Annotated in this window: 49 protein-coding genes and 1 riboswitch (1 of these 50 running past the window's edge); of the genes, 26 read left to right on the forward strand and 23 right to left on the reverse strand. The window is 71.6% G+C overall.

Annotated features, from left to right (window positions below; translation table 11 throughout):
* The coding region (locus ACE3Q3_RS01880) for a PLP-dependent aminotransferase family protein (RefSeq protein ID WP_374440930.1) at window positions 1-1,427 on the reverse strand (1,427 nt) is incomplete at its 3' end.
* Between the two features lie 136 nt (window positions 1,428-1,563).
* On the opposite strand from ACE3Q3_RS01880, the gene ACE3Q3_RS01885 reads away from it, so the two are divergent.
* The 6 genes from ACE3Q3_RS01885 (at window position 1,564) to ACE3Q3_RS01910 (ending at window position 7,353) form a co-directional block, all read left to right on the forward strand.
* Complete coding sequence (locus ACE3Q3_RS01885; RefSeq protein ID WP_374440932.1) at window positions 1,564-2,667, forward strand: mandelate racemase/muconate lactonizing enzyme family protein; 1,104 nt, start codon at window positions 1,564-1,566, stop codon at window positions 2,665-2,667.
* 110 nt (window positions 2,668-2,777) lie between these two features.
* Window positions 2,778-3,827, forward strand: a complete 1,050-nt coding sequence (locus ACE3Q3_RS01890; RefSeq protein WP_374440935.1) for an ABC transporter substrate-binding protein — start codon at window positions 2,778-2,780, stop codon at window positions 3,825-3,827.
* 87 nt (window positions 3,828-3,914) lie between these two features.
* Window positions 3,915-4,982 carry an ABC transporter ATP-binding protein gene (locus tag ACE3Q3_RS01895; RefSeq protein WP_374440937.1) on the forward strand — a complete coding sequence of 356 codons (1,068 nt, stop codon included), beginning with the start codon at window positions 3,915-3,917 and terminating at the stop codon, window positions 4,980-4,982.
* Window positions 4,979-5,860: an ABC transporter permease gene (locus ACE3Q3_RS01900; protein ID WP_374440939.1), complete on the forward strand. Its 882-nt coding sequence runs from the start codon at window positions 4,979-4,981 to the stop codon at window positions 5,858-5,860. Before ACE3Q3_RS01895 ends, ACE3Q3_RS01900 begins: the two co-directional genes overlap by 4 nt.
* 2 nt (window positions 5,861-5,862) lie before the next feature.
* Complete coding sequence (locus ACE3Q3_RS01905; protein WP_374440942.1) at window positions 5,863-6,696, forward strand: ABC transporter permease; 834 nt, start codon at window positions 5,863-5,865, stop codon at window positions 6,694-6,696.
* 180 nt (window positions 6,697-6,876) lie between these two features.
* Window positions 6,877-7,353, forward strand: coding sequence for a hypothetical protein (locus ACE3Q3_RS01910; RefSeq protein WP_374440945.1), 477 nt, complete (start codon window positions 6,877-6,879; stop codon window positions 7,351-7,353).
* Window positions 7,354-7,359: 6 nt separating this feature from the next.
* Here ACE3Q3_RS01910 and ACE3Q3_RS01915 read toward each other — a convergent pair whose 3' ends face one another.
* From ACE3Q3_RS01915 to ACE3Q3_RS01960, 10 genes are read right to left on the reverse strand one after another with little or no spacing between them, the layout of a single operon-like run.
* Window positions 7,360-8,604, reverse strand: coding sequence for an AGE family epimerase/isomerase (locus ACE3Q3_RS01915; RefSeq protein WP_374440948.1), 1,245 nt, complete (start codon window positions 8,602-8,604; stop codon window positions 7,360-7,362).
* A gap of 11 nt (window positions 8,605-8,615) precedes the next feature.
* Window positions 8,616-9,263, reverse strand: a complete 648-nt coding sequence (locus ACE3Q3_RS01920) for a hypothetical protein (protein WP_374440951.1) — start codon at window positions 9,261-9,263, stop codon at window positions 8,616-8,618.
* Window positions 9,264-9,293: 30 nt separating this feature from the next.
* Window positions 9,294-10,124 carry an ABC transporter permease gene (locus tag ACE3Q3_RS01925; RefSeq protein WP_374440954.1) on the reverse strand — a complete coding sequence of 277 codons (831 nt, stop codon included), beginning with the start codon at window positions 10,122-10,124 and terminating at the stop codon, window positions 9,294-9,296.
* A complete protein-coding gene (locus tag ACE3Q3_RS01930; RefSeq protein ID WP_374440957.1) occupies window positions 10,121-11,065 on the reverse strand; it encodes an ABC transporter permease in 945 nt (314 codons plus the stop codon). The genes ACE3Q3_RS01925 and ACE3Q3_RS01930 overlap by 4 nt, the downstream gene beginning before the upstream one ends.
* Window positions 11,066-11,123: 58 nt before the next feature.
* Window positions 11,124-12,713, reverse strand: coding sequence for an ABC transporter substrate-binding protein (locus ACE3Q3_RS01935; protein WP_374440961.1), 1,590 nt, complete (start codon window positions 12,711-12,713; stop codon window positions 11,124-11,126).
* A 12-nt stretch (window positions 12,714-12,725) separates the two neighbouring features.
* A complete protein-coding gene (locus ACE3Q3_RS01940; RefSeq protein ID WP_374440964.1) occupies window positions 12,726-13,187 on the reverse strand; it encodes a RidA family protein in 462 nt (153 codons plus the stop codon).
* The gene (locus ACE3Q3_RS01945; protein ID WP_374440966.1) at window positions 13,184-14,128 is read right to left on the reverse strand and encodes an NAD-dependent epimerase/dehydratase family protein; all 945 of its coding nucleotides are present in this window, start codon (window positions 14,126-14,128) and stop codon (window positions 13,184-13,186) included. The genes ACE3Q3_RS01940 and ACE3Q3_RS01945 overlap by 4 nt, the downstream gene beginning before the upstream one ends.
* The gene (locus tag ACE3Q3_RS01950; RefSeq protein ID WP_374440969.1) at window positions 14,112-15,080 is read right to left on the reverse strand and encodes an ABC transporter ATP-binding protein; all 969 of its coding nucleotides are present in this window, start codon (window positions 15,078-15,080) and stop codon (window positions 14,112-14,114) included. Before ACE3Q3_RS01950 ends, ACE3Q3_RS01945 begins: the two co-directional genes overlap by 17 nt.
* Window positions 15,077-16,087 (reverse strand): ABC transporter ATP-binding protein, encoded by a 1,011-nt coding sequence (locus tag ACE3Q3_RS01955; protein WP_374440971.1) that lies wholly within the window; start codon window positions 16,085-16,087, stop codon window positions 15,077-15,079. The genes ACE3Q3_RS01950 and ACE3Q3_RS01955 overlap by 4 nt, the downstream gene beginning before the upstream one ends.
* Window positions 16,088-16,105: 18 nt before the next feature.
* Window positions 16,106-17,248, reverse strand: a complete 1,143-nt coding sequence (locus ACE3Q3_RS01960; RefSeq protein ID WP_374440974.1) for a mandelate racemase/muconate lactonizing enzyme family protein — start codon at window positions 17,246-17,248, stop codon at window positions 16,106-16,108.
* 136 nt (window positions 17,249-17,384) lie between these two features.
* Between ACE3Q3_RS01960 and ACE3Q3_RS01965 the strand changes: the two genes are divergently transcribed.
* On the forward strand, window positions 17,385-17,915 hold the full coding sequence (locus tag ACE3Q3_RS01965) for a hypothetical protein (protein ID WP_374440977.1): 531 nt from the start codon (window positions 17,385-17,387) through the stop codon (window positions 17,913-17,915).
* A 26-nt stretch (window positions 17,916-17,941) separates the two neighbouring features.
* On the opposite strand, the gene ybaK is transcribed toward ACE3Q3_RS01965, so the two are convergent.
* The gene (gene ybaK / locus ACE3Q3_RS01970) at window positions 17,942-18,415 is read right to left on the reverse strand and encodes a Cys-tRNA(Pro) deacylase (protein WP_374440979.1); all 474 of its coding nucleotides are present in this window, start codon (window positions 18,413-18,415) and stop codon (window positions 17,942-17,944) included.
* A gap of 141 nt (window positions 18,416-18,556) precedes the next feature.
* On the opposite strand from ybaK, the gene ACE3Q3_RS01975 reads away from it, so the two are divergent.
* Window positions 18,557-19,312: a cupin domain-containing protein gene (locus ACE3Q3_RS01975; RefSeq protein ID WP_374440982.1), complete on the forward strand. Its 756-nt coding sequence runs from the start codon at window positions 18,557-18,559 to the stop codon at window positions 19,310-19,312.
* A gap of 22 nt (window positions 19,313-19,334) precedes the next feature.
* Here the strand turns inward: ACE3Q3_RS01975 and ACE3Q3_RS01980 are convergent, their stop codons facing one another.
* Together ACE3Q3_RS01980 and ACE3Q3_RS01985 are read right to left on the reverse strand one after the other, a co-directional pair.
* Window positions 19,335-21,455 carry a Bcr/CflA family efflux MFS transporter gene (locus tag ACE3Q3_RS01980; protein ID WP_374440984.1) on the reverse strand — a complete coding sequence of 707 codons (2,121 nt, stop codon included), beginning with the start codon at window positions 21,453-21,455 and terminating at the stop codon, window positions 19,335-19,337.
* Between the two features lie 68 nt (window positions 21,456-21,523).
* Entirely contained in the window at window positions 21,524-22,453 is a 930-nt protein-coding gene (locus tag ACE3Q3_RS01985) for a hypothetical protein (protein ID WP_374440987.1), read from the reverse strand.
* A 463-nt stretch (window positions 22,454-22,916) separates the two neighbouring features.
* On the opposite strand from ACE3Q3_RS01985, the gene ACE3Q3_RS01990 reads away from it, so the two are divergent.
* From ACE3Q3_RS01990 to ACE3Q3_RS02010, 5 genes are read left to right on the forward strand one after another with little or no spacing between them, the layout of a single operon-like run.
* Entirely contained in the window at window positions 22,917-23,882 is a 966-nt protein-coding gene (locus ACE3Q3_RS01990; RefSeq protein ID WP_374440990.1) for a calcium-binding protein, read from the forward strand.
* A gap of 22 nt (window positions 23,883-23,904) precedes the next feature.
* On the forward strand, window positions 23,905-26,367 hold the full coding sequence (locus ACE3Q3_RS01995; protein ID WP_374440993.1) for a glycosyltransferase: 2,463 nt from the start codon (window positions 23,905-23,907) through the stop codon (window positions 26,365-26,367).
* A complete protein-coding gene (locus ACE3Q3_RS02000; RefSeq protein WP_374440996.1) occupies window positions 26,367-28,097 on the forward strand; it encodes a type I secretion system permease/ATPase in 1,731 nt (576 codons plus the stop codon). The genes ACE3Q3_RS01995 and ACE3Q3_RS02000 overlap by 1 nt, the downstream gene beginning before the upstream one ends.
* Window positions 28,094-29,440, forward strand: a complete 1,347-nt coding sequence (locus ACE3Q3_RS02005; protein WP_374440999.1) for an HlyD family type I secretion periplasmic adaptor subunit — start codon at window positions 28,094-28,096, stop codon at window positions 29,438-29,440. The genes ACE3Q3_RS02000 and ACE3Q3_RS02005 overlap by 4 nt, the downstream gene beginning before the upstream one ends.
* A 5-nt stretch (window positions 29,441-29,445) precedes the next feature.
* On the forward strand, window positions 29,446-30,279 hold the full coding sequence (locus ACE3Q3_RS02010) for a hypothetical protein (RefSeq protein WP_374441002.1): 834 nt from the start codon (window positions 29,446-29,448) through the stop codon (window positions 30,277-30,279).
* Here ACE3Q3_RS02010 and ACE3Q3_RS02015 read toward each other — a convergent pair.
* The gene (locus ACE3Q3_RS02015) at window positions 30,260-31,597 is read right to left on the reverse strand and encodes a glycosyltransferase family 4 protein (RefSeq protein ID WP_374441005.1); all 1,338 of its coding nucleotides are present in this window, start codon (window positions 31,595-31,597) and stop codon (window positions 30,260-30,262) included. The genes ACE3Q3_RS02010 and ACE3Q3_RS02015 overlap by 20 nt on opposite strands.
* Before the next feature lie 399 nt (window positions 31,598-31,996).
* Between ACE3Q3_RS02015 and ACE3Q3_RS02020 the strand changes: the two genes are divergently transcribed.
* Genes ACE3Q3_RS02020 through ACE3Q3_RS02045 form a run of 6 tightly spaced genes read left to right on the forward strand, consistent with a single transcriptional unit; the run spans window position 31,997 to window position 38,784 of the window.
* Complete coding sequence (locus ACE3Q3_RS02020) at window positions 31,997-32,518, forward strand: hypothetical protein (RefSeq protein ID WP_374441007.1); 522 nt, start codon at window positions 31,997-31,999, stop codon at window positions 32,516-32,518.
* A gap of 4 nt (window positions 32,519-32,522) precedes the next feature.
* On the forward strand, window positions 32,523-35,039 hold the full coding sequence (locus tag ACE3Q3_RS02025) for a glycosyltransferase (protein ID WP_374441010.1): 2,517 nt from the start codon (window positions 32,523-32,525) through the stop codon (window positions 35,037-35,039).
* A complete protein-coding gene (locus tag ACE3Q3_RS02030) occupies window positions 35,036-36,025 on the forward strand; it encodes a beta-1,6-N-acetylglucosaminyltransferase (RefSeq protein WP_374441012.1) in 990 nt (329 codons plus the stop codon). Before ACE3Q3_RS02025 ends, ACE3Q3_RS02030 begins: the two co-directional genes overlap by 4 nt.
* Window positions 36,026-36,053: 28 nt before the next feature.
* Complete coding sequence (locus ACE3Q3_RS02035) at window positions 36,054-37,157, forward strand: hypothetical protein (protein WP_374441015.1); 1,104 nt, start codon at window positions 36,054-36,056, stop codon at window positions 37,155-37,157.
* On the forward strand, window positions 37,154-37,768 hold the full coding sequence (locus ACE3Q3_RS02040; RefSeq protein ID WP_374441017.1) for a class I SAM-dependent methyltransferase: 615 nt from the start codon (window positions 37,154-37,156) through the stop codon (window positions 37,766-37,768). The genes ACE3Q3_RS02035 and ACE3Q3_RS02040 overlap by 4 nt, the downstream gene beginning before the upstream one ends.
* A 26-nt stretch (window positions 37,769-37,794) precedes the next feature.
* Window positions 37,795-38,784, forward strand: a complete 990-nt coding sequence (locus ACE3Q3_RS02045; RefSeq protein WP_374441020.1) for a hypothetical protein — start codon at window positions 37,795-37,797, stop codon at window positions 38,782-38,784.
* 10 nt (window positions 38,785-38,794) lie between these two features.
* Here ACE3Q3_RS02045 and ACE3Q3_RS02050 read toward each other — a convergent pair whose 3' ends face one another.
* The 5 genes from ACE3Q3_RS02050 to ACE3Q3_RS02070 form a co-directional block, all read right to left on the reverse strand.
* Window positions 38,795-40,561 (reverse strand): methyltransferase domain-containing protein, encoded by a 1,767-nt coding sequence (locus tag ACE3Q3_RS02050; protein WP_374441022.1) that lies wholly within the window; start codon window positions 40,559-40,561, stop codon window positions 38,795-38,797.
* A 6-nt stretch (window positions 40,562-40,567) separates the two neighbouring features.
* The gene (gene cysN, locus ACE3Q3_RS02055; protein ID WP_374441113.1) at window positions 40,568-42,454 is read right to left on the reverse strand and encodes a sulfate adenylyltransferase subunit CysN; all 1,887 of its coding nucleotides are present in this window, start codon (window positions 42,452-42,454) and stop codon (window positions 40,568-40,570) included.
* A 14-nt stretch (window positions 42,455-42,468) separates the two neighbouring features.
* Window positions 42,469-43,377 carry a sulfate adenylyltransferase subunit CysD gene (gene cysD / locus ACE3Q3_RS02060; RefSeq protein WP_374441024.1) on the reverse strand — a complete coding sequence of 303 codons (909 nt, stop codon included), beginning with the start codon at window positions 43,375-43,377 and terminating at the stop codon, window positions 42,469-42,471.
* A 217-nt stretch (window positions 43,378-43,594) separates the two neighbouring features.
* Window positions 43,595-46,207, reverse strand: coding sequence for an ATP-binding protein (locus ACE3Q3_RS02065; RefSeq protein WP_374441027.1), 2,613 nt, complete (start codon window positions 46,205-46,207; stop codon window positions 43,595-43,597).
* Between the two features lie 26 nt (window positions 46,208-46,233).
* A complete protein-coding gene (locus tag ACE3Q3_RS02070; protein WP_374441030.1) occupies window positions 46,234-47,265 on the reverse strand; it encodes a response regulator in 1,032 nt (343 codons plus the stop codon).
* Between the two features lie 248 nt (window positions 47,266-47,513).
* Between ACE3Q3_RS02070 and ACE3Q3_RS02075 the strand changes: the two genes are divergently transcribed.
* Window positions 47,514-47,972, forward strand: a complete 459-nt coding sequence (locus ACE3Q3_RS02075) for a carboxymuconolactone decarboxylase family protein (RefSeq protein WP_374441031.1) — start codon at window positions 47,514-47,516, stop codon at window positions 47,970-47,972.
* Window positions 47,959-48,864 (forward strand): sigma-70 family RNA polymerase sigma factor, encoded by a 906-nt coding sequence (locus ACE3Q3_RS02080; RefSeq protein WP_374441034.1) that lies wholly within the window; start codon window positions 47,959-47,961, stop codon window positions 48,862-48,864. Before ACE3Q3_RS02075 ends, ACE3Q3_RS02080 begins: the two co-directional genes overlap by 14 nt.
* Window positions 48,865-48,983: 119 nt before the next feature.
* On the opposite strand, the gene ACE3Q3_RS02085 is transcribed toward ACE3Q3_RS02080, so the two are convergent.
* Together ACE3Q3_RS02085 and ACE3Q3_RS02090 are read right to left on the reverse strand one after the other, a co-directional pair.
* Complete coding sequence (locus tag ACE3Q3_RS02085) at window positions 48,984-49,562, reverse strand: TMEM165/GDT1 family protein (protein WP_374441037.1); 579 nt, start codon at window positions 49,560-49,562, stop codon at window positions 48,984-48,986.
* 66 nt (window positions 49,563-49,628) lie between these two features.
* A riboswitch (yybP-ykoY riboswitch) is annotated at window positions 49,629-49,764 on the reverse strand.
* Window positions 49,765-49,820: 56 nt separating this feature from the next.
* Window positions 49,821-50,645, reverse strand: a complete 825-nt coding sequence (locus ACE3Q3_RS02090; RefSeq protein ID WP_374441039.1) for a DUF938 domain-containing protein — start codon at window positions 50,643-50,645, stop codon at window positions 49,821-49,823.
* Between ACE3Q3_RS02090 and ACE3Q3_RS02095 the strand changes: the two genes are divergently transcribed.
* The 4 genes from ACE3Q3_RS02095 to ACE3Q3_RS02110 are packed head-to-tail and all read left to right on the forward strand — an operon-like array spanning window position 50,629 to window position 54,623.
* Window positions 50,629-50,853, forward strand: a complete 225-nt coding sequence (locus tag ACE3Q3_RS02095) for a hypothetical protein (protein WP_374441042.1) — start codon at window positions 50,629-50,631, stop codon at window positions 50,851-50,853. The genes ACE3Q3_RS02090 and ACE3Q3_RS02095 overlap by 17 nt on opposite strands.
* Before the next feature lie 57 nt (window positions 50,854-50,910).
* Entirely contained in the window at window positions 50,911-51,900 is a 990-nt protein-coding gene (locus tag ACE3Q3_RS02100) for an HEXXH motif-containing putative peptide modification protein (protein ID WP_374441045.1), read from the forward strand.
* Between the two features lie 36 nt (window positions 51,901-51,936).
* Window positions 51,937-53,784 carry a hypothetical protein gene (locus tag ACE3Q3_RS02105; RefSeq protein ID WP_374441048.1) on the forward strand — a complete coding sequence of 616 codons (1,848 nt, stop codon included), beginning with the start codon at window positions 51,937-51,939 and terminating at the stop codon, window positions 53,782-53,784.
* A complete protein-coding gene (locus ACE3Q3_RS02110; protein WP_374441051.1) occupies window positions 53,781-54,623 on the forward strand; it encodes a hypothetical protein in 843 nt (280 codons plus the stop codon). The genes ACE3Q3_RS02105 and ACE3Q3_RS02110 overlap by 4 nt, the downstream gene beginning before the upstream one ends.
* Window positions 54,624-54,643: 20 nt before the next feature.
* On the opposite strand, the gene ACE3Q3_RS02115 is transcribed toward ACE3Q3_RS02110, so the two are convergent.
* Complete coding sequence (locus tag ACE3Q3_RS02115; protein WP_374441054.1) at window positions 54,644-55,552, reverse strand: NAD(P)-dependent oxidoreductase; 909 nt, start codon at window positions 55,550-55,552, stop codon at window positions 54,644-54,646.
* Window positions 55,553-55,752: 200 nt separating this feature from the next.
* Between ACE3Q3_RS02115 and ACE3Q3_RS02120 the strand changes: the two genes are divergently transcribed.
* Window positions 55,753-55,964: the 5' portion of an extracellular solute-binding protein gene (locus tag ACE3Q3_RS02120; RefSeq protein WP_374441057.1), read on the forward strand. 1,153 nt of this gene lie beyond the right edge of the window; the window shows 212 of its 1,365 coding nt (coding positions 1-212); the start codon lies at window positions 55,753-55,755; its stop codon lies beyond the right edge, outside the window.

Here is a 55,964-nt window from a genome sequence, read left to right on the forward strand (position 1 = left end):
GCGACGCCGCCGAAGCCGAGCACGAGGCCGCTCTCGGCCGTCGGCTCGATCGAGAAGCGGGCGAGCGGCGAGACGGTGATGCGGTGGCGGTCGGCGGCGGCCGCGACCTCGGTTTCCGACAGGCCGGGGGCGAGCCGGCCGACCGTGTGCAGGCCGCTGTCCGTCGGCATCACCTCCAGCGCGCCGGCGAGGTGCCGGCCGGCGGCGTCGATGAGCGCCGCGTGCCGCTCCTCGTAGATGCGGCGCATCCGCCGGATGTGGGTGGCGAAATGTCCTTCCTCGATGAACTCGGCGACGGCGGCCTGGACGCTGGTCGGCACCCCCTGGACGAAGGCGGCGGCGACGGTGCGGAAGACCTCCGCCAGTTCCCCCGGCACCAGCATGAAGCCGAGCCGGAGCGCCGGGAACAGCGACTTGCTGAAGGTTCCGACATAGATGACGAGGCCGGTGCGGTCGACGCTCTTCAGGGTTGGCAGCGGCCGCCGGCCGAAGAAGAACTCGCCGTCATAGTCGTCCTCGACGATCCAGGCCCCGGCCTGCTCGGCCGCCTGGAGCAGCGCGAACCGCCGCTCCAGGCTGAGGACGTGGCCGAGCGGCTGCTGGTGCGAGGGCGTGACGAAGGCGAGCCGGAAATGCCGGGCCCGGGCGAGGCCCTCCTCGACCCGGAGGCCCTCGCCGTCGACCGGCACCGGCACCAGTTCGGCGCCGCAGGCGAGCAGGCTGTTGCGGGCGCCGATCGCACCCGGGTTCTCGAACCAGACGCGGTCGCCGGGGTCGATGAGGACGCTGCCGATCAGGTGGAAGGCCTGCTGGGCGCCGCCGACGACCAGGATCTCCTCCGCTTCGCAGGCGATGCCGCGGTTCGAGCGCAGGTGGCCGGCGATCGCCCGGCGCAGCGCGAGGTGGCCCGAGGGCTCGCCATAGCCCATGACCTCGTCGCGCGGGCCGCGCCAGTGCTTGGCCATGAGGCGGGCCCACTGCGCCATCGGGAAGGCGTCGTAGGCGGGCAGCGCGGTGACGAAGGCGCGCGGCCGATGCGGGAGGCGCGGTCGCGGGCCGAAGCGGTCGACCGCCCAGCGCATGGCCCGCGACAGCCGCGGCTCGCGGGGCGCCGTCCCTGCCGGGTCCGCCGCCGGCGGCGCCAGCGGCCGCTCGGCATTGAGCGCCCGGCTGACGAAGCTGCCGGCGCCGACCCGCGATTCGATCAGCCCCTCGGCGATCAGCCGGTCGAAGGCCTGGATGACGGTGGTGCGCGACAGCGAGAGTTCGCGGGCCAGCGTCCGCGTGGCCGGCAGGCGCTCGCCGCCGGCGATGGCGCCGGACAGCATCAGTTCGCGCAGGGCGGCATAGAGCTGCGTCGTCACCGGCCGCGCCGAAGCGGGGTCGATCTCGATCGAGAACAGCAGCGCGCCGCCGGCCCGTTTCACCAAAGGGCGTTCCTCCCCCGAGCGGGCTCGCAGGTGCCCGATTGGTATGACGCTAGGACGAGAGTGGACCTTTTGTCGCGTCCAATGCGGTCCGAGGATCGCCGCCGTTCGTCACTCCAGGCGGGGCGCGGCCGAGATGAAGATCCGCAGCATCGAGAGCTTCTGCAACGAGTTCGTCGGCTTCGTCCGCGTCACCGCCGACGACGGCAGCCAGGGCTGGGGACAGGTGTCGCCCTACAATGCCGACATCACCATGCAGGTGCTCCACCGCCAGGTGGCGCCCTGGTCGCTGGGCGAGGATGCGCTCGACATCGATCGGCTGATGCGCCGCATCCCCGAGAAGGAGCACAAGTTCCCCGGCTCCTACCTGCGGCGTGCCATGACCGGGCTCGACACCGCGCTCTGGGATCTTCGCGGCAAGCTGGAGGGGCGCAGCGTCTGCGAACTGATCGGCGGCACGCCGCGCAGGCTGCGCGCCTATGCATCGTCGATGAAGCGCGACATCACGCCCGAGGCCGAGGCCGAGCGGCTGAAGCGGCTGCGCGACGCCCACGGCTTCGACGCCTTCAAGTTCCGCATCGGCGCCGAGTGCGGGCATGACGTCGACGAGTGGCCGGGACGCACCGAGGCGATCGTGCCGACCGTGCGCAAGGCGCTGGGAGACGAGGTCGACCTGCTGGTCGATGCCAACAGCGGCTTCAGCCCGGCACGCGCCATCGCGGTCGGCCGGATGCTGGAGGACCACGGCGTCCGCCATTTCGAGGAGCCCTGCCCCTACTGGGAACTGGAGCAGACGAAGGAGGTCCGCGAGGCGCTGTCGCTCGACGTCACCGGCGGCGAGCAGGACTGCATGATCCCGACCTGGCGCCACATGATCGAGATGCGGGCGGTCGACATCATCCAGCCCGACGTCTGCTACCTGGGCGGCCTGACCCGGACGATGCGGGTGGCGGCGATGGGCGCCGAGGCGGGGCTGCCCTGCACGCCGCACAGCGCCAACCTGTCGATGGTGACGCTGTTCACCATGCATCTCCTGGGCGCCATCCCGAACGCCGGCGACTATCTCGAGTTCTCGATCGAGGAGGCGGACTACTATCCCTGGCAGTACGGGCTCTTCCGCAACGACCCCTACAAGGTCGAGGGCGGGCGGGTGACGATCCCGAGCGAGCCCGGCTGGGGCGTCGAGATCGATCCCGAATGGCTCGCCCGCGCGCGCTACCAGGCGAGCGAGTGCGGGTAATGGTATGGCGGCCATTCCAGAATGGCCCTTTCGCCGCGACCAAAGCGCTACCGATGATCCAACCATGGCCCAGTCCAAGGGCCGAGGCATACAGAACGGGGAGCAGGCCCATGCGCATCCAGTCCCTACCGGCGATCGCCGCCGCGGCCATCGTGACCCTCGGAGTGGCGGCCCCGACCGCAGCCCAGGAACTGACCGTCGTGTCCTTCGGCGGCTCCTACCAGGCGGGGCAGAGCAAGGCCCTGTTCCAGCCGGCCGCCGCGGCGATGGGCATCAAGGTGAAGGAGGAGACCTACAGCGGCATCGCCGATCTTCGCCTCAAGATCCGTGCCGGCGCCAACACCTGGGACATCGTCACCAGCGGGTCGGGCAGCGCCGCCCGCGCCGGTGCCGAGGGCATCCTCGAGAAGCTCGACTACAAGGTGATCGACGTCTCGTCCTTCACGCCCGGCTTCTACCAGGACTATTGCGTCGGCGGCGACGTCTTCTCGACGGTGCTCGCCTGGAACACCAAGACCTTCGGCGACAAGGGGCCGCAGAGCTGGGCCGACTTCTGGGACGTCAAGAAGTTCCCGGGCAAGCGCTCCTACCGCAACGCCGTCGCGGGGGCGCTGGAGCCGGCCCTGATGGCCGACGGGGTGCCGCCGAACAAGGTCTACGAGACGCTGTCGGCGCCGGGCGGCATCGAGCGCGCGATCAAGAAGATCAAGGAGCTGAAGCCGCACATCGCCGTCTGGTGGTCGTCGGGCGCGCAGCACGCGCAGCTGATGAAGGACGGCGAGGTCGACATGATCACCGGCTGGAACGGCCGCTTCGACGTCGTGGCGAAGGACGGCGGCAAGGTCGCCTATACCTTCAACCAGGGCCTGCTCGACTATGACTGCTACGCCATCGCCAAGGGGGCGCCGAACAAGGACCTGGCGATGAAGTTCCTGGCCGAGATCTCCAAGCCGAAGTATCAGGCGGAGTTCACCAAGTACATCACCTACGGCCCGACCAACAAGAAGGCCTACGAGCTCGGCACGATCGATGCCGATTACGCCAAGCGGCTGCCCTCGCATCCCGACAACGCCGCCCGGCAGCTCATCATCGACCTCGACTGGTACATCAAGAACGAGGCGAAGGCGGCGGCCGCCTACCAGAACATGCTGACCGAGTAGTCTCCGGGGGGCGGGGACCGGGCCGCCGCCCCGGGGGGAGCGGCGGCCCATTCTTTTTGGACGAACCTCGGGCGAGACGGAACCGGCATGGCGCGCGGCGCGGCACTTCCCATCACCATCCGCCAGGTCACCAAGACCTACGGGCGGGTCCATGCCCTCGACCATGTCGACCTCGATATCCGGAGCGGCGAGTTCCTGACGCTGCTCGGGCCGTCCGGGTCGGGGAAGACGACGCTGCTGATGGTGCTCGCCGGCTTCACCCGGCCCGACCATGGCAGCCTGCGCTTCGGCGAGGAGGAGGTGATCCGCCGCCCGCCGCACAAGCGCGACGTCGGCATGGTCTTCCAGAACTACGCGCTCTTCCCGCACATGGACGTGGCCGCCAACGTCGCCTTTCCCCTGCGCCTGCGCGGCGTCGCCCGGGCGGAGGCGGAGCGGCGGGTCGAGGCGGCGCTCGACCTGGTGCAGCTCGCCGGCTATGGCGGCCGCCGCGTCGACCAGCTCTCGGGCGGGCAGCGCCAGCGCGTCGCGCTCGCCCGCGCCATCGTCTTCGAGCCCCGCATCCTGTTGATGGACGAGCCGCTCTCGGCGCTCGACAAGCAACTCCGCGAGCGCATGCAGATCGAGCTCCGGCGGCTGCACGAGCGGCTCGGCATGACGACGGTCTACGTCACGCACGACCAGCGCGAGGCGCTGACCATGTCCGACCGCATCGCCGTCATCCACGGCGGCGGCATCATGCAGCTCGACACGCCGCGGCACATCTACGAGCAGCCCGCCAACCGCTTCGTTGCCGAGTTCATCGGCGAATCGAGCTTCCTGCCGGTGGCGCGGAGCGCTGCCGGCTTTGCCCATGCCGGCCGCCCGCTGCGGACGGAATCGACGCCGCCGGCGGCCGAGCGCCACCTCCTCATGGTCCGGCCGGAGCGCCTGCGGCTGGTGACCGGGGAGGGACCGGGCGACGACAACCGCTTCGCCGCCACCGTCGAGGACGTGGTCTACCAGGGCGACAGCGTGCTGGTGCAGGCGGTGCTGGCCGACGGTACCCGGATCGCCGTCCGCACCGCCCCCGGTGCCGCCGCGATACCGGCCAAGGGCAGCGCGGTCACGCTCGGCCTGTCGCCGGCCGACACGGTCGTCATCGCCGACCGATGACCGACCGCCCCAACGCCGCCGGCCTGAGGCGCGACGCCGCGCGCGAGCGGCTGGCGCTCTTCGGCCTCGGCTCGCCGGCCCTGCTGCTGGTGCTGGTCGCCATGGTGCTGCCGGTCGGCTGGCTCTTCTGGCTGTCCTTCCTCGGCGACGACGGCGGTCTCAGCCTCGAGCATTATCGCCGCATGGTCGAGGAACCGTCCTACCGGCGGACCTTCGTCACCACCTTCCAGGTCAGCCTGCTGACCACCGGCCTCTGCGTCCTGCTCGGCTATCCGCTCGCCTACGCACTGGCGCAACTGCCGCCGCGGCTCGCCAACCTCTGCATGATCGGGGTGCTGCTGCCGTTCTGGACGTCGCTGCTGGTCCGCACCTACGCATGGCTGGTGCTGCTGCAGCGCCAGGGCCTGGTCAACCAGTGGGGCATCGAACTCGGCCTGTGGACGGAGCCGCTGGCCCTCGTCCACAACCTCAACGGCACGCTGATCGGCATGGTCCACATCATGCTGCCGTTCCTGATCCTGCCGGTCTACGGCGCGATGCGGGCGATCGACCGCGACTACGTGAAGGCGGCGGCGAATCTCGGCGCCGGGCCGGCCGCGGCCTTCTGGAAGGTGTTCTTCCCGCTGTCGCTGCCCGGCCTCTTCGGCGGTGCGCTCATCGTCTTCATCCTCTGCCTCGGCTTCTACGTCACCCCGGCGGTGCTCGGCGGCGGCCGGGTCATCATGGTCTCCAACCGCATCGCCACCGACATCGAGCTCTTCTTCAACTGGGGGGCGGCGAGCGCGCTGGGCGTCGTGCTGCTGGCGCTGACGCTGGTGCTGCTGTGGGGCGCCTCGCGCCTCGTCCGGCTCGACCGGGTGCTGGGGGCGGGCCACTGACCATGGGCTGGCTCTCCCGTCCCGCGACCGAGACGCAGATCACCCATGGCCGGCGGCTCTGGCTCTACGCCGTGGCCGTGCTGGTGATGGCCTTCCTCGTCCTGCCGACGCTGATCGTGATCCCGATGTCCTTCTCGGGCTCGCAGTACCTGGAGTTCCCGCCGCGGGAATGGTCGCTGCGCTGGTACCGCAGCTACCTCGCCTCGCCGGAATGGATGCAGGCGACGTGGACGTCGCTGAAGGCGGGGTTCCTGACGATGCTGGTGGCGACGCCGCTCGGCACGCTCGCCGCCTACGGGCTCTTCGCCGCCCGCGTCGGCCTCGGCCGGCTCGTCTTCGCGCTCCTGGTGACGCCGATCATCGTGCCGGTCATCCTGGTCGGCATCGGCGTCTTCTACGCCTATGTAAAGCTGAAGCTGGTCAACACCATGGCCGGCATCGTGCTCGCCCATTCGATGCTGGCGATCCCGATCGTGCTGATGATCGTGACGGCGGCCCTGAAGAGCCACGACATGAGCCAGGAGATGGTGGCGCGCAGCCTCGGTGCCTCGCGGCCGCGCGCCTTCCTCCTCGTGACGCTGCCGCAGATCCGATTCTCGGTCGCGACCTCGGCGGTGCTCGCCTTCCTGACCTCGTTCGACGAGGTGATCGTGGCGCTCTTCGTCTCCGGCGGCCCGAACTCGACGCTGACGCGCAGCATGTTCAACGCGCTGCGCGACCAGATCGACCCGACGATCGCCGCCATCTCGACGATCATGATCGTCGTCTCGTCGCTGCTGCTCGCCGTCGCCCAGACCGTCGGACAACCGCGACGTCGGCGCGACGCAGCACAGTAGTTCGTCTCCCGAGGAGGTATTGTTACATCATCGCGAAAAATATCGTTAGGAGAAATCTTTATCCGGTTCGTACATATTCTTTGTCGTATTTCACGTCCATTTGAGTGGTCGGTGAGGCCGGTGCGGCGATAGGGAGGCGGGGCGGGCATCCGGCCCGCCTGCCACAGGAGGACCCGCCCGATGACCGCCATTGCCGCCCGTTCCGCCGTGCCGACCTTGACCGGCGGGTTGATCGCCACCGCGCTGCTTGCGGGGGTCGCCGCCGACCTGACCTGGGAGGTGTGGGCGCGCCTCGTCACCCCGCTTTGGGTCGGCGGGCCGCTGGAGCCGGCGGCGCTGGTGCAGAGCGTGTTCGGGATGGAGAGCCGACTGCTGGCCGAACTGATTCACCTCGTGGTCGGCGTCGTCTTCTATCCGCTGGGATATCTCCTCGTCGCCCGGCCGCTGGCGGCGGCGATCATGCCGGGCCTGCCCTGGGTGCTGGTGGCGATCGGCTACGGCATCGGCCTCTGGGTCTTCGCGCTCTACGTCATGGCCCACCTGGTCGCCGGCCTGCCGGCCTTCCTCGACTTCATCCCGCTCGCCTGGGCCTCGCTCGTCGGCCATCTCCTCTTCGGCCTCGTGGTCGGCGCGGTGGTGCGCCGCCGCGGCGCCTGAGGACCGCTACGCCGGTCGGGCGGCGTCGACGCCGGCCGCCACCAGGTCCCGGCAGTGGAGTAGGGCGCGGACCTGATGGTAGGGGCATTTCCAGCCGCTCGCCTTGTCGCCGCGCAGGCGGCCGTCGGGCTGCACGACCGCGTGCCATTCGCCGCCGATGCGGTCGACCTGTCGGCGCTCGATCCAGTCCAGTGTCGCGCGGAAGGCATGGGCGAAGGCGGGGTCTGCGCTCGCGGCGAAGCGGTCGAGGAACGCGACGAGCCCTTCGGCCTGCACCCACCAGATCTTGTGGTGACGCGTGGCCGCGCCGCCGAGCGGACCCGCTTCGAAGAGGCCGCCCTGGCGCGCATCGAGGCCGAAGCGGATGGCGGCCGCGACCATGTCGTCGCAGAGCCCGCGCAGCACGGCCGCCGGCACGCCGGCGGCCTGCGCCGCCCGCGGCAGCAGCCATGCGAGTTCGGCCGCATGGCCGTAGCTGGCCGGCGCGGCGACGCCGCCGAGCGGCCGCCAGTCGGCTGCGTGGCGGTCGGTGGGGAAGGCGGGGTCGCGGTTCTGGACGGCGACGGCGCAGACGAGCACCAGTTCCGCCAGCCACTCGCGGGCGGCCGGCGCGCCGCTCCATGCGGCGTAGGACCGGGCCGCCTCCATCAGGTGCATGTGGGTATTGAGGAGCTTGACGCCGTCGGGGACACCCAGGGGCGACCGTCCCCCGGGCGGCGGCACACGCCAGTCCGGGGCGAACCATTCGAGGTGCCCGCCATGTTGCCGGTCGCGGCTGCGCTCCTGGATCGTCTGCCACAGGCCATGCGCCGCGGCCGCGATCCCGGCATCGGCGAAGAGCCGCGCCGTCTCGACCAGGGCGAGGAGCGCGAACGCCTGCCCGTAGAGATGCTTGTCGCCAATTGCGACCGAGCGGCCGTCGGCGGCGAGCAACCAGACGAACCCGCCATGGGCGGGGTCGGCGAAGCGGTCGAGGAGGAAACCGACGCCGCGCCGGGCGACCGGGCCCCAGAAGCCGGGGTCGATGCCGCGGCCCGCCAGCGTCGCCGCCGCCCAGACGACGCGGGCCTGGGCGACGAGGGCGATCGGCCGGTCGGCGACCGGCTGTCCCCGGACGTCGTGGGCCGGCCGGAAGCCGCCGTCCGGAGCGCTGCAGATCGGCCGCCACCACGGCAGCACGGTCGCGTGCAGCAGCCGGTCGAGTCGCGCGCCGACATCCGTGTCCGTGGTGCGGCCGGCCGGCGCGTCCATGGCCGGGCGGCTCAGCCCGGGATCGTGACGACGGTGTCGAAGAAGATGCGGTACTGGACGCCGCGCGGCTTGGTCGCCTCCTCGGCGGTCCAGGGCAGGAAGCTGCTGCGGCCGAGATAGTCGGTCGGCAGCAGGATGGTTCGGACGAAGGCGCTGGCCGGCGCGGCGTTGCGGCCGACGACCGGATCGCGGCCGGTCTCGAACCAGGCCTCGCCCGGCTCGATGCGATGCACCCTGTCGGCGATCTCGGCGACGAGGCGGCCGTGCAGCAGGCGGCGGATGCCGGGCCCGCCATGGCCGTGCTTCGGCGTCACGATGCCGGGCGGGAAGTCGACGCGGTCGGCGCGCATCAGGATCGGGTAGCGCGGATCGATCATCAGGGCCTGGGCCGCCACCACGCGAGGCCGCTCGGCGTCGCTGACGAGCGGTCCCCAGTCGTAGGCCGTCGCTTCCCAGGACCACGCTTCGCCCCGGCCGGAGAGCTCGAGTTCGCCCTCGAAGAGGGTGCAGCTGTCCGCCGCCAGGGACACGGTGCCGCCGGCCGCGGTCGCGGCCTGGAGCGTGCCATGGCGGACATAGACGGCGCGTGGCGCGGCCGGCAGCGTCAGCTTGCGGTCGCCGTCGAGGACGTCCTCGAAATGGGCGAGGCGCACGGGCATGGTCGGGATCCTTTCGTCGGGTCTCGCGGGCTAGCGTCGGTCGAAGCGCTGCTGGAGCGTCCGCCCCAGCACCATGACGGCGAAGGCGGAGGCGAGCAGGAAGAGGCCCGGCCACAGCGACATCCACCACGCGGTCAGGATGAAGTTCTTGCCCTGCTCCAGGATGGCACCCCAGTCGGGCGTCGGCGGGGCGACCCCGAGGCCGAGGAAGCCCAGCGCCGCCTCGATCTGGAGGGCGAGCGGGAAGAGGATGACGTATTGCAGCAGCACCAGCGGCAGGACGTTCGGCAGCACCTGGCGCAGCATGATCGAGGCCTCGCCGAAGCCGAGCGAGCGGGCGGCCTCGACATAGGTGCGCTGGCGCTCGGCGAGCGCGCCCGAGCGCGCGATGCGGAAGAACATCGGCACGTAGACGACGGCCAGCGCCAGCACCAGGTTGCGGGCGCCGGGGCCGAGCACGCCGGTGATGACGACGCCGGCGATGACCGGCGGGAAGGTCAGGATCATGTCGACGAAGCGGCCGAACACGAGGTCGGCCGCGCGCCCGTAATAGCCGGCGACGAGCCCGAGGAGGCCGCCCACGGCCGCCGAGGCGAGGAGGGCGCCGGCGACGAGGCCGAGGGTGATGCGGGCGCCGTGGATCGTGCGCGCGAAGAGGTCGCGGCCGACGTCGTCGGTGCCGAACCAGTGCTCGGCCGAGGGCGGCTGGAGCGCGCGGGCGACGTCGATGGCGTAGGGCGATTGCGGGGCGATCAGGCCGGGCACCGCGATCAGCACCGCGAAGACGGCGAGGAGGACGGCGCAGAGGGCCTGCAGCGGCGTCGCGAAGAGTTCGCGCGCCAGGGCGGCGAGGCGGCTCACGGCTTCAGCCTCGGGTCGATCAGGCCATAGAGCAGGTCGATCGCGAAATTGACGACGAGCGCGATCAGCACGACGAAGAGCAGCGCCCCCTGGACCACCGGATAGTCGCGCCCCTGGATGCCGGCGAGAATGAGCCGCCCCAGGCCCGGCAGCGAGAACAGCGATTCGATGACGACCGCGCCGCCCAGGATCTGGATCAGGATCAGCCCGACGAAGGTGACGAGCGGGATCAGGATGTTGCGCAGCGCGTGCTTGAAATAGATCTGCCGCGGCGCCAGACCCTTGGCGATGGCGGCGCGGACATACTCCTTGCGCAGTTCGGCGACCATGGTGTCGCGCACGAAATGGCTGTAGGCGGCGGCCTGCAGCAGCGACAGGCTGAGCACCGGCAGGATGACGATGTTGATGTTCTCGACGAGGTCGACGCCGGGCGGCATGTAGGCGAAGGGCGGCGACCATTCGAGCCAGGCCGAGGCGCCGACCAGCAGCATCAGGCCGATCCAGAAGACGGGCGCCGAGAGGCCGAGCAGGTTGAACGCCTGGATGGCGGCATCGGTCCGGGTGCCCTCGCGGATGCCGGCCAGCACGCCGAGCGGGACCCCGACCAGGGTGGCGATGACGAGGGTGGCGACGGCGATCTCGGCCGTCACCAGGAACGCCTCCCAGACCAGCATCGTCACCGGCCGGCCCTGGTACCAGCTTCGCCCGAGGTCGCCCGACAGCGTCGCCGACAGCCAGTCGCCGAACTGCGACCACAGCGGCCGGTCGAGCCCGAAGAAGCCGCGCAGCGCCTCCTCGGCGGTGCGGTCGTTGCCGGACTGGCCCAGCATCTGGCTGACGATGTCGCCCGGCACCGCGCGCATCAGGAGGAAGACCGCGAGGCTCGACAGCAGCGCGGCCACGGCCGCGCCGGCGAGCCGGGTCAGGAGGAAGCGGAACATCGCAGGGAGGGAGGAGCCGGGACGGAAGCCGGTTCCCCGGCTTCCGTCCGCGTCGCACTCAGTTCGCCAGCCACGCCTTGACGAGGCCGAAATACCAGCCGGTCGCGTGCTGGTGGTAGTTCTTCAGCCGGTCGCGCTGGCCGGTGATGAGGTCGGCCGAGAACATCATGATCGACACCGATTCCTCGGCCAGGAGCTTCTGGAACTCGGCATAGATCGCCTTGCGCTTGACGGGGTCCGTCTCCTCCTGGCCGCGGTCGAGCAGCTCGGAGGCCTTGGCGTTGTTCCAGTTGCGGAAGTCGGCGCCCTGCGGGGCGGCGCGGAAGTGGCGGTAGTAGAGGAGGCTCGGGTCCGGCGTCGTGCCCCAGTCGTTGAAGGTGAAGCCCATCTCGCGCGCCCGGAAATTGCGGATCCAGACGCCGAGCTCGATCTTCTTGATGTTGACGCGGATGCCGATGCGCTTCAGCTGCTCGGCGACGGTCACCGACGCCGCGTCCATCCAGTCGTAGCCGATGATGGTGGTGAGATCGATGTCGAAGCCGTCGGCGAAGCCCGCCTCGGCCATCAGCTTCTTCGCCCGGTCGAGGTCGACCTTCTGGTTGGCGAGCTGGTCGAGCGGCACGCCCCAGCCCTCCTGCATGCCGATGACGATGGTGCCGATGACGGTGCCGTAGCCGGCGATCGAGGCCTTCATGACGGCCTCCTTGTCGACGGCGAGCGCGATCGCCTGGCGGACGCGGACGTCCTTCAGCGGCCCGTACTTGACGTCGAGGTCGATCGTCTTCTGGTTCAGCGACGGCCAGCGCTTGACCTCGACGCCGGGCACGGCCTTGAGCTGCTCGGTGTCCTGCGGCCGGGAGAAGAGGGCGAGGTCGATGCGCCGGTTCTGCAGCGCGACCACCATGGCGGCGCTGTTCGGCATCGTCGCAAAGGTGATGTCGTCGATGTAGGGCAGGCCCTTCTGCCAGTAGTTCTTGTTCTTCTCCAGCACCAGGATCGAGTTCGGCCGGAAGGTCTTGAGCTTGTAGGGGCCGGTGCCGACCGACACCTCGTTGAACTTGGTCCCGGCGTCCTTGGCGTCGAAATAGCCCTTGGGAATGACCGCCCCGTACTTGTTGGTGAGCGTCATCGGCAGCGCGGCATTGCCGCGCGACAGCTTGAAGACGACCGTGTTCGCGTCGGGCGTCTCGATCTCGGTCACCGACGACAGGTCGCCGGCGCCGGGCGAACCGTTCTTCGAATCGCGCATCCAGTCGTAGCTGTACTTCACGTCGGCCGAACTCATCGTCTGGCCGGTGTGGAACTTGACCCCCTGGCGGAGCTTGAACGTGTAGGTCCGGGCGTCGGGGGAGACGGTGAAGCCGCTCGCCAGCAGCGGCCGCGCGACGCCGGTCTGGTCCTCGAAGAAGAGGCCCTGGTACATGAGACCGGTGACCCGGATGCGGGCGTCCGCGCCCTGCAGGAAGGGGTCGAGCGACGGCGGCTCGATCAGCGAGCCGACGGTGATCTTGCCGCCGGCCTTGGCCGCCGGATCGGTCTTGCCGTAGACGAGGGAATCGTCCGCCAGGGCCGGCAGGACGGTGACGAGCGGGGCGGTGACGAGCAGGGCGGCTAGTCCGGCGATCAGCCGCAGGCGCGATCCAGGCATGGCGTGCTCTCCTCAGGCGGAAATGGCGGCGACGAACTCGATCTCGACCGGCACGCCGCGCGGCAGTTCGGCGACGCCGACCGCCGAACGGGCGTGGCGCCCGGCCTCCCCGAAGATCTCGGCCAGCAGCGTCGAGGCGCCGTCGACCACGGCCGGCTGCTGCTGGAAGCCCTCGGCCGAGGCGACGAAGCCCGTCACCTTGACGATCCGCTCGACCCGGTCGAGCGATCCGAGGGCGGCCTCCAGCACGGCGAGGCCGTTGAGCAGGCAGCAGCGCGCGACCTCGCGGCCGCGCCCGACGTCGATGTCGCGGCCGAGCTTGCCCGTCGCCATCAGGGCGTCGCCGACCCACGGCAACTGGCCGGAGACCCAGGCGAGGCCGCCATGGACGGCGACCGGCACATAGGCGAACGCGGGAGCCTTGGGCGGCGGCAGGACGATGCCGAGATCGGCGAGGCGCTGGCGGTGGCTCATGGCGGGGAGGTCCGTTCCTTCAGCATGTCGGCGAGCGTCGATGTCGGATCATGGGCCAGATCGAGGCCGATGTCGGCAGCGATCCGACGTTGGTCCTGCAACGGATAGAGGATCGCCGGCGCGACCTCGGTCAGGCGCACCCGGTAGCCGGGGACGAGGCGCTCCAGCGCCTGGCCGATCGCCCGCCAGCCGGTGGTGAAGCCGGCGAGGTTGTAGACGTCCGCCAGTTCGCCCGCATGGTCGAGGGCGCGCACCACGATCCGGGCGAGGTCGTCGACATGCATCGCGTCGAAGTCGCCGGCCGGCACCTCGGCGGCGAACTCCGCGTCGGGCTGGGCGGCGACTACCATGCGCTTCAGCACCGCGGCGGCGCCGTCGTACCAGAGGCCGGGGCCAAACATCAGCGGGATGCGGAGCGCCACCGTCTCCAGCCCGCGGACGCGGCGGAAATAGCCGGCGACGTCCTCGGCCAAGGTCTTGGTCAGGCCGTAGACATGGACCGGGCGGCGCGGCGCGTCCTCGGCGATGCGCGCGGCGGGATCCTCGGCGGCCCCGAACACCACCGTCGAACTGGTCCAGACGACGCGCGCCACGCCGGCGTCGGCGCAGGCATCGAGCAGGCGGCGGAACCCCAGCACGTTGACCGCGAAGGCGCCCTCGGGATCGCCCTCGCCGGAACGGGTGAGGCCGGCCGCGCCGGCGGAGAAGGCGGCGAAGCTGGCGACCCGGCGGGCGCCGGTGCGCGCCAGGGCGTCCCGCACCGCCGCGCCGTCGGTGATGCTGCCGCGGATTTCGTCGGCGCCGTCCGGCAGCGGCACCGGGGTGTCGGGTCCGAACACGGTGACCGGCCGCCCGGCCGCGACCAGCCGGCGGACGGCGGCGGCGCCGACGAAGCCGCGGCCGCCGACGACGAGGACGGGACCGTCAGAAGGAGAGGTCATCGCGGATGCAGGCCATCTGGTGGTCGGGTCCGAGCGGGCGCGGCTCCGGCACGGTGCGGGCGCATTCGGCGAGCGCGAAGGGACAGCGGGTGCGGAATACGCAGCCGCTCGGCGGGTCGGCCGGGCTCGGGATCTCGTCGCGCAGCACGACGGCGGGCGTGCCCGCGCGGTCGAGCCGTGGGGCCGCCGCGAGCAGGCCGGCGGTGTAGGGGTGGCGCGGGGCGGTGAAGATCGTGCGGGTCGGCCCGACCTCCATCACCCGGCCGAGATAGAGCACCATCACCCGGTCGGCCATCACCTCGACGACCGACAGGTCGTGCGAGATGAAGAGCATGGCGAGCCCGAGCTCGGCCTGCAGCCCGCGCAGCAGCGCCAGGATTCCCGCCTGCACCGAGACGTCGAGGGCGGATACCGGCTCGTCGGCGACGAGGAAGCGCGGCTCGACGGCGAGCGCGCGGGCGATCGCGATGCGCTGGCGCTGCCCGCCCGAGAACTCGCGCGGCATCCGCCCGAGATCCGATCCCGAGAGGCCGACCTTGGCGAGGAGTGCCGCCGCGCGGTCGCGGCGGTCGGCGCGGCCGCCGATGCGGTGCAGCCGCAGCACCTCGCCGATCGCCTCGCCGACGCTGCGCCGCGGGTTGAGGCTGGCATAGGGGTCCTGGAAGACCATCTGCATCGACCGCCGCAGCGGCCGCAGTGCCCGCAGCGAGGCGCCGGTGATGTCCTCGCCGTCGAAGCGGACCCGGCCAGCGGTCGGCTCGAGGAGGCGCAGGGCGAGCCGGCCGACGGTCGACTTGCCGGACCCGGACTCGCCGACCAGCCCCAGCACCTCGCCCGGCGCCACGCCGAACGAGACGCCGTCGACCGCGCGCACGGCGCCGCGGACGGCGAGACCGCGACGCGGCAGCGGGAAGTGCTTGGCGAGGCCCTGGACCTCGATCAGCGCCGTCACGCCATCGCCTCCCAGCGGCGGCAGCGGCTGCCGCGTCCGTCGCCCAGGGACGAGAGTTCGACCGCGGCCGCTGTGCAGGCCGGTTCGGCGAGCGGACAGCGCGGTGCGAAGCGGCAGCCGTCGGCGATCTCGGTCGGCCGTGGCGGCTGGCCGGCGATCGGGCGCAGCAGCCGCTCGTCCGGACCGTCGTCGCGATAGTGCCGCTCCGGCCGGCACTCCAGCAGCGCCCTCGTGTAGGGGTGGCGCGGTGCCGCGAGCACGGCCCGGGTGGCGCCCGTCTCCACGACCTGTCCCGCGTACATGACGACGACGCGGTCGGCGATCTCGCCGACCAGTGCCAGGTCGTGGGTGATGAAGAGCAGGCCCATCCCGCGCGCCGTCTTGAGGTCGGCGAGCAGCCGCATGATCTGCGCCTGGATGGTGACGTCGAGCGCCGTCGTCGGCTCGTCGGCGATGAGCAGGCGGGGCTGGCAGGCGAGCGCGATCGCGATCATCACGCGCTGGCGCATCCCGCCGGACAGCTGGTGGGGGTAGGCCGCGACCCGGCGCTCGGGATCGGCGATGCCGACGTCGCGCAGGAGTTCGATCGCCGCCCGGCCGGCATTCGCCGCCTCGTCCGGGCGGTGGCGGCGGATCGCCTCGGCGATCTGCTCGCCGATCGGGAAGACCGGGTCGAGGCTCGCCGACGGGTCCTGGAAGATGACCGCGATCTCGCGGCCACGGACGTCGCGCAGCGCCGGCTCGGGCAGGGTGACGAGATCGCGGATGCCGCCGTCCCGCCCGTGCAGCAGCACCGCGCCCTCGATCGCCGCCCGGTCGGTGCGCCCGAAGAGGCGCAGGATCGACATCGCGGTCACGGACTTGCCCGAGCCCGATTCGCCGACGATGGCGACGGTTTCGCCGCGGGCGATCGCGAATCCCACGCCGTCGACCGCCTGCAGCAGTCCCCGCCGGGTACGGAACCCGGTGCGCAGGTTCCGCACCTCGAGGAGCGGGGCAGGGGGCATCGGTCGGCCGCCCGCGGCTCAGGCGACCGTGTAGCGCTTCACCGCCTCGGGATCTAGCGTCACCCCGAGGCCGGGGCCCTTCGGTACCTCGAGCCAGCCGTCGACGCAGCGGATCGGCTCGACGAAGAGGTCGTTCTGGAGCGCGTTCCGGCCCATGTCGTACTCGACCATGGTCGGGAAGGGCACGTTGTCGGAATGCGGATAGTTCGGCAGCGAGGCGACGAAATGAATGGCGGCGGCGAGCCCGATCCCGGTGCCCCAGACATGGGGCGAGATGCGCAGGTGCTCCGCCCCGCACAGGATGCCGACCGTGCGGGCGACGTCGAGGCCGCCGCAGAGCGCGAGGTCGGGCTGGATGACGTCGGCGAGGCGCCCGTCGATCAGGCGCTTCAGGTCGAAGACGGTGTAGAGCGCCTCGCCGGTGGCGATCGGCACGGTCGCGCGCGACTTCAGTTCGGCATAGCCCTTCCAGTCCTGCGGCGCCAGCGGCTCCTCGTACCAGTGGATGCCGTAGGGGGCGATGCGGCGGATGCTCTCCATCACCCCGTCGAAGGTGTAGTTGCCGTTGGAATCGACGGTCAGCAGCGCGTCGTGGCCGATGATGCGGCGGGCGAGCGCGACGCGCTTCTCGTCCTCGGTCGGGTTGCGGCCGATCTTGATCTTGAAGGCGGGGAAGCCCCGGCCGGCATGCGGCTCGAGCTGGGCCGCCAAGGTCGCCTCGTGGTTGCCGGTGGCGGTGAAATAGCCGCCCGACGCATAGGCGGCGACCCGCTCGCGCTGGCGCCCGCCGATGAGGTCCGCGACCGAGAGGCCGAGCAGCTTGCCCATGGCGTCGTGGGCGGCGATGTCGATGCCGCTCAGCAGCGAGACGAGCTGGTTCTGGATGCCGAAATGGTAGTGCTTGGCGAAGATCGTCTGGGCGACGCCGCGCTGGGCGAAGACGCTGGTCCCGACGAAATAGGGCTTCACCAGGGCGAGGTACTCGGCGGTGATCCGGGTCGGTCCCCAGGCCTCGCCGATGCCCGCCACGCCCTCGTCCGTCTCCAGGACGACGAGTCCGGCGCCGCGCCGCGCCGTCAGGCCGCGCGCCATGCCGTAGGCCTGGTCGTCGGGTACGGCGAACTCCAGCGCGACGATGCGGATGTCGCGGATACGCGCCATGGCGGGCCTCGGGGGAAGGGGGTGGGCGGACGGGAGAAAAGGATTGCAGAGCCACCGGCGGCCGGCAACATCCCTTTGCGGAAAACCGGCCCCGTGGATCGAATCGTCCATCGCCGGGCCGGCGCCGAGGACTAGGATGGCGGTTCCTGGCAAGTGGGGGCTCGCCGACATGATCGACCTTTCGACCCTGACCACGGTGCATACCGCGATCAGCCTGATCGCCATCGTCGCCGGCTTCGTGCTGCTGCCCGGCCTGCTGCGCGGACAGGTGGCGCGGACCTGGACCGGTCTCTTCGTGTGGACCGCCGTGGCGACGTCGGCCACCGGCTTTCTCTTCCCCTTCAACGGCTTCCTGCCGTCGCACGGCGTCGGCATCCTGGCCCTGGCGACGCTGGCGCCGACGGTGGCGGCCCTGCATGTTTTCCGTCTCGACGGCGCGTGGCACCGCATCTATGCGGCCGGTGCGGCGCTCAACCTCTATCTCCTCGTCTTCGTCGCCATTGCCCAGGCCTTCCTCAAGGTGCCGGCGCTGAACCGGCTGGCCCCGACCGGGTCGGAGCCGGCCTTCAGCATCGCCCAGGTGGTGGCGCTGGCCGTGTTCGCGGCGCTGGGCTGGCGCGCAGTCCGGGCGGTGCGGCCGCCGGCGATCCGCCCCATCCGCGCCTGACTGCCCGACCGCCTGACCGCCTGCGGTCAGGCGACGAGGGCGGCGGCGACCGCGTCGAGCGCCCGGCGCGCATCGTCCGGCGCCAACCGCACCTGCAGGCCGCGCTGGCCGCCGTTCATGAAGACGTAGGGCAGGGCGAGCGTGGTCGCCTCGATGGCGGTCGGCACGCGCTTCTTCTGGCCGAACGGGCTGATGCCGCCGACATGGTACCCCGTCAGGCGCTCGGCGTCGGCCGGCCGCATCATCTGCGCCGCCTTGCCGCCGAAGGCGGCGGCGAGGCGTTTCATCGACACCTCGCGGTCCGACGGCACGACGACGCAGACGGGCCGGCCGTCGACCTCGGCCATCAGGGTCTTCAGGACCCGCCCCGGCTCCTCGCCCATCGCCTCGGCCGCCTGCAGGCCGACCCGCTCGGCGCCGGGATCGTAGTCGTAGGTGGCGACGGTGAAGGCGATGCCCGCCCGCTGCAGGAACTGGGTGGCGCGCGTGGTCCTCGACATGTAGGTGGTCCCTGGTGCGGATGTGGCGGAACGAGGGGAGCGCGATAGCGATGGCAGCCGGATCGCGCGGGGAGGCGGCCGAACCCGGGCGATTGTGATATGGGCGTATCCGTGACGATGCAATCCGACGAGGCTGACCGCATGTCGACCGCTTCCATCCGCTTCCATCCGGAGGGCCCCGGCGGGGCCGGGCTCGAGGACTGGGGGGCCCTGCCGGCCGAGGCGCTGGAAAGCGGCGAGGGGCGGCAGCGCGGCCGCTACTTCTTCCAGGACGAGCGTCTCGGGCTCTCGGCCGGGGTCTGGGACTGCACGCCGTTCGTCGGCCGGATGGGGCCGCACGGCAACAACGAGCTGATGCTGCTGCTGGAGGGCGAGGTCACGATCGAGCCCGAGGCGGGCGAGGCCGTGACGGTCCGCGCCGGGGAGGCGTTCTACCTGCCGAAGGGGCTGCGCGTGCGCTGGCGCCAGCCGGGGCGGGTGCGCAAGTACTTCGTCATCTTCGACGGACCGGCCGACGCGCCGGCGCCGGCCACGGTCCCCCCGCTCCGGATCGATCCGGCCGCGGCGCTGGCCCCGTCGACGCCGCCGGCGGCCGACACGCTGTTCGGGCCGGTGCCGAGCCAGCAGGGCAAGGCGGCCTTCATCGACGCGACGGGGCAGTTCACCATCGGCGTCTGGGAGACCACCCCCTACCACCGCCGCCCGGTGCCGTTTCCGCGCTACGAGCTGATGCACGTGCTCGACGGCGGCGTGACGGTGCGCGGCGCCGACGGCACGGCCGAGAGCTACGGCCCCGGCGACACGTTCTTCGTCGCCCGCGGCATGGTCGGCGACTTCGAGGTCCGCCAGGGGCTGCGCAAGATCTACGCGATCTTCATCGAGAAGCCGGCGGCCTGACCCGGGGGGCGCTGGCGCGGGTTCAGCGCCGGGCCAGGCGCAGGATGGCGCGCAGCACGTCGCTGTCCGGGTCCTGGTACTGGTTCATGATGTCGAAATGGTGGAAGCCGGGCGAGACGCGGACGCCCGGCCCCATTCCGTTCGCGCCGAGGTGGTGGGCGTAGCGGAACGACTGGTCGATCCAGTGCGAGGGTTCCTGGCCGCCCGCCATGATCTCCACCGGGCAGCGGACGTGCGGGGTCGCCAGCTCGTAATTGTGCCGCCTCGCGATGGCGGGCGTCAGCTTGAGGTCGGCGTTGACCGTGGTCCGCATGGCCGGAGCGGGATCGTAGATCCCGCTGATGAGCACCGCGCCCTGCAGCAGATCGCGCGGCAGGTCGCGGAGGGTCCAGTCGGCGGCGATGGCGGCGGCGCCGAGATGGGCGCCGGCCGAATGGCCCGAGAGCGTGATCCGGCGCGGGTCGCCGCCGAAGCTGCGGGCGTTGCGCGCGGTCCAGGCGACGGCGTCCAGCGCCGACGCGACGACGCCGTCGAGCGTGACCGCCGGACACAGCGGGTAGTTGACGACCACGGTGGCGATGCCGTGCGCGACCAGATGTTCGGCGACGAAGGCGAAGTTGGCCTTGTCCTGGGCCCGCCAGTAGCCGCCGTGGACGAAGATGTGGACGGCGGTACCGGTCGCGCCCGGCACCGGGTAGATGTCGAGGTCCCGCAGCGGCCCCTCGGCATAGGCGATGTCGCGGTGGCACTCGAGCTTGGCGCGGGCCCGCGCGTTCGCCGGCTCGCGCTCGGCCTGGTAGTCCTTGAAGTGCGGGACGGCGCGCTGCGGATTGTACTGGTATTCGAGCTCGTCCGGCGTCAGGCCGGACCAGATGGCGGACGGTTCGGGCATGGGTTCGGCCTGGGGTTCGGCCCGCGCACGGGCGCGCGTCGGGGCGGGAGGAGCGGCTTTGGCGACCGCGGGGCGGCGCTCGGGCAGGATCGCACAGAGGAAGGCGAGCGTCGACAGGACGACGCAGACGGCGAGCACGCCGACGGTCGGCCAGGCGACCGGCGCCTGGATCGCCGCCAGGAAGAGCGTCGCCAGCGCGCTTACCACCATCTGGACGAAGCCGAGGAGGCCGGAGGCGGCGCCGGCGATGTGCGGGTGGACGCTGATCGCCCCGGCGATGCCGTTGGGCTGCGTCATGCCCTGCCCGAAGGTCAGGAGCATGACCGGCACGAAGAGGGCAAGGGCGGTGAGGCCGCCGAGGCCGACCCAGAGGACGAGCCACAGGGTGGCGGCGATGCCGATGGCCGAGCCGACGATCAGCATCCGGTCGACGCCGAGATGCTGCGAGCGCCGCGACGCGATCAGGTTGCCGACCGTGTATCCGCCCATGGCGAGCAGGATCCAGGTGCCGTAGGCGCCGGGGCTTTCGCCCAGCGCCTCGACGAGGAGGTATGGCGCGCCGGCGGTGAAGGCGTACCAGGACGCGGTGGCGAGCGCGGTGCCGAGGGTGTAGCCGACGAATGGGCGCGAGCGGATCAGCAGGCCGTAGTGCCGGACCATCGCCCGCGGCGCGATCGGCACCGGCGCCGGCAGGGTCTCGTTGAGGCGGAACCACGCGGCGACGAGCGTGGTCGCACCGGCGGCGCCGAGGAGAAGGAAGCCGACCCGCCAGCCGACCCACACTTCCAGCCAGCCGCCGAGGGCGGGCGCGAACATCGGCGCCAGCGACATCGCCATGGTGATGTGGGCGATGAGGCCGGCCGACCGCTCGCGGTCATGGACGTCGCGCACGATGGCCCGCGCGAGGACCATGCCGGCGCAGCCGCCGAACGCCTGGATGGCGCGCCCCGCGAGCAGCACCTCGAGCGACCATGCGTAGACGCAGAGCATGGTTCCGAAGAGATAGCCCGACAGCCCGAGCAGGAGCAGCGGCCGGCGCCCGTAGCGGTCGGAGAGGGGGCCATAGAGAAGCTGCGCCGGCGCCATGGCGGCGAGATAGACGGTGAGCGCGAGCTGGGCCGAACCGTAGTCGCTGGCGAACTCCGTCGCGATCCGCGGCAGCGACGGCAGGATGATGTGGAGGCTGGCTGCGCCGACCCCGGTGGCCGCGATCAGGAGCCAGAGCGGCGGCAGCCGTCGGGGACGGTCCATGGGCCGGGCGATGCTAGATCGCCCGGCCCGCGAGTGCCAGCGCGCCGATGCAGTCCGGCGCTGCCGGTTCAGGCGAGATCGGCGTCCTGCACCCGGACCGACCAGCCGTCGCCGATCAGCAGCGAATCGCCGCCGTCGCGGACGATCTCGTAGGCGCCCGAGGCGACGATCCGGTCCACCGTCGCCTCGAAGTCGGTGATGATGTCGTCCCCCATGCCGACATGGAAGACGTCGCGCCCGGCGCCGCCGGTCATCAGGTCGTCGCCGGCGTCGCCCCACAGCTCGTCGTCGCCGAGGTCTCCCGACAAGAGGTCGTTGCCGCGGCCGCCATAGAGGAAGTCGTCGTCGCGGCCGCCGAAGAGCCGGTCGTCGCCGGCATTGCCGAAGATCACGTCGTCCCCCGGCCCGCCGAGGATCTGGTTCTGGGCGTCGCCGCCATGGATCTCGTCGGCGACCGCCTTGTCGCGCTCCGGCCCGTAGAGCGCGTTCAGGGCCTGGACGTCCCACTCGCCGAGGGCGCCGTCTCGGTGGTCGAAATAGCCCATCACCGTGGTCTTCGCCGTCACCATCTCGGCCGGGGCATGCGGGCCCTGCGAGGCCGGGGTGAAGTCCAGGCGGGTCGGGTGCTTCAGGCCGAGCGCATGCCCCAGTTCGTGCGTCACGACATAGTCGACCCGGTCGGCGTCCAGCGTCTTCGGCAGTTCGACGACGGCGTCGGTGATGCGCGTCTCGTCGACATCGTCGACGAGGAGATAGGAGTAGCCCTCGTAGCCGGCGCGCGTGGCGACGATGAACTTGATGTCGGCATCGTCGAACTGCGACGGCCCGACCTCGACGAGATCGAGGTCGCTGGCGTCGTCCCAGCGCGCGATGGCGGCGCGGATCTCGGCGGCATACGGCGCGAGGTCGGGGACCATGGCCCAGGTCAGCGTCTCCGTCTGCCAATGGTAGCCAGCCTTGTAGAGGAGGACGTCGGCACCGGTGAGCTGGCTGGTCATGACCCGAATTCCTTGCGATCCCGAGGGGGCGTGCCCGAGGGGATTGCAACCGGGAGACCGCGGCCGGAACCGGCGGTGCCACGTCAAGAATCCAGAAAAATCAATACCTTGGAGTGGAGTGGTCGAATTGCGCCCGGCACTTTCGGGCCGCGGATTCGCAATCCGCATTTCCGCTCTGCGAACGGGGCCGGGCCGCGGTCACCGCCCGTTGCAATGTGCGACGCCGCCGCCATCGCCATTGTGCGGCGCACCAATTGAACCGCTCTGGTGCGTTCGAATCGGCGCTCCGCGAACCGGAAAGCGCCGTCATTACAAAGCGTTATGATATAGTTCCCGATGTCGGTAGCGACTGGCACGAGTACGGGCACAAATAGCCCCGCCAATCGGTGCCGTTCCCGCTGGAGCCCCGCCGAGGCCCTCCCTCTAATGCCCCCTCAGTGAACCGCATCTCTGCGAGGGGGCCGTGGCTACAATTCCCGGTGGCATCTTCGATCAGGGTGGGCTGGACCCGGCCGCTCTTGCCGCGATCGACGCACTTCTCAGTCAGCAGGGGCTTTCGGAGTCCGACTTCGAGCCCACCGAGGGCGGCTTCGAGCCGGTCTCGAGCCCTTACGTCTTCCTCGTCGGCGACGGCGACGGCGCCATCATCGGCGGCAGCGAGGACAACATCTTCGTCGCCAACGGCGGCGACAATTTCCTCGCCAGCGGCGCCGGCGACGACAACCTCTTCGCCGGTGACGGCAACGACATCGTCGAGGCCGGCAGCGGCGACGATTCGGCCTATGGCGGCGACGGCGGCGACATCGTCCTCGGCGGCTCCGGCAACGACTACGCGCTGGGCGGGTCGGGGACCGATTTCGTCGACGGCAACCAGGGCAACGACGACGTCAACGGCAACCAGGGCAACGACGTCGTCAGCGGCGGCCAGGGCGACGACACCGTCCATGGCGGCCAGGGCGACGACATCGCGCTCGGCGGCCAGGGCGACGATTCGGTGTCCGGCGACCTCGGCGACGACGTGGTGCTGGGCGCGACCGGCAACGACACCATCGCCGGCGGCGACGGCGCCGACACCGCATTCGGCGGCCAGGGCGACGACGTCGTCGAAGGCGGCGCCGGCAACGACGTGCTGTCGGGCGATCGTGGCAACGATTCGCTGTCGGGCGGCGAAGGCGATGACGTTTTCGTCGTCAACAGCAACGGCGGCGCCGACGTGATCGTCGACTTCGCCACCGGCGACGTGCTGCAGATCCAGGGCGGCATCAACGGCCTGGAGATCAGCAACCCGTCCGACCTGCTGTCCCTCATCACCAGCGACAGCCTGGGCAATGCCGTCATCAACCTCGGAGACGGCGCGTCGGTCACGCTCCTCAATCTCAGCGAGGCGGACTTGAAGGCGCGCATCGACAGCGTGGTGGTGATCGTCTAGGCGGGCAGGGCGGCAGCCCCGCATGTTCACCACGCGATTCAGCGAGGCCGAGATCCGGCAGGCGGTCGACGCCTGCCGGTCCGGCCGCCATCCCTCGGAGGTCGGTCGCGAACTCGGCGTCAGCGAGCGCACGGTCCTGCGCTGGCGCAGGCGCCTTGCGGCCGACGCTGGCGAGGCGGAGCCCGTCGCAATGCCCTCCCGTGCGACGGCGCTCCTGCCGCGCCCGCGCCTGTTCGCGGCGCTGGGCGACGTGGCCCTGCTCTGGGCGCCCCTGCCCGAACCGGTCGCGATGGCCGATGCCAAGATGCGCTGGGGCGGCGAACCGGTTCCCGAACCGCTGGTCTTCTCGATCGTCGGCGATCCCGAGCAGGGCTGGCACCTGCTGGTGCTCGGCCGGGTGCCGGGCGGGCTATCCCCCGGTGCGACCGCTCCCGCCATCGAAATCCGGGCGGCCGACGCAGCGCTGCTGGTGGCAGCGCCGGCGGCGCCGATCGAGCCGCTGGTCCCGGCGGCCGGTCCGATCCTGCCGCGCCTGCCGGACATCGTCCGCCACCGCGCGCTCCGGGTGCTGGCGGAGACCGGCGGCACCTTCCTCAAGCTCCACGAGGATCCGTCCTTCGCCGCCCTCTGCCGTGCCCTGGCGCTCGGCGTCGCCGGCCGCCCGGCCGGCTGGAGCGAGGCGCTCTCGCTCGGTGGCCGGCTGCACTATTGCGTCGGTCAGAGCCCGGCCGATCCGGGCGACGTCCGCGGCGTCCTGCTGATCGGCTCGCGCGGCGTCCGCCGCAACCCGTTCCTGCCCCAGCCCCGCGGCGAGCGGGGCGGCGCCGGCGGCCGCCTGCAGCTCGTCGTCGACCGCGCCGAGGGGCTCGGTCCAGGCCGCGTCCTGGTGCTGATGATCGGTTTCGGTCGGCCGACGCTCTTCGTCCTGGAGCCCGATGCGGTCGTCCCGGCGACCGGCCTCCATCGGCATCTCCAGGAGCGGCCGGACGAGGCGCCGGCCGCGCGGCACTACCTGCTGCGCTGCCTGCGTCCCTACCTGCGGGCCAGCCACGGCCTGCGGGCGCTCCTGCGCGAATCGCTGGCGCTGGTTCCCGACGCGCTGCCGGCGAGTGCCGCCGGGCGCAGCCTGTCGGGCGAGATCGACCTCGCCGTCGCCTCCGCGGATGGCGGGCTCTTCGTGCGTGGCTGGCTGCACGACCCGCAGGAGGTCGTCGCCGAGCTGGAACTCGTCTCGGCCTTCGACGAGACGCGGGCGATCGCGCCGGGAACCTGCGCCTTCGCCCGCTCGGGCGCCGACGGCCGGCGGCTCGCCGGCGACGGCTTCGTGGCGCACTTCCCCGCCCTGCAGCCGGTCATGCCGGATGCCCCGGTGCGGCTGCGCGCCCGGCTCGCCAGCGGCGCACTGGTGGAGCTGCCCGCCGCGCCGGTGCTGGCCGACCCCGAACGGGTGCGGCAGGAACTGCTCGGTGCGGTTCCGGCGGGGGCTGCCGACGATGTGCTGCTGGAACGCTGCCTGGCGCCGGCGCTGGCGGATGCCGTCCGCGACCTCGCGGACGAGGCGGGAGCGCCCACCGTCGACCAGCTCGGACCGTGCCGCGGCGCGGTCGACTGGTCGATCGTCGTCCCGCTCTACCGCAGCCTGGAACTGCTGCCCGCGCAATTCGCCGCCTTCGCGGCCGACCCGGACATGGCGCGGTCCGAACTGGTCCTGGTCCTCGACTCGCCCGAGCAGCAGGAGGACCTGCGGCGGGCCCTGCACGGGCTCGACCTCGTCTACGGGCTGCCGGTGACGCTGGTCGTCAACCGGCGCAACCTCGGCTACGCGGGGGCGGTCAATGCCGGGGCGCGGGCGGCACGGGGCCGCTGGCTGGTGCCGTGCAATTCCGACGTGCTGCCGCAGCGGCCCGGCTGGCTGTCGGCGCTGCGCCGCAGCCTGCTGCCGGGCATCGGTGCGGCGGGACCGCTGCTGCTCTTTCCCGACGACACCATCCAGCACGCCGGACTCTATTACGATCGCGGCGCCGACGGGCAGTGGCTGAACCGGCATTTCCTCAAGGGGATGCCGCGCGGCGCGCCGGGCGCCGTGCAGCCGCGCGAGGTGCCCGGGATCACCGGCGCCTGCCTGATGCTGGCGGCCGAGACCTTCGCCCGCCTCGGTGGCTTCTCGACCGACTACGTCATCGGGGACTACGAGGATTCCGACCTCTGCCTGCGGCTCCGCGAGCTCGGGCTGCGCCTGTGGTACGCGCCGGAGGCGGTGCTCTACCATCTCGAACGACACTCGATCCAGCAGCACGCCGGCTACCAGCGCGGCCTCGCCTCCCGCCACAATCGCTGGCTGCACGGCCGCCGCTGGGGCGAGCGGATGGCGCGACTGATGGACGATCCGACGCGCTGGGGACTGCCGCGCCAGGGCGACTGGCGGCGGCGCCCCGCCGCCGCGCCGCCCGAACCCGGCCCGGCCGCCGTACCGCTGGTCGCGTGATGGCCGCGCGTCGGGACGCGACCGCCGCCGACGGCTATCCGCTCGGCTTGGTCGGCACGCTGTCGCGCTGCGCGCCGGCGCTGGTGATTTCGTTCGCCATCAGCCTGTTCCTGACCCTGGCGATGCTGGTCGTGCCCATCTACATGATGCAGGTCTACGACCGCGTCCTGTCGAGCCGCAGCCTGCCGACGCTGTTCTGGCTGACCGTGGTGGTGATCGGCGCGCTCGCCGCGGCGGCGGTGCTGCAGCTCGCCCGCAGCCTCGTCCATCAGCGCCTCGGCGAGTGGCTCGGCGAGCGTCTGGGCGAGGTGGCGATCCCGGCCACCGTGGCGCGGGCGCTTCGCGACGGCGGCGGCTCGACGCAGACGCTGCGCGACGCCAACGAGGTGCGCGGCTTCTTCGCCGGCCGCTCGCTGCCGACGGCGATGGAGATGCTGTGGACGCCGCTCTTCTTCGTCGTCCTCTTCCTCATGCACCCCGCCTACGGGGTGATCGGCATCGGCGGCGCCGCCCTGCTGACCGTGCTCGGCATCGTCAACGAGGTGGTGTCGCACCGCAGCCTCGTCTCCTCGAGCGATGCCTCGGTGAAGGCGCACCAGCATATCGGTTCGGCCCTGCGCAACGCCGAGATCGTCGAGGCGATGGGCCTGATCGACCGCATCCTGGTGCGCTGGCGCCAGGCCAATGGCGAGGCGGCGATCCTGGCGCGCCGCGGCCATCTGCGGTCGGAGGCGATCGCCGCCCTGTCCCGGATGCTGCGGCTGTCGCTCCAGGTGCTGCTGATCGCGACCGGCGCCGCCCTCATCATCGATCGCGCCGTCGGTCCGGGCACGCTGTTCGCCGCGATGATCATCCTCGGGCGGGCGCTCGGCCCGTACGAATCGCTGATCGAGGGCTGGCGGCAGTGGCTGTCGGCCTGGGCGGCCCTGCGCCGGCTGCGCGAGATCGAGGTCGAGCAGCGCGCGGTCCGCTCGGCGATCGGCCTCGCCCGGCCCGAGGGCCCGCTCGAGATCGACCGCCTCGTCTACGTCCCGCCCGGCGCCTCGCGGCCGACCCTGCGCGGCGTCAGCCTGACGGTCGAGCCGGGCGAGGTGCTGGCGATCATGGGGCCGTCGGGCGCCGGCAAGTCGACGCTGGCGCGCCTGATCACCGGCGTCTGGAAGCCGACCAGCGGCGCCGTGCGCCTCGACGGGCAGGACGTCCACCACTGGGACCGTGCCGCCTTCGGTCGCGTCAGCGGCTACCTGCCGCAGCAGGTCGGCCTCTTCGACGGGACGATCGCGGAGAACATCGCGCGGCTGGAGGACGCGCCGGCGGAGGCGATCGTCGCCGCCGCCCGCCGCGCCGACGTCCACGGGCTGATCGGGCGGCTGCCGCACGGCTACGACACCGAGATCACCGATCCGGGCTTTCTCCTGACCGGCGGCCAGCGCCAGCGCATCGGCCTCGCCCGCGCGCTCTTCGGCGAGCCGCGTCTGCTCGTGCTCGACGAGCCGGACGCCAATCTCGACCAGGCCGGGACCGACGCCCTGCTGGCGGCCGTCCGGTGGGCCCGGTCGGCGGGGGCCATCGTCATCGTGATCTCCCACCGCAACACGCTGCTGTCGGTCGCCGATCGCATTCTCGAACTGCGCGACGGCGTGGCGGTCCGGGTGGCCGACGCCGTCACCGAGCCGCTGCCCGGGATCGCGCGCCACGGCCCGGTGGCGCTGGCGGGGGCGGCGCGGTGACCCGGCTGCCCGCGCTTCCCTTGCCGCCGGGCCGGGCGGTCGTCCTGCCCGCGGCGACGCGCCCGCGCGTCGGCGGTCCGGCCATGGTCGCGCTGGTGGCGGTGCTGGTCTCCTTCGGCGGCTTCGGGGGCTGGGCCGCGGTGGCCGAACTCGACAGCGCCGCCGTCGCGCCCGGGACGGTCCGGGTGGAGAGCCATCGCAAGACCGTGCAGCTCCTCGAGCCCGGCATCATCAAGCGCATCCTGGTGCGCGAGGGCGACCAGGTCCGCGCCGGCCAACTGCTGGTCGAGATGGACGAGACGCAGGCGCGCGCCAGCCACGCGATCGTCCAGAGCCAGCACCGGCTGGCCCAGGCGCGGCTGGCGCGCCTGCAAGCCGAACTGGCCGACGCCGAGGAGATGCCGGTCCCGACCGAACTCGCCCGGCGCATCGCCGAACCGGAGGTGGCGGAGATCGTCGCCGGCCAGCGCAACCTCTTCGCTGCCAGGCGGGAGGCCCATCGCGGCCAGATCTCGATCCTCGAGCGCAAGGTCGGGCAGCTCCGCGAGGAGATCCAGGCCATGCAGTCGCAGGAGCGGGCCACCAGCCAGCAGATCGGCTTCATCAACGAGGAGATGAAGGGGATCAACGAGCTGGTGCAGCGCGGGCTGGAGCGGCGGCCGCGGCTGCTGGCGCTGCAGCGGGCGAACGCCGAACTGGTCGGGCAGCGCGGGCGCCTGCAGAGCGGCATGGCCGCGGCGCGCCAGACCATCGGGCAGACCGAGCTCGAGATGATCGACCTCCGCAACACCCGCCGGAACGACATCGTGACCCAGATCGAGGCGACCCAGAAGGACCTGGCCAGCCTCTCCGAGCAGCTCATCGCCGCGGCCGACCTCCTCCGGCGCTTGAAGGTGCTGGCGCCGCAGGACGGCACGGTGGTCGCGGTCCAGGTCTTCACGCCGGGCGGGGTCATCAAGGGCGGCGAGCCGATCCTGGACATCGTCCCCCAGGAGGACCTGCTGGTGGTCGACGCCCATGTCCGTCCGACCGACATCGATTCCGTGCGCAGCGGCCAGCGCGCCGACGTGGCGCTCGTGTCGTACAAGCGCCGGGTGGTGCCGCAGGTGGCGGGCACCGTGGTCAACGTCTCGGCCGATCTCCTGACCGACCCGCGCACCGGCGACGGCTACTACGTGGCGCGCATCCGCGTCGATGCCGACGAGCTCTCCCGGCTCTCGGGCGTCGAGCTCTATCCGGGAATGCCGGTCGACGCCTTCATCCTGACCGGCCGTCGCACCGCGCTCGACTATCTGCTGTCGCCCATCACCAACGGCTTGCGACGCACCTTCAGGGAGGAGTGAGGCGAATGGCGGAAACCGCCGTCAGGGCCGAGGGAACGACGGCCGAAGCGCCGCGCGACAACGTGCATGTGCTGCCGGCGCGCTATGCCGGGCATGTCGACAGCATCGAGAACGGCTTCGTGCGCGGCTGGGCGCGCGACGAGGCGGCGCCGGGGGCGCGCACCGAGATCGACCTCTTCCTCGGCGACCGGCATGTCGGCACGGTGACGGCCGACCGCTATCGCGAGGACCTGATGACGGCCGGCATGGGGGACGGGCGGCACGCCTTCGTCTTCGCCCTGCCGCCGGAGGCGCGCGACGCGCCGGCCGCCGCCATCGGGGTGTTCTTCCGCGGCACGCGGATTCCGCTGCTCCGGCCCGGCGGCCCCCTGGCGCCGCCGCCGGCCGATCCCGGCATGGCCGAGCTCCAGGAACTGACTCAGGCGGTGCGGTCGGGCATGGAGCGCCTGGCGACGCGGGTGGCCGCGTTCGGGCGCGAGCAGACCCTGATCCAGGAGCGGCTGGCGGCCGTCGAGCGCGAGATGGAGCAGCGTTCCGGCACGGCCGAGGCGGAGCGGCGGAAGGCGATCGAAGGGGCGGCGCTGGCCGTCCGCGAGGAGACGCAGGCCCTCGCCGGCCGGGTCGAGGCCGTCGAGAAGTCGTTCGCCGACGTCGATGCCTTCCTGGTGCGCATCGATGCCAGCCTGCGCAAGCTGGCGTCCGCCCCCGAACCGTCGCGCGGCAGCGGCGCGATCGCGCTGGCGCTGTCGATCTTCGCGGTCTTGGCGTCCGGCCTCGCCATCCTGGCGGCGCTGGCGCCGGGCGCGTTCCAGGCGCTGCTCAGGCCCGTGCTGGGCTGACCGCCTCCGATCCCCGGGTCCGAGGCACCGCCGCCCGCCGCGGCTTCGCCGGCGCGGCGTCCGCCGCGACGGTGACGCGCTGGTCGAGCAGGTCGCGGTAGAGCGCGACATGGTCGGCCGCTGCCTGGGCGATGCCGCGCGGCGGCCGGATCGCCCCCGCCAGGCGGTGCCACAGGCCGGGCTCGCCGGCGGCCTGCATCATCGTGTCGGCGAGCGCCCGGGCATCGCCGGCGCGGAAATGCAGCCCGTCGACGCCGTCGCGCACGCGCTCGGCCATGCCGCCGATGTCGGAACAGATGACCGGCCGGCCATGGTGGAACGCCTCCTCGATCACCAGCGGGGCGTTCTCCCACCAGATCGACGGCACCACCACCCAGTCGACGCCGGCCAGGATCGCGGCGACGTCCTCGGGCCGGTAGCCGCCGTGCAGGCGGGCCCGCGATCCGAGCGCCCGCACCTCCTCCTCGATCCCGGCGACGAAGGCATCCGGCTGGTAGAGCGGCTGGCCGTGCAGGTCGAGCGTGAAGCCGACGCCCTGGTCGGCGAGCTGCCGGGCGGCAGCGAGGACCACGGGAGAACCCTTGTAGGGGCTGAGGTTGCCGAGCACGGCGAAGCGGTTGCGCGGACCGGTGCCGGCCCTGGCCGGCGCCGGCGCCGGCCATTGCCGGCCGTTGCCGATCAGCGTCATGCGGTCCTCGGGCAGGCCCCATGCGCGGTAGCGATCGATCAGGAACCGGCTCGGGGCGACGATCCGGTCGAAGCCCGTGAGGTGGGCCTTCAGCATCACGTCGCGGACGCGGAAGCGGGACGGTGCGATGTCGGGGAAGCAGCCGTTGCAGGCGTTCGGGCTCGGGCCCTGGCAGCGCTCGTTGCCGGGATGGCGGAGGAGCACCCCGTCGCGATGGCAGAGCGGGTAGTAGTCGTGCAGCGTCAGGACGAAGCGGGCCTCTGGGCAGACGCGACGCAGGAACGGCACCGCGTTGGCACCGACCCGCAGCAGGTGGTGGAAGTGGACGACGTCCGGCCGGAAGCTCTCCGCCATCTCGCCCAGCTCGAAGAGCGTGCCCTCGGTGTCGGTCTGGTTGAGCTGGAAGCGGTCGAAGTGGCCGGCCCAGAGGAGCAGTTCGTCCGCTCCGGCGCCGGCCGACTGGAAGCGGGTGCCGGGATGGGGCCGGCGGTGCAGGTCGTCGACCGCGGCGACGAAGAGATGCGCGGCAGCGGGATCGCGGCGCAGCTCCTGGAACAGCTCGTGGGCGAAAATCTCCGTGCCGCCGGGATGCAGGCTCGGGTGGTTGTGGACGAGATGAAGAACCCGCACGGCGAGGCCGCTCCGCTGCTGGTTGCCGACCGGGGCGAGTCTAGGGCGGGTCGCTCGGCCACCCACCTGCAATCCGGTTCGTATCGGAAGGGTCGATGATGATCGTCGGCGGTTTCGCGGGCGTTCTGGTGCCAAAGCGGCGCCGGCCATGCCGGGTTCGCGATGGCGGCCGGCGGGGTCCCGGCCGGTTCGATCCAAACTGACGGGGAGTCGCCGCACCGGTCCCGATGCCGGCCAAATACTGCCGTCAACTTGGGACCGGCATGTCCGGCATCCGGAATCCCGGCTGCCTATACTCCGAGCCGGCAGGGACGAGGCGGCTCCCATGCAGGGCCGTCGGGATCGGGAGCAGATGCTCGGGGGATCGGGTTCCTCAACTCGAACGGTGTGAAGATGCTGATGGCCAAGGATGCTCAGAGGGCCCGCGCACAGCGGGCTCCGGATGGATTTCGCGGGGGGTTCGCCGGCCATCCGGAGGCCGGGGCGCCCTACCGTCTCGGGACGGTGCTGCGGCTGCACCGCGGCGAGCCGCTGCCGGAGGTGTTCGCGCGCGGCTGGTGCGACGTCGACGACGGCGGCTTCGTCTGGATCGACGGGGCGATGGGCGAGTTCGTCTTCGAGCTTCCGGTACTGATGCGCGATCTCGTGCTGGAGATCGACTGCTTCCCGGTCGGCCTCGCCGGTCCGTCGCCGCAGCGCATGGCCGTCTTCGTGGAGGGGAGCTTCGTCGAGGCCGTGATGCTGCGCGAGCGCACGGTGGTGCGGATCGCCATCCCCCGCGAACTCTGCCCCGGCAAGCAGGCGCGGATCAGCCTGGTGCCGGCGGAAGTGCAGGTGCCGAAGCTGGCGAGCGACAGCAGCGACGAGCGCGCCCTGTCGATCGGCGTCCATGCCGTCGCGCTCGCCTACGAGGCCGATTGAGCCGATGAGCCGTCCCAGCGTCCTCGTCGAACGCGCCGATCGACAGAGCATCGCGGGCTGGGCGTTCGATCCCGATCGCCCGGACCGGCACGTCGCCCTCTCGCTCTACGACGGGCCGGGACATGTCGTCACCTTCGTCGCCGACATGGTGCGCGACGACCTGCGCGAGGCGGGGCTGGGGGAGGGCGACCATGCCTTCCACGTCAACCTGCCCGGCCATCTGCTGGCCGAGCCCGTCGTCGACTTCCGGATCGTCGACCCGGCGACGGGCGAGGAACTGGCGGCCGTCTCGATCGCGACCGAGGAGGAGAATCTCGCCGCCGCCCGCGACCTCCTGATCTCCAAGCTGCCCTGGTTCCTGCGCCAGCACGAGGACGCGCGGGACCGGGCGCGCTGGGCGTCCGCCTACCTGCCGATGCTGATGTCGGCCTGCGTCTCGACCTACCAGGAGCTGCGCCGCGCCCTCGAGGCGCAGGCCGCCGCCCGCCGGGAGCCGCCGCCGTCGCTGGACGGGCTCGGCTTCGACCGCGTCGTCGAGGGCGTGCTGTCGCGCTTCCCGATCCTGGAGGCGCCGCACTTCGCGGAGCCCGAGGTCTCGATCGTCATCCCGGTCTACGAGAAGTTCGACTTCACCTATGCCTGCGTGAAGTCGATCCTCGACACCAACGTGCGCGCCTCCTACGAGATCATCGTCGTCGACGACTGCTCGAAGGACGAGACGCTGCTGGCGCCGATGATCCTGCAGAACTGCCGGATCCTGCGGAACGAGCGCAACCAGGGCTTCGTGCTCAACTGCAACCGCGGCGCCCGCGAGGCGCGCGGCCGCTACGTCTTCATGCTGAACAACGACACGGCGCTCTTCCCCGACGCCATCGACGCGCTGCTCGACACGTTCCGGCAGCACGAAAAGGTGGGCGCGGTCGGCTCGAAGCTGCTGTTCGGCGACGGCAAGCTGCAGGAGGCGGGCGGCATCATCTGGCGGCTCGGCGACGGCTGGAACTACGGCCGCGGCCAGGACCCGGACGAGCCGCGCTTCAACTATGTGCGCCCGGCCGACTACATCTCGGGCGCGGCGCTGATGCTGCCGCGCGACCTCTTCCTGGAGCTGGGCGGCTTCGACACGCTCTACGTCCCGGCCTACTACGAGGACACCGACCTCGCCTTCCGGGTGCGGGCGGCCGGCTACAAGGTGCTCTACCAGCCGCGCTCCAAGGTCACCCATTTCGAGGGCGTGAGCTCCGGCACCGACCTCACCCAGGGCGCCAAGCGCTACCAGGTGGTCAACGGCCGCAAGTTCTTCACGCGCTGGAAGTCGGTGCTGGAAGGGCATGCCCTGAACGGCGTCCAGCCGGAGCGCGAGAAGGATCGCGGCGCGCGGTTCCGCACCCTCTTCATCGACGAGACGACGCCGACGCCGAAGGAGGACGCGGGCTCCAACGCCGCCGTCACCCACATGCGCTGCCTGCAGAACCTGGGCGGCAAGGTCACCTTCGTGCCGGCCGACAACATGACCCACCTCGGCCAGCCGTCGACGGCGCTCCAGGACATGGGGGTCGAGTTCCTCCACCATCCCTATTTCTGGTCGGTCGAGGAGGTGCTGCGGAAGCGGCCGGACGAGTTCGACCTGATCTACCTGCACCGCTTCAACACCGCCGACCGCCATCTCGGCATCTGCCGCGCGCTCGCGCCGCGGGCGCGCATCGTCTACAACGTCGCCGACCTGCACTATCTGCGCTACGAGCGCGAGCGCGAGGTCGGCGCCGCCGGTGCCAGGACGCCGGCCGAGATCGCGGCCTTCAAGGCCCGCGAACTGCAGGCGATCCGCTCCAGCGACGTGGTGCTCGTCCACAGCGACGTCGAGCGCGCGGTGCTGGCGCGCGAGGGCATCGACCATGTCGTCGTCGTGCCGTGGGTCGTCGAGGGCCGTCCGGCCGCGACGCCGTTCGAGGAGCGCAGCGGCCTCTACTTCATCGGCGGCTTCCGCCACGCCCCCAACGTCGATGCCGTCGCCTGGTTCTGCGAGGAGATCTGGCCCCTGGTGCGCAAGGCCTGTCCCGACCAGACCTTCGGCATCATCGGCAGCCACATGCCGGACGCCGTGCGGAGCCTGGAACGGCACCGCGGCGTGCGCTGCATCGGCTTCGTCGAGGAGTTGCAGCCGGTCTTCGACGGTGCCCGCCTGACGGTGGCGCCGTTGCGCTACGGCGCCGGCCTCAAGGGCAAGGTCGCGCTCAGCCTCGCGCACGGCGTGCCGTGCGTCGGCACGGCCATCGCCTACGAGGGCTTCTCCGGCGACAGCGCCGACCTGATGCAGGTGTCCGACGACCCCAAGGGCATGGCCAAGCGCATCACGGCGCTGCTGACGGACGGCGCCCGCTGGCGGAAGGCCAGTGCCAGCGCCGCCGACTTCGCGGCGGAGAACTTCTCGATGGCGGCGGTGATGGGGCGGCTGGGGGCGGTCTGGTCGGAGGGGGGCGTCTCGCAGCCGAAGGCTCTTCGAGGACTGGCCATCGCCGAATGATTCTCTATCTGATCCAGGTCCATCATCTCCCGGAGCAGGTCGATCGACTGATCCGGATGCTGGCGTCGCCCGACGACCGGTTCGTGGTCAACATCGACCCGGGCAGCAACTTCGATCCGCGCTCGCTGCTGGCGGCCTTCGAGGGCAGCGGGATACGCGTCCACGCTCGGTACGGAACCCCGGTGAACTGGGGTGGCATCTCGCAGGTCTACGGTTGGCTCGACGCCTTTCAGTTCGCCCTGAACTGCGCCGACGACTGGCGGTTTCTCGTGAACCTGTCGGGGGAGTGCCTGCCGCTCGCCCCGCGGCAGCGGATCGCGGACTATCTGCAGGCGCAGCAGGCGGCGGGAAAGCGCGTCCATCTGTCGTTCTTCGGGGAGGCCGCGAGCCCGACGCTCCATCACCTGACCCGCTTCGGCGAGGACATTCCGATGGACGCCACCTGCGACGACATCCGCCTCTACGATCGCATCCCGACCTTGATGCAGCGGGCCGTGGCCGGCGTGTTCGCCGACCGGTCGCGGAACCCGGTATTCAACTGGAACCTGCGCGGCTCGGTCCACGTCACCGACCTCATGATGGCACGGCGGCTGGTGATCCGTCGGCTGTTTCCGCTTGAGGCACGCCTGCGGACGGAGAGCGTGCGCAGCCGTCCGATCCGCGGGGGCCGGGCCTGGTACATGCTCCAGCGCGACGCCGTCTCCGACATCCTGGCGGACCCCTACACGCCCGAACTCGTCGCGGGGCTCCAGAACTATCTCTGTCCCGACGAGTTGTTCCTGCAGACGCTGGTGACGCACGCGTCGTGCTTCCGGCCGGAGGAGATCGCGTCGGACAATCGACGCTTTCGCCATGGCGATCCCGTCGAAATCGACGATTCGATGATCGGGGAGGTTCTGGACAGCGATGCGTTCTTTGCGCGCAAGGTCCGGTACGACCGGTGCCCACGTATTCTCGACCACCTCCGAGCGATGAGTCCCGCTTGAGCGGGACGGCCCACACGCGAGGTCGAAGATGGCGCAAGACTACAGACGCCCGGTCCGGATCTTCGAGATCGCCAAGCGTCGCAAGCCCTCGCCGGTTGGCGTCTCGGCACCGAGCGACTTCGAACTGGGCCGGACTACGACCATCGACTACGTGCCCAACGGACCGGAGATCGTTCCCTACTGCATCAACGCGCAGACGGAACGGCTTCTCTGCACGCTCGTCACCGATGTCCCGGCGGCGCTGGCGGCGCCTTTCCTCTACCAAGCGCAGTACGAGAAGGCGCAGGGCATCGTCTCCATCCCGTTCGAGCGCCTTTCGGAATTGACCGAGGGCACGGAATGCGAGCCGACCTTCGTGTTCTCGATCGGGCGCTGCGGTTCGACGCTCGTATCGGCGCTGCTCAAGGCGGTCGACCAGCGACCCGCTTCGGAGCCCGACGTCTACTCGCAGATCGCCAATCTGGGCGCCGACGCCCGGGCCCTGATGGGGCAGCCCGGGGTGGCCAATCTACTGCGCCATACGACCCTGGCCCTGGCTCGTGTCTGCGGGCGCGAACTCTTCGTCAAGCTGCGCAGCCAGTGCAACGGCATCGCCACCGAACTGATGGCGACCATTCCCGAGGCGCGTTGCGCCTACATGCTGCGCGAGCCGCAATCCTGGGCGAGGTCGCGCCATCGGACGTTCGGCGACGATCCAGCGACCATGGCCCACATGCTGAAGTGGGGGGTGCAGACATATGACGCTCTGGTATCCGCCGGAGCGCGTCCCGCTCTCGTCTGGTACGAGGATGTCGCGGCCCGGCCGCAGCGAGCGCTCACCGACCTCGGCGTGGCCGCCGACCGCGTTGCCCGGCTGACACCGGAAGCGGTGGCGGCGGTGATGTCGCAGGACGCCCAGGAGGGTACGGGAATCTCACGGTCGGACGGCACGACGCGGCAGTTGTCGGCCGAAGGCCTGCGGCAGTTCATCGAGGAATGGGAGCGCATCATGCCCAAGGAGATCATCGCCCGGCACGGTCTGGAGCGACTGGAGCTGCGCGGTTCCCAGGCGAACGAGCGGGTCGCCCGGTTTCCGGTCCCGGACGCCGGTCGTCCCCCGATCGCACTGGTGGCCGGTGGAGCCGCACAATGAACGCGATCTTGCCGCAGCCGCAGTCCGATCAGCCCTATGGCGAACTCCTGACGGACGGCAACCTGCAGCGTCGGCTCCTGCTCGACCTGCTGCCGCGCGGCGGCGTCGGGGCAGAGATCGGCGTCTACAAGGGCGGCTTCAGCCAGCAGCTGCTGCAAGTCGCGAATCCTCGGCGCCTCCACCTCATCGACCCCTGGAAGGTGTTCGACGACCCACGGTACCGCGCGAGCTGGTACGGGACCGCCGTTGCCAGGGGGCAGGCGGAGATGGACGCGATCCACGAGGGCGTCCGCCAGCAGTTTGCCCGGCGGATCGCCGACGGCAGCGTGGTCATCGAACGCAGCACGTCGGCCGAGGCGAGCGGGCGCTTCCCGAACGACTATTTCGACTGGGTCTACATCGACGGTGACCATACCTACGAGGCCGTCCGGGACGATCTGCGCCTCTACCTTCCCAAGGTACGGCCCGGAGGCTTCATCGCCGGCGACGACTACGCCCTCGGCAATTGGTGGGGCGACGGGGTCGTCCGCGCAGTGCATGAGTTCGTTGCCGCCAATCCGGTCGTCGTTCGGCTGGTTCTCGGCAGCCAGTTCGTGCTGCGCCGCCTATAGGGGCCTCGGCCGTGCGTCGAGCGCAGATGATCCTCGGCCGCGCGCTCGGAGCGTTGATCGCCGCCGGGGCGGGACTTCCGAGCGCGGCGGCGCAGGAAGAGACCGGCGGCTCGAACTACGTCATCGTCGATCCGGACCTCGGCCGGCTGCGCGGCGACCGCGCGTGGCGCGACCCCGGGATCTTCGTGCCGCCGGCCTGCGCCTACGACCGGTCCGCGGGGACGGTCGACGAGGATCTCCGCCGGATGCGCGCCGGCGGCCAGCGCAAGATGGCGCTCGTCGTCTGGCACATGCACCATGCGAACGGCGCGGAGTGCGCCGGGTTCACCGTCGCCAGCAACGGCGGACGGCTGCCCGAACGGGTGCTGCGCAACCTCGCGACGCTGTTGGAGCGGGCCGCCGCCGACGGCTACGACGAGGTCCAGGTGCGGTTCGCGCCGATGGGCGGCAACTCGCCCGACCGCTGGAAGAATTGGGACGAGGCGAAGTTCGCCGAGAACTGGTCCGTCGTCCGCAGCACGGTCGGGCGGCTGCACCAGGGCAAGTCCCCGCGGCTGGTGTTCGACCTCGGCGTGGAACTGGCAGGACGGACCTGCCAGAGTTGCCCGGACTACGTCACCCGCATGTGGCGGAACTACGTGGCGGAGTTCGGTCCGGGCGGCTCCTACGGGTTCTCGGTCGCGGCGGCACCGGGCCGCGTCGCCCGCCTCGTCCAGGCGCTGCGCGCGGGCGGCCCGTTGCCGGACGAGATCGCGCTCGACGTCTATCGCGACGCCGGGAAGGCGGTGGCGCGGGCGGCGGCCGAAGCCAAGGCTGCCGGCATCGCCGAGCCGCGGTTCCTGATCCAGGAGACCTATTACGGCGAGCCCGGGACGGTGCGCGACATGCTGGGCGCCGCCGAGCGGTCGGGGGCGCGCATCCGCGCCGTCATGCAATGGCCGGTGACACCCGGCGCCAACCGCCATATCAGCGTGCCGCGCTCCTACGGCTATTCCTACGGCAGGCCGCAGCGATAGTGGGACATCCCTAGGCCCGCCCGACGATCACCAGGTGGCGGGAGCCGAGATAGCCGAAATCGGTCGACTGGAGCGAGAGGACGTAGGCGTCGCCGAAGCCGGCCGCCCGCAAGTCGTCGAGGACGCTCCAGCCGAAATGGTAGTAGCAGAGGGTGCCGCCCTCCGGCCGGACCGGGTCGCCGTGGTACTCCGGCGGCTCGACATGGACGATGCCGCCATCCGCGCCGATGCGCGCGCGGACGAGCGTGGTCGCGAGGTCGATGCGGAACGGGAAGGTCATGATCGCATGGCCGCCCGGGCGCAGGACCCGGCGGATTTCCCCGAGGGCCGCCCGGTAGTCGGGGACGTGCTCCAGCACGTCCAGCGAGATCACGGCATCGAGGGTCGCGGTCGGCAGGGTGAGGCAGGTCAGGTCCTCGTGGCGGATGCCGCGCGCATTGACGGCGCCGCGGGCCGTGCCGTCGGCCAGGAACTCGCTGCCGATCGTGCCCGGACAGAGCGCCGCCAGCCGACCGTGGAACGCCGTCACCTGCTCGGTGGCGTAGACGGCCGAGCGCTGGTCGACGCCGCCTTCGGCCATCAGGGCGTGCAGGGCGGACCGGGCGCGGCTGTTCAGCCCGCAGGCGCAGCTTGCGCTCTCGCGCCAGTTCGCCTGGGGGGCGGCGTTGTCGCCGCGGCGGACGCGGACGGTCAGGGACTGGACGCCGCCGCAGGCGACGCAGATTGCGGGCAGACGCACCGGGTCGGGCGCTTCCAGGAGGCGCTGTGCGAAGCGCGTTCGGGCATCAAGAAGGGGCCGGTCCGCCTCGGCCTGGCGCGCGTGCTCGTCCATGCTGCGGGCACGCCGGACCCAGACACCATCCCAGTTCCTACCCATCAGCGCCGTCCCCGGTGGCCTCGCCGGCAGGCTAGCAGATGCGGGCGCCGCATCCGCGTCGGGCGGCGCCGATCCGGACGGCTTTCGCCACCAGAGCGCTTCGCGATCTGGTGCCATCGCGTCGAGCGCGGCGATCCGTTCGTCATGGCCGAGCGAACGCCAGCGCCGCAGCAGGCTCCAGCAGGTTGCGAGCGCCGGCGGGACCTCGGTCGCATCCGCCAGCGCCGCCTGGCCGGCATGGTGGTGGCGGTCGGCGAGGTGGAGGGTGCCGGTTGCCGCCGGGTGCATCTCCAGGCCGACCGCCTCGGCAGTTGCGGCAAGGATCGCGGCCGGGGCGGCCAGCAGCATGTCGTAGTCGACGACGCCGTGCAGCCGGCCGGTGCGCTCGGTCTCGAGCGCACCCAGGACGTGGGCGAGCCAGAGCCGGAAGGCGCGTGGCGGTTCGATGCCGTTGCGCGCGGCCAGCGAGGCGGCGACGTCGAGCGGGTTGCGGTAGGCCAGCACCGCGCGCGGCGCGAAGCCCAGCCGGTGGAGTGCCGCCGCCCAGAGGGGCAGGAGCAGACAGAGCCGCGGGTCCTTGAGCAGGATCGCCTGCGCGTCGCCGAAGGCCCGGCGCAGCGCCGCGTCGGCATCGTCGGCGTAGCGCCGGGCAATCCTGTCGCCGTCGGCCTCGGACAGCAGGGCGGGCTGGTCCCAGGCGAGCCCGAGCGCGGCGAGGATCCGGTCGTTGAGATCGGCGATGCCGGCCGATTCGTGGAAGCCCCGCGGATTGTCAGGCTGCGCCGCCATCGGGTCGGCCGGTTCGGCCAGTCCGAGGGCGCCGAGCGCGCCGGCCAGGGCCGAGGTGCCGGAGCGGTGCATGCCCAGCACCACGACCGCCAGGCGCGGCCGGTCCGGCATGGCCGGCTATCCGACGATCGCCCGGCGGCGCAGTTCGTCGACGATGCGGGTCGCCAGTACCTCCGGCGAATCGCTGGTGGTGTCGATCCGCATCTCCGCGTTTTCCGGCGGCTCGTAGGGGCTGTCGATGCCGGTGAAGTTCTTGATCTGGCCGCGGTCCGCCTTGGCATAGAGGCCCTTGGGGTCGCGCCGGCGGCATTCGTCGATCGAGGTGTCGACGAAGATCTCGATGAACTCGCCGGGCTCCACGAGGTCGCGCGCCATCCGCCGCTCGGAGCGGAACGGGGAGATGAAGGAGACGAGCACGATCAGGCCGGCGTCGACGAAGAGCTTGGCGGTCTCGGCGACGCGGCGGATGTTCTCGATCCGGTCGGCCTCGGTGAAGCCGAGGTCGCGGTTGAGGCCGTGGCGGACATTGTCGCCGTCGAGCAGGTAGGTGTGGCGGCCGTCGGCCAGCAGCTTCTTCTCGACGAGGTTCGCGATCGTGGACTTGCCGGCGCCGGAGAGGCCGGTGAACCAGAGGATCGCCGGCTTCTGGCCCTTGAGCGCCGAGCGCGAGGCCTTGTCGACGTCGAGGGCCTGCCAGTGGATGTTGGTGGCGCGCCGCAGTCCGAACTCGATCATTCCGGCGCCGACGGTGGCGTTGGTCAGCCGGTCGATGAGGATGAAGCCGCCGGTTTCGCGGTTGGCGGCATAGGGATCGAACGCGATCGGCGCCGACAGCGAGACGTTGCAGAAGCCGATCTCGTTGAGATGCAGTTCCTTGGCCGCGAGGTGGCTCAGCGTGTTGACGTCGACCCGGTGCTTGATCTCCGACACGGTCGCGGTGACCGTGCGGGTACCGGCCTTGAGGAGATAGGGGCGGCCCGGAAACAGCGGCGTCTCGTGCATCCACACGACATGGGCGGCGAACTGGTCGGCGAATTCCGGCCGCGCGTCGGGCTGGGTCAGGACATCGCCGCGCGAGGCGTCGATCTCCTCGGCGAAGGTGAGGGTCACCGCCTGGCCGGCCTCGGCCGCCGCGAGGTCGCCGTCGGCGGTGACGATCCGGGCGACCGTCGTGCCCTGGCCGGAGGCGGTCACCACGACCGGGTCGCCGACCCGCACCCGGCCGCCGGCGATCGTCCCCGAGAGGCCGCGGAAATCGAGGTTCGGGCGGTTGACCCACTGGATCGGCAGGCGGAACGGCTCGCCGCCGCGATCCTCGTCGATCGCCACCGTTTCGAGGTGGTCGAGCAGGGGCGGGCCGTCGTACCAGGGCGTGCGCCGGCTGGGCGCGATCAGGTTGTCGCCGTAGCGGGCGGAAAGCGGGATGGCGACGCTGGTCGCGAACGTCCAGCCTGCGGCGAAACGGCGGAAATCGTCGACGATCTCGGCGAAGCGGGCCGCGTCGAAATCGACGAGGTCGATCTTGTTGACCGCCAGCACGACGTGGCGGATGCCGAGAAGCTGGGCGATGTAGGCATGACGCTTGGTCTGGGTCAGCACGCCCTTGCGGGCGTCGACCAGCAGCACCGCGAGGTCGGCGGTCGAGGCGCCGGTCGCCATGTTGCGGGTGTACTGCTCGTGCCCCGGGGTGTCGGCGACGATGAACTTGCGCCGTGCGGTGGCGAAGTAGCGGTAGGCGACGTCGATGGTGATGCCCTGCTCGCGCTCCGCCTCCAGCCCGTCGACGAGGAGCGCCAGGTCGACGTCCTCGCCGGTGGTGCCGTGGCGGCGGCTCGCCCGGGTGACGGCGTCGATATGGTCCTCGAAGACCACCTGGGTCTCGTAGAGCAGGCGGCCGATCAGGGTCGACTTGCCGTCGTCGACCGAGCCGCAGGTGAGGAAGCGGAGCAGGCCGCGCCCCGCCGGTTCGCCGGCGGCGGTGACGGCGGCCGCGGATTCGGTCATCGACAGGGCGGTCATCAGAAGTAGCCCTCGCGCTTCTTGCGTTCCATGGAGGCCTGCTCGTCATGGTCGATGAGACGGCCCGAGCGCTCGGACCGCCGCGCCTCCATGATCTCGCGCACGATCTCCTCGAGGGAGGCGGCGGACGATTCCGTCGCCGCCGTGAGCGGATAGCAGCCGAGCGTGCGGAAGCGGACGAGGCGGGGTTCGGGCCGCTGCCCCGGGCCGAGCGGCAGGCGCTCGTCGTCGGCCATGATGAGCATGCCGTCGCGCTCGACCACCGGGCGCTCGGCCGCGAAATAGAGCGGCACGATCGGAATGCCCTCGGCCTGGATGTATTCCCAGATGTCGAGCTCGGTCCAGTTGGACAGGGGGAACACGCGGATCGATTCGCCGGGCGCGATGCGGGTGTTGTAGAGGTGCCAGAGTTCGGGGCGCTGGTTCTTGGGGTCCCAGCCGTGGGCCGCCGAGCGGAACGAGAAGATGCGCTCCTTGGCCCGGCTCGCCTCCTCGTCCCGCCGCGCACCGCCGAAGGCGGCGTCGAAGCCGTGCTGGGTCAGCGCCTGCTTCAGCGCCTCGGTCTTCATGACGTGGGTGTAGTAGGACGAGCCGTGCTCGAAGGGGTTGACGTTGCGTGCCAGCCCCTCCGGATTGGTGTGGACGATGAGCCGCATGCCGAGCCGCGCCACCGTCTCGTCGCGGAAGCGGATCATTTCCCGGAACTTCCAGGTCGTGTCGACATGCAGCAGCGGGAAGGGCGGCTTCGCCGGGAAGAAGGCCTTCATCGCCAAGTGCAGCATCACCGACGAATCCTTGCCGATCGAATAGAGCATGACGGGGTTGCGGAACTCGGCCGCGACCTCGCGCATGATGTGGATGCTCTCGTCCTCGAGACGCTGGAGGTGCGATCGGCGCTGGCTGCTCACTGGTGAAACCCCGTTCGGCCCGGCTCCGGCGCGCCTGCAACCGGGCGCGTGGAAGCCGTCGCCGCTTTCTGTCTGATCGAACATCGCGTGACAATGGCCTCGACGAGGTGGCTTCGACGGGGAAACCCTACACGGGCCCGTATCCGGGGGGCGGACGAAGCTGCGCCGACGTTCCCGCCAATCTGGGGCGAACCCATGGCACGAGCGGCAGAGCGCCCTACTTCGACTTGGCCGGCGCGTCGTCGAGCACCGGCAGCAGCACCTCGAACTCGGCCCCGTGCTGCCAGTTGCGGGCCTCGATGTGGCCGCCGAGGTCGCGCACCGTCCCATGGCAGATCGCCAGGCCGAGGCCCAGACCCTTGCCGACCTCCTTGGTCGTGAAGAACGGCTCGAAGGCCCGGCGCAGCACCGCCGGGTCGAGGCCGGTGCCGGTGTCGCGGACCCGGATCGAGACCCGGCGCTCGACCGCGCGGCGGGTGACGAGGACGGCGATGCGGTCTTCGACCTCCGCCATCGCGTCGCTGTCGGCATGGCGCTGGTAGATCGCGTCGCGGGCGTTGAGGACGAGATTGATCGCCACCTGTTCCAGCAGGCCGGGCTGGCCGAGGATCCGGCTGTCGAGCCCGTCGCCCTCCAGGACCAGGGTGATGCCGAGGGCCTTGAGTTCGACATGGAGCGGACGGAGCGCCGCCTCCAGGGCGTCGCCGACGCGGATCGGGGTCGGGGCACCTGCCTCCTTGCGTCCGAGCTGGCGCATGCGATGGACGATGCCGGCGGCGCGGTGCGCCTGCTCGACCATGTCGCGAAGCTTGATGACCGCGCGCTCGGAGACGACCGCGGTCGTCGCGACCTGGTCCAGCAGGTTCTCCGCGGCCAGCCCGATGACATGCAGCGGCTGCGTCAGTTCGTGGGCGACGGCGGCCGACATCTCGCCCAGCGCCACGAGGTTGGCGGTCTCGATCAGCCGCGTCTCGCTGTGCTTGCGCTGGGTGACGTCGATCATGATGCCGACGGCCTCGCGCGGGTGCCCGGGCGCGCCCTCGATGAGCCGCAGGTCGTGGTAGACCCAGCGGTAGGCGCCGTCCGGCCCGCGCAGCCGGAACTCGGCGGCAAAGCCGCCGGTCTCGGTCAGTCGGCCCAGTTCCGCCATCACCCGCGGCGCGTCCTCGGGATGCAGGTTCGCGGTCCACCAGGCCGGGGTCAGCGCGCCGGCCGGCGGGTGGCCCAGGACCGGCTCGATCGAGCGCGTCACGAAGGGCGGGGCGGCGTCGTCCTTCGACAGGTCGAGGATATAGACGACGATCGGCGTATGGGCGGCGATCGTCTCCATGCGGCGGCGCATCAGGGCGGCCTCGGCCGCCTCGCGCGCCAGGGTGCGGGAGAGGCGGCCGATATCCGATTCCAGCAAGCGGATCTCGGCGATGCCCGATTCCGTGCGCGGCTCGAAGCGGAAGTCGCTGCCCGTCGCCAGCGCCTCGCGGACCATCTCGATGCGCCGGACCGTGGCGGTGGACAGGAACCCGGCCGCCGTCACCCCGAGACCGCAGATGCCGACCACCAGCAGCATGGTGTCGAGGACGGCGCGATGGTGGCGCTCGACGATCTCGCTCACCCCCATGGTTGCCGTCAGCACCAGTCCGGGAAAGGCCGCGACCGGGGCGCTGCTGCAGAAGAGCGGCGAGGTCCAGGAGAGGATCGACGCCACCATCGGGCGGAGGTCGGGCAATTCGGCGGCGGGTTGGCCATCCTGTCCGACCTCAAGGCAATGGCCGTCGAGATCGTCGATCCGCTCCGTGATCCCCGCCGGGTCGACGCGCACGGTGCCCCCGGCGTCGCGGACGACGACGGCGGCGCCGCGGGTGCCCGGCCCCGCCAGCCGGCTCGCCATGGCCTGGAGGCCGATGGTGGCGACCGCGGTGTCGCGCCGCTGGTTCCCTTCGAGCGGCACGGTCACGGTCGCGATGCCGGCGCCGGGCGCGGCACCGTCGGCGGCCCATGTCCAGACCGGGCGGCCGGCATGGTCCTGGACCTCGACCGTGCGCAGGACCTGGCCGGCATCGGCGGCGAGCTTGGGCGACGGCCCGCCGTCGCGGCTGGCCGCGACCAGCGCCTGGACGGTCGCCTGCGCTTCGCGGTGCAGCCGCTCGAGCATGGCATCGGCGCGCTCGCGCACGCGGACGATGCCGGACACCCGTTCGTCGACCAGGGTGCGCCAGTAGAGCCGGGCGTCGACGGCGAGGATGACGATCCCGGTCGCGATGGTCACCACCGAGACGATGCCGGCGATCGCCGTGCGCAGCGGGATCGGCGGCAGTCGCCCCGGCCGGCTGCGGCCGAGTTGCAGCAGCATGGCGGCGACGCTGGCGAGGCTGACCGAGAAGAAGCTGCCGAGGCCCTGCTGCAGCGCCGCCAGCATCGCCGGCACGGCGTCGAACTCGGAGAGGAAATGGTAGGCGAGGAAGGCCGCGGGCAGGCCGAGCACCGCCCAGTAGACGGCGTCGGCGGAAATGAGGTCGGCTCGGGTCCAGCGGCGCACCAGGGCGACGAGCGGGATTTCGCAGGCGGTGACCGCCCAGGCGACCGGGTGGTTCCACACCAGGAGCAGGTGCGCGGGTGCCAGGGCGCCGGCCAGGGCGGCCCCCGGGAGGCTGCGCGGCAGCAGCAGGAACGGCAGCAGCGCCCCGAGGTGGAACTCGACCCCCCAGCCGACCGACAAGGGGACGCGGTTGATCGCGAAGCCGCCGATGCCGACGACGGCGCCGAGCAGCAGATCGCGCCACGGCGGCTCGGCCGCGGCGACACGACCGATTCCGCCGGCGGCGGCCGGCACGTCGTCGGATGGGCGGGCGGGTACGGTCAGGCGCCCTTCTGCTCGCGTGGCTGTGCCAGGCTGATGACGCTGAGGTAGCGGAGGATCCGCTGCATCGCGTCCTCGGTCAATTCGACGAAGATGCGGCGCCGGTCGTCGCGGTCGCGGCGGCGGCGGACGAGGCCCGACTGCTCCAGGTCCTGGAGCCGGCGCAGCGCCGTCGATTGCGGTACGCCGGCGGCGAGACAGACCGAGGAGACGGAGATCTCCTTGCTGGACAGTTTGGCCAGTGTCAGGTCGAGCAGCATGTCCCAGGCCGGGTCGGCGAAGAGGTGCTGCGGGAAGTGGCGGTCGCGGGCCTGACGCGACTGGATGACCTGCACGACCCGGGCCTTCATGTCGGCCAGGCGGTCGGGCGAGTTCTCCGCCGGAGCGCCGCCCGCCGGCGCCGGGGCGGGCGTCGGCGGCACGGTACCCGGCTCCTCGAGCGACGGGACGCCGGCGAGCGCGGTCCGCTGGGTCGCGGCGGCGGTCGCCTGCCAGCGGGCGACGATCGGCAGCAGCGACTGGATCGAGGTGATGGCGCGGTCGGCCTCGACCCGCTGCACGGCGCGGCGCACGGCGGCCAGGAAATCCGAACGGCGCACCGGCTTCAGCAGGAAATCGGACGCCTCGAGACGCAATGCGGCGAGGGCGGCGCTGATCTCGCCATAGCCGGTGACGAAGATGAACTGCGGCGACGGTCCGGTCCGCTTCATCTGGCGGACGATCGAGGCGAAGCGCAGGCCGTCCATTTCGGGCATGCGGATGTCGGCGACCACGAGCCCGATCTCGGGATGGTCCTCGAGCATCGACAGGCCGCGGACGGCGCTGGTCGCGGTGTGGCTCTGGATGCCGATCGAATCCAGCATGTCGACGTATTCGCGCAGGATCTGCGCATCGTCGTCGAGCAGCAGCACCGGGACGGCCGCGATGGGCTCGCTGCCGGTGCCGGAACCGCCGGAATGGGCCTCGCCGACCCCGCCGAGTTCCTCCGGCAGGCCGGGACTGTCGCTCAAGGCGGCGTCGGGATGGCTCACCGCGCGCTCCTGATCTTCAGAATGTGGTCAATCATCATAACCCATTGCCATGGATAGCGCAGAATCATCCGCCCGCTCCCGCCGGATGCACCCCAATCGGGTCAGATATGAGGCTGACCGGTCGAGTTCCCGCCAAACTGGACCCGTCTCGCCCCCGATCCCGTCCCCGATGTCACATCCCTGCCGCCCGTCTCGTCCGAACCATCGGGCGCCGCCGTCCGCGACGCCCAGACCATGGAGAAGCAGGAATGACGCCGAGACTGGATTTCAAGGCCGCGGCGCCCGCCGCCTATCAGGCGATGCTGGCGCTCGAGACCAAGGTGAGGGGGTTCGGGCTGGACGGGCGGCTGGTCGAGCTGGTCAAGATTCGCGCCTCGCAGATCAACGGCTGCGCCTTTTGCCTGCACATGCACACGGCCGACGCCCGTGCCATGGGCGAGCGCGAGGAACGGCTGTATCTTCTGGATGCATGGCGGGAGTCGCCGCTCTACGACGATCGCGAACGTGCCGCGCTCGGCTGGACCGAGGCGCTCACCCGGTTGGCCGACACCCATGCCCCGGACGCCGACTACGCGGCGCTGAAGGCGCATTTCACCGCCGAGGAACAGGTCAAGCTCACCCTGCTGATCGTCACGATCAACGGCTGGAACCGGCTCGCGGTCGGCTTCCGCAGCGTCCATCCGGCGGCGGCCGGTGACGCCGGCTGATCCGGACCCGGAGGCCGGGGCCGACGCGGCCTTCGCGTCGGCCCGGCCGCGCCTGATCCGGCTCGCCTACCGCATGCTGGGCTCGCGCGCCGAGGCCGAGGACGTGGTCCAGGACGCCTGGCTGCGCTGGCATGGCGCCGCCCAGGCGGGCATTCGCGACCCCGCGGCCTTCCTGCACCGGACGGTGGCGAGGCTGTGCCTCGACCACCTGAAATCGGCCCGCCACCGCCGGGAGGTCTATCCCGGACCCTGGCTGCCGGAACCGGTGCTGCACCCGGACGTGACGGCCGCCGACGACATCACGCTGCATCTGATGGTGGCGCTGGAACGGCTGTCGCCGCTGGAGCGCGCGGCCTTCCTGCTCCACGACGTCTTCGAGACGCCGTTCGAGGAAGTCGCGCGGGTGATCGGCCGCGACCCGGCCGCCTGCCGCCAACTGGCGAGTCGGGCACGGAGCCACGTCCGCGCCGCACGCCCCCGCTTCCCGGTGGCGGAGGCGACGGCGCGCACCGTGGCGGCGGCGTTCCACGCGGCGACGCGGACCGGAGACACCGAGGCGCTGCGGTCGGTCCTCGCCGCCGACGTCGTCGTCTACACCGACGGCGGCGGCCAGCGGCCGGCCGCCCGCAACCCGATCGTCGGGGAGGACCGCGTCGTCCGCTTCTTCGCCGGCCTCGCGCGGAAGTCCGCCGGGCGGCCGGTGCGGCTGCTCCACGAAGGCTGGATCGACGGTCTGCCCGGCTTCGTCACGGTCGATCGCAACGGCGTGCTGCAGACGACGGCGGTCGCCATCGAGGGGGGGCGGGTGATCGCCGTGTATATCGTCCGCAATCCGGACAAGCTGCGCCATCTCGGCCACCTCGCCGCGGTCGAGGCGCCGCTGGGCGGCTGAACGAAAAGGAGCGGTGCGGACCGAAGTCCGCACCGCGAGTTGCATCAGGGAGGTAGGGAACGAGCAGCATGCTCGATCCTGCCAACGCGGCGACCGGACGATCGTTCCATCGGTCGTCGTCACACGCCGGCGGCACCGGGCAGGCCGGCCGCGAGGACCCAGAGGCCGATCGCGGCGAAGATCAGTGCCGCGGTGATCCGGACGTAGCGCAGCGGGACCAGCCGCGTGCAAGCCTCGGCGAGATAGACCGCCGGCACGTTGGCCAGCATCATCCCGGCGGTGGTCCCGAGGGTCACCGGAACGATGCGGTCGAAGTTCGCCGCCAGCAGCGAGGTCGCGATCTGGGTCTTGTCGCCGATCTCGACGAGAAAGAAGGCGATCAGGGTCGCCAGGAATACGCCCGCCCCGGATCGCACCCGGGTGTCGTCGTCGGGCTTGTCGGGCACGAGCGCCCAGGCCGCCATGGCGAGGAAGGCGATCCCGACCAGGGTGGCGAAGATCGGGCCGTCCAGCCACTGGGCGACGAGCCAGCCGAGGGTCGCGGCGGCGGCATGGTTGAGCAGGGTGGCGGCCAGGATGCCGAGCACGATCGGCACGGGACGCCGGAACTTGGCGGCCAGCACGATGGCCAGCAATTGTGTCTTGTCGCCGATCTCGGCCACGGCGACGACGCCCGTCGATACCCAGAAGGATTCCATGAAAGACTCGGGAGAGGGCCACTGACAGGTCGCGACGACGCCTTCCCCTCGTCGGCCCAGATACCGAGCGGCAGGCATCGTCGGTCTCGCCAGTCCGGATCGCCACGCGATCCGCCGCCCGCGCCATGGTTCCGAAGAGCCAAGCATGTTGACGCGGGCTTCGCCGGGAACGTGCGAACGGCTACTCCCCGAAGAACCGTTCTTCTAGCCTTGTGCCTCGACCCGGTAAAGGGGCCAAATTCTTCACAACATTGCGAATTATTCGCGACTGGCCTTGCGGAGGACGACGATGAGATTGTTGGCCGGCATCGCATGGATGGTGTCCAGCCGGAGGCTGGCCGCCATCGCTGCCGGCAGGACCTCCCGATCGAGGCAGCGCACGCCCCACCGCGGATCGCGGGCCCGCAGCCCTTCGTCGAACGCGGCGTTGCTCGGTGCGGTATGGACCCCGTGGCGGCGGAAGGGTCCGTAGAGGATCAGCGGCCCATCGGCCGGGAGGACACGACCGGCGCCGGCGAAGAGGCCGAGGGCCGCTTCCCACGGCGCGATGTGGATCATATTGCAGCAGAGGACGGCATCGGCACGCCCGACCGGCCACGCCGACCCGGCGGCATCGAGCGCCAGGGCCGGGCGGACGGTCGTCGCCGCAGCAGCCTGGACATGGGCGTCGATGTCGGCCAGCGCCTCGGTGGAGGCGTCGGTCGGCTGCCAGGCCCGGATGCCGGGCAGGCGCGGCGCCATGTAGGCGGCATGCTCGCCGGTGCCGCTGGCGATCTCGAGCAGCAACGCGCACTCGGCGAGGACCTGCTCCAGGACGGAGCGAATCGCGTCACGGTTGCGCAGCGTGGCCGGCGCATGTCGGGGTTGTGGAACCGGTCCGGGCGTCGAGGTCATCGGGCAGGGGGCGTCCGCTGGAGAGGAGGGTGGTGCGGGAGCAAACGGGCTTCCGTCGCTGCCGTTCGATGATACGATAATTTCGACGTCCGCAGACCGCCCCCCTTGCCGATGGCCGGCTGGTTGGCCGAGATCGGAAGGAGCGGCCGGGATCCGAGGAGGAGGAACCGCGATGAACATCGACGCCATCCGAGAGCGCCTCGCCACGGCCAGTCTGGTCGGCTTCTGCCGGACGGACGCGAGCCGCTCCGTCGCCAAGGCGGGCAAGTCGAAGGAAGGAAAGTCCCAGGTCGGCAAGGCCCAGGTCGGCAAGGTGCCGGCTGCGAAGGTCGGCAAGCGGAGCACCGCCAAGGTCGGGAAGTTTCCCCCGCCGCCGCCGCCCTCTCCGGTCGCCTGACCTTCCGATCGACCGGGGGGCCGGACGGTCCGGCACCCCTGATCGCATCCGCACGGCATGTTTGCGTTTCAACCGGATCCGGATCGGGGCCGGCGACTCGATCGTGAGGTCCGCGCGGATTTCGCGGCCAGCCTGGCGACGGTCCTGGCCGCTGTCGCCGAGCAGGGCGGCATCGACGCGGCGACGGCCGACCGGATCGTCGCCGCCCTCGATGAGGACCGCGCCGCACCCGGGCTGATCGTCGCCTATGCCGGTCTGGTCGAGGCGATCTTCGGCGATCGGCCCGACCAGGTCGAAGCCTGCGTCGCAGCGCTCGTCGCGGCGGCGCGGCCGGCGCCCGAGGTGGGGATCCGGTTCGCCACCCTGGACGACGCGACGCTCGGCGCGGGACAGGCCGAGCGCTATCGCGGCCTCTTCGACGACGATCCGGCGTCGCCGCTGGCGATCGCACCGCTCGACCCCGATGCGTTGGACCGCGCTCGCGCGCTGGGTGCGGCCGGCCTCGACCTCCTCGATCGCGGCGTGCCGGAACTGGCGGGGGAGGTACGCGCCATCCTGCGCGAGATCGTCTTTGCCCGGGGCACACCGGCGCCCGGAGAGGAGACGTTCCAGGGCGCATCGACCTTCCTCGCCTGGGGTGCCGTCCTCCTGAATGCGACCGAGCAGCCCGACCGCGTCGCGCTCGCCGAATCGCTGGCGCACGAGACCGGCCACAGCATCCTCAGCGGGTTCAGCCGCGGGGCGCCGCTGGTCGCGAACGCCGACGCGGAACGCCATGCCTCGCCGCTGCGCACCGATCCCCGCCCCCTCGACGGCATCGTCCATGCCACTTATGTGCTGGCGCGGATGCACTACTGCCTCGACCGCCTGATCGCGTCCGGGGTGCTGACCGCCGACGAGCAGGCGAAGGCGACCGCGGCGCGGGCCGATCGGCGGCGCGCCTTCGCGGCCGGCCTCGGCGTGGTCGATGCCCATGCCCGGCTGACGGAGATCGGGCGCAGCGCCTTCGAGCCGGCCCGCGCCTACATGGCCGGCCTTCCGGGCTAGGTCGTCGCCACGGCGGCGACGCCCGCGACCCGCTCCATGCAGGACGACTCCGACGGCGTCGCCGGCCGTGCCGGCCGGCCGGTCCTCTATCCGGCGATCAACCGCTTCGCCGCGGAACCCGTGGCGGCGATGCGGGTGGCCGGCGTCCATGGCGCGGCCGACTGGGCGGCCGCGACCGCCGTCTGGCGGGTGCTGGTTCCGGGGGCTCGGGGGCTCGAGGGCGAACCGGTCCCGCCGACCAGGGCGGCCGCCGTCGAGCGGGTCGCGCTCGCGCTGGCTGCCTTCCTGGGCATTCCAGAACCGCCGCTGATACGAACCGCGGTCGCCGATGCCGACCCGGGGCTCGTCCTGATCCCCGCCGTGCTGCCGGCCCAGTCGGGCCCGATCCTGGAACTGGCGGCGGCGATCGTCGGCGCCTCCGCGAACGACGCGGATGCGTTGGCGGCGGTCCGCGGCCGGTTCCAGGCCGTGCAGCGGGCGGCGGCGCTGGTGCTGCGCGGCTCCCGGCGGCCGATCATCGCCGCCGCGGTGGCGCGCGGCCTGCCCTGGCGGTTCGTCAGCACCGTCGGCGATCTCATCCAGGTCGGCGAGGGCCGGGCCGGCGTCCGGCTGTCGGCTTCGGGATCGAGGCGCACCGGGGAGATCGCGGTATCGATCGCCAGCAACAAGCATCTGGCGAACGCGGTGCTGCAGCGGGCCGGAGTGCCCGTGGCCCGGCAGCGCGTCGTGGAGACGGCCGACGAGGTCCGCCGCTTCGGCGCGGAAGCCGGCTACCCGTTGGTGCTGAAGCCGGTGGCGATGCGCCGGCAGGAGGGCGTGCGCTTCGTCTACCGGCCGGACCAGGCCGCCGCCGCCATCGACCAGGCCGGCATCAACCGGCAACTGGTGGTCGCCGAGAGCTACCTGCCGGGCCCGGAACATCGGGTCCTGGTGGTCGACGGCGAGATCCTGGCCGCCTTCGAGCGGTCGGCGCCCACCGTGACCGGCGACGGGCGGCGGACGATCGCGGACCTCGTCGCCGCCGCCAATTCCGATCCGCTGCGCGGCGACTGGCGCGCCGGCTTCGAACTCTCGCCGATCGTCCTCGACGCGGTCGGCCTCGACTTCCTCGCCAGCCGCGGCTGGCGTCCCGATTCGGTGCCGCCGGAGGGCGCCGTGGTCGAGTGCCATCCGCTGCCGTTCGTCGGCTATGGCGGCGGGCGCCGGGTCGACAGCACCGATCGCATCCATCCCGACAATCGGGCCGTCGCCGTCCGCGCCCTGGCGGCGCTCGAACTGGACGCCGGCGGCATCGACTTCCGCTGCCCGGACATAAGCCGTTCCTGGCGCGAGGTCGGCGCCGGAATCTGCGAGGTCAATCCGCGCCCCGATCTCGGCGCCCACTACCTGCCGGGGCTCGACCGCGACGTCGGCGGGCTGTTCCTCGACCGGCGCGGCCCGGCGGGCGGCGGGCACATGCCGCAGGTGCTGCTGGTGGGCGACGGCCGGCCGGAGCGCCGCGCGCGCCGCATCGCCGAGGCGGTCCGCCGGGCCTTCGGCTGGCGCGTCGCCGCCGGGTGGCCCGGCGGCGGCGATCTCGGCGGGCTCGACTGTGACCCCGGCGGCGACACGCTGCCGGCGGTCGCGAGCGCCTTCATCGAGAACCCCACCCTCGACGCCGCCGTCTATGCGACCACGCCGCGACGGCTCCTGGCCGAGGGCGTCGGTTCGGGGCGCCTCGATCTCGTCCTCACCGATCGCGGCCCGGGGCGGGACTGGCCGGAGGCGCTGGCGGCGCTGCGGGCGACGGCGGCGCCGATCGCGCCGTTGCCGGCGGACGACGCGGTGGCGGTGGCGCGGGTGATCGCAGCGATGGCTCCATACCGGGCAGGGGGACGAGGATGACGACGCAGTACAGCTTTCCCGCGGGAGATCCGGTGCCCGCCGTGACGGAGGCCGCGGCGACCGGACCCGTCGCCGCCATCTTCGCCGATCTGCGGGCGACGCTGGGCGTGCCGCTGGTCAATCTCGTGTGGCGCCATCTCGCGACGCGGCCGGCGGCACTCGACTGGACCTGGACGACGCTGGCGCCGCTCTATCGCTCCGGCGCGATCGCCGGGGAGGCGGCGCGGCTCGGCGCACGCATTCCGCTTCCGGCGGCGACGCCGTGGCCGCAGGCGGCCTTCCGCGCGGTCGGGATCGGTGCCGGCGACGAGGCGGCGATCGCGGCCGTCCTCGCCAGCTACGACCGCGGCAACGCGATGAACCTGCTGGCCTTCTCGGCGCTGCTGGCGCATCTCGACGGCGAACGCCCGGCCGGGCCGCCCCGGCTGGCCGATCCGGACCCGTTGGACGCACCCCTGCCGGCGCTGCTCGATCTCGCGGCGGTGGCGCCGGAGACGGCCGATCTGGCGCTGCGGCTCAACCGCCTGGGCCAGGCCGGGGAGGGGGCGATCCTGGCCAGCCTCTACCGCCACATCGCCCACTGGCCGGCCTATATGGCGCTGGCCTGGACGCGGCTCGAGCCGATGGCGCGCCGCGGCGAACTCGAGGCGGCGATCGCGGGGACGCGGACGGCGGCGGCGGACGGCGGGCGGGCGCTGCTGTCGGCGATGCCGGCCGTGCCCGCCGCCGGCCCGGGCGACCGCGCCTTCGCCCGCGGCGCCCTCGAACTCTTCGTCGGGCAGGGGATCGCGCGGATGACGGCGATCGGACGCATCCTTCTCGCCGCCCACCCGCGCTGATCGCGGGCGCCCCCGCCGGCTCAGAGCCGGGGCGGCGCGATCCCCGCTTCCTCTGCGGCGGCGTAGAGGAGGGCGGTGACGTCGCGCCGACCGAGACCGAGTTCGGTGCGGGCGCGCGCCATCGCGGCATGGGCGGCGTGGCCGACATGGGCCGGCGCCGCCACCGCATCCGCCGCCGCGACGCCGATCGACAGGTCCTTGTAGGCGAGGTCGAGCGCGAAGCCGGGCTCGATGTCGCCGCCGAGCGCCTTGGTCGGCCAGTAGAGCTTGAGGTGGTCGTTCGACGACAGCGAACTGGTGACGGTGTCGAAGAGCGTGCGCGCCGGCAGTCCGAGCTTCGCCGCCAGCGTGAAGGCCTCGGCATTGAGCTGGCACAGGCACATGGCGACGTAGTTGTTGACGATCTTGAGGGCGATCCCGCTGCCGGGCGGCCCGGCATGGACGATCTTGGTCCCCATCGCCTCGAGCAGCGGGCGGACGCGTTCGAGGTCGTCGGGCTCGGCGCCGACCATGAACAGCGACTCGCCACGCTCGGCATGGGCCGGGGAGCGCCCGACGCCGGCGTCGACGAAGCGGATGCCGCGCCGGGCGAGCCGCGCCGCCATCGCCCGGCTGGCGTCGGGCGCGATGGTGCTGGTGTCGAGATGCAGCATCCCGGGGCGGCCGCGCGCCAGCACGCCGTCGGGCCCGAGCACCACGCCTTCGACGTCGGGCGTGTCCGGCAGCATCGTCACCACGATGTCGCTGGCGGCGATCAGCGACGCCAGGTCGGCGGCAACGGCGGCGCCGGCCGCCACCGGCTTCGCGGCCCGTTCGGGCACCCGGTCGAGCACCGTCACCGGGTGCCCCTTCGCCGCGAGGTTGGTCGCCATCGGCCCGCCCATGTTGCCGAGTCCGACAAAGCCGATCCGTTCCCGTGCCGCCGTCATCTCCGGTCCCCCGCCTGGAATCGCGTACCCGGCGAGGCTATGGAACCCGCAATCCTCGCGCAATCCGGTCCACCCTGAGACTGACCCACTACTGGCTATTTACTGGGCAGCGCGCTTGGCCCTCTAATTGCGTCCGGTAAGAGGCGAGGCGTCGCCCGGGACCACGGGCGACCGCCTGAGACAGGGAAGGACGAGCACCGATGGATCAGTTCCTGCGTTCGAGCTTGAGCCGCCGCCGACTTCTCCGCACCGCCGCCGGTGCGGCCGCGCTGGGCGCGGGAGCGGGCCTTCCCTGGGGCCCCGGCGCCCTGGCACAGGGCTGGGCCGACCGGCCGAAGAGCAAGGTCGACAAGGTGAACTTCGTCGTCTGGACCTACGGCGACATCTACACGAAGATCGCGCAGAAGTTCGA

This window comes from Allostella sp. (assembly GCF_041913585.1).
Classification (GTDB): domain Bacteria; phylum Pseudomonadota; class Alphaproteobacteria; order ATCC43930; family Allostellaceae; genus Allostella.

Bases quoted from the DNA above. Each gene is read 5' to 3' on its own strand.
- ACE3Q3_RS01910 (WP_374440945.1), top strand. From the start codon at position 6,877: ATGACCGCCATTGCCGCCCGTTCCGCCGTGCCGACCTTGACCGGCGGG.
- ACE3Q3_RS02020 (WP_374441007.1), top strand. From the start codon at position 31,997: ATGGCCAAGGATGCTCAGAGGGCCCGCGCACAGCGGGCTCCGGATGGA.
- cysN (WP_374441113.1), bottom strand. From the start codon at position 42,454: ATGACCGAATCCGCGGCCGCCGTCACCGCCGCCGGCGAACCGGCGGGG.
- ACE3Q3_RS02115 (WP_374441054.1), bottom strand. From the start codon at position 55,552: ATGACGGCGGCACGGGAACGGATCGGCTTTGTCGGACTCGGCAACATG.
- ACE3Q3_RS01960 (WP_374440974.1), bottom strand. From the start codon at position 17,248: ATGGCGCGTATCCGCGACATCCGCATCGTCGCGCTGGAGTTCGCCGTA.
- ACE3Q3_RS01900 (WP_374440939.1), top strand. From the start codon at position 4,979: ATGACCGACCGCCCCAACGCCGCCGGCCTGAGGCGCGACGCCGCGCGC.
- ACE3Q3_RS02040 (WP_374441017.1), top strand. From the start codon at position 37,154: ATGAACGCGATCTTGCCGCAGCCGCAGTCCGATCAGCCCTATGGCGAA.
- ACE3Q3_RS01885 (WP_374440932.1), top strand. From the start codon at position 1,564: ATGAAGATCCGCAGCATCGAGAGCTTCTGCAACGAGTTCGTCGGCTTC.
- ACE3Q3_RS01905 (WP_374440942.1), top strand. From the start codon at position 5,863: ATGGGCTGGCTCTCCCGTCCCGCGACCGAGACGCAGATCACCCATGGC.
- ACE3Q3_RS01955 (WP_374440971.1), bottom strand. From the start codon at position 16,087: ATGCCCCCTGCCCCGCTCCTCGAGGTGCGGAACCTGCGCACCGGGTTC.
- ybaK (WP_374440979.1), bottom strand. From the start codon at position 18,415: ATGTCGAGGACCACGCGCGCCACCCAGTTCCTGCAGCGGGCGGGCATC.
- ACE3Q3_RS01935 (WP_374440961.1), bottom strand. From the start codon at position 12,713: ATGCCTGGATCGCGCCTGCGGCTGATCGCCGGACTAGCCGCCCTGCTC.
- ACE3Q3_RS01975 (WP_374440982.1), top strand. From the start codon at position 18,557: ATGTCGACCGCTTCCATCCGCTTCCATCCGGAGGGCCCCGGCGGGGCC.
- ACE3Q3_RS02035 (WP_374441015.1), top strand. From the start codon at position 36,054: ATGGCGCAAGACTACAGACGCCCGGTCCGGATCTTCGAGATCGCCAAG.
- ACE3Q3_RS02085 (WP_374441037.1), bottom strand. From the start codon at position 49,562: ATGGAATCCTTCTGGGTATCGACGGGCGTCGTCGCCGTGGCCGAGATC.
- ACE3Q3_RS02000 (WP_374440996.1), top strand. From the start codon at position 26,367: ATGGCCGCGCGTCGGGACGCGACCGCCGCCGACGGCTATCCGCTCGGC.
- ACE3Q3_RS02045 (WP_374441020.1), top strand. From the start codon at position 37,795: ATGATCCTCGGCCGCGCGCTCGGAGCGTTGATCGCCGCCGGGGCGGGA.
- ACE3Q3_RS01915 (WP_374440948.1), bottom strand. From the start codon at position 8,604: ATGGACGCGCCGGCCGGCCGCACCACGGACACGGATGTCGGCGCGCGA.
- ACE3Q3_RS02095 (WP_374441042.1), top strand. From the start codon at position 50,629: ATGAACATCGACGCCATCCGAGAGCGCCTCGCCACGGCCAGTCTGGTC.
- ACE3Q3_RS02025 (WP_374441010.1), top strand. From the start codon at position 32,523: ATGAGCCGTCCCAGCGTCCTCGTCGAACGCGCCGATCGACAGAGCATC.
- ACE3Q3_RS02100 (WP_374441045.1), top strand. From the start codon at position 50,911: ATGTTTGCGTTTCAACCGGATCCGGATCGGGGCCGGCGACTCGATCGT.
- ACE3Q3_RS02030 (WP_374441012.1), top strand. From the start codon at position 35,036: ATGATTCTCTATCTGATCCAGGTCCATCATCTCCCGGAGCAGGTCGAT.
- ACE3Q3_RS01895 (WP_374440937.1), top strand. From the start codon at position 3,915: ATGGCGCGCGGCGCGGCACTTCCCATCACCATCCGCCAGGTCACCAAG.
- ACE3Q3_RS01980 (WP_374440984.1), bottom strand. From the start codon at position 21,455: ATGGACCGTCCCCGACGGCTGCCGCCGCTCTGGCTCCTGATCGCGGCC.
- ACE3Q3_RS01945 (WP_374440966.1), bottom strand. From the start codon at position 14,128: ATGACCTCTCCTTCTGACGGTCCCGTCCTCGTCGTCGGCGGCCGCGGC.
- ACE3Q3_RS01940 (WP_374440964.1), bottom strand. From the start codon at position 13,187: ATGAGCCACCGCCAGCGCCTCGCCGATCTCGGCATCGTCCTGCCGCCG.
- ACE3Q3_RS01930 (WP_374440957.1), bottom strand. From the start codon at position 11,065: ATGTTCCGCTTCCTCCTGACCCGGCTCGCCGGCGCGGCCGTGGCCGCG.
- ACE3Q3_RS01890 (WP_374440935.1), top strand. From the start codon at position 2,778: ATGCGCATCCAGTCCCTACCGGCGATCGCCGCCGCGGCCATCGTGACC.
- ACE3Q3_RS02105 (WP_374441048.1), top strand. From the start codon at position 51,937: ATGCAGGACGACTCCGACGGCGTCGCCGGCCGTGCCGGCCGGCCGGTC.
- ACE3Q3_RS02010 (WP_374441002.1), top strand. From the start codon at position 29,446: ATGGCGGAAACCGCCGTCAGGGCCGAGGGAACGACGGCCGAAGCGCCG.
- ACE3Q3_RS02110 (WP_374441051.1), top strand. From the start codon at position 53,781: ATGACGACGCAGTACAGCTTTCCCGCGGGAGATCCGGTGCCCGCCGTG.
- ACE3Q3_RS01965 (WP_374440977.1), top strand. From the start codon at position 17,385: ATGGCGGTTCCTGGCAAGTGGGGGCTCGCCGACATGATCGACCTTTCG.
- ACE3Q3_RS01995 (WP_374440993.1), top strand. From the start codon at position 23,905: ATGTTCACCACGCGATTCAGCGAGGCCGAGATCCGGCAGGCGGTCGAC.
- ACE3Q3_RS01985 (WP_374440987.1), bottom strand. From the start codon at position 22,453: ATGACCAGCCAGCTCACCGGTGCCGACGTCCTCCTCTACAAGGCTGGC.
- ACE3Q3_RS02075 (WP_374441031.1), top strand. From the start codon at position 47,514: ATGACGCCGAGACTGGATTTCAAGGCCGCGGCGCCCGCCGCCTATCAG.
- ACE3Q3_RS01920 (WP_374440951.1), bottom strand. From the start codon at position 9,263: ATGCCCGTGCGCCTCGCCCATTTCGAGGACGTCCTCGACGGCGACCGC.
- ACE3Q3_RS02090 (WP_374441039.1), bottom strand. From the start codon at position 50,645: ATGGCGTCGATGTTCATCGCGGTTCCTCCTCCTCGGATCCCGGCCGCT.
- ACE3Q3_RS02050 (WP_374441022.1), bottom strand. From the start codon at position 40,561: ATGCCGGACCGGCCGCGCCTGGCGGTCGTGGTGCTGGGCATGCACCGC.